The organism is Aetokthonos hydrillicola CCALA 1050, assembly GCF_017591665.1.
Lineage (GTDB): Bacteria > Cyanobacteriota > Cyanobacteriia > Cyanobacteriales > Nostocaceae > Aetokthonos > Aetokthonos hydrillicola.
This window is the reverse complement of the sequence record NZ_JAAKGC010000011.1, coordinates 1-57,671: the sequence shown is the minus strand read 5'-3', so window position 1 is coordinate 57,671 and position 57,671 is coordinate 1. Positions and strand designations below refer to the sequence as shown.

37 protein-coding genes and 2 pseudogenes (1 of these 39 running past the window's edge) are annotated in these 57,671 nt (G+C 40.3%); 27 read left to right on the top strand and 12 right to left on the bottom strand.

Annotation, left to right across the window (positions count from 1 at the left end):
- The 13 genes from G4P69_RS08000 to asnB all read left to right on the top strand — a co-directional run.
- A protein-coding gene (locus G4P69_RS08000) for a sensor histidine kinase (protein ID WP_208349186.1) crosses the window boundary here: on the top strand, positions 1–1,030 show its 3' portion. It extends 245 nt beyond the left edge of the window; only the last 1,030 of its 1,275 coding nucleotides appear in the window; its start codon lies off the left edge, out of view; its stop codon occupies positions 1,028–1,030.
- A gap of 109 nt (positions 1,031–1,139) precedes the next feature.
- A complete protein-coding gene (locus G4P69_RS07995) occupies positions 1,140–1,952 on the top strand; it encodes a response regulator transcription factor (protein WP_208349183.1) in 813 nt (270 codons plus the stop codon).
- A 38-nt stretch (positions 1,953–1,990) separates the two neighbouring features.
- Positions 1,991–2,266, top strand: coding sequence for a Nif11-like leader peptide family RiPP precursor (locus tag G4P69_RS07990; protein ID WP_208346262.1), 276 nt, complete (start codon positions 1,991–1,993; stop codon positions 2,264–2,266).
- 180 nt (positions 2,267–2,446) lie between these two features.
- On the top strand, positions 2,447–3,316 hold the full coding sequence (locus G4P69_RS07985; RefSeq protein ID WP_208346263.1) for a DUF928 domain-containing protein: 870 nt from the start codon (positions 2,447–2,449) through the stop codon (positions 3,314–3,316).
- A 374-nt stretch (positions 3,317–3,690) separates the two neighbouring features.
- On the top strand, positions 3,691–5,121 hold the full coding sequence (locus tag G4P69_RS07980) for a cache domain-containing protein (RefSeq protein ID WP_243902908.1): 1,431 nt from the start codon (positions 3,691–3,693) through the stop codon (positions 5,119–5,121).
- Between the two features lie 35 nt (positions 5,122–5,156).
- Positions 5,157–7,814, top strand: a complete 2,658-nt coding sequence (locus G4P69_RS07975; protein ID WP_208349170.1) for an amino acid permease — start codon at positions 5,157–5,159, stop codon at positions 7,812–7,814.
- Between the two features lie 54 nt (positions 7,815–7,868).
- Positions 7,869–8,654 (top strand): MinD/ParA family ATP-binding protein, encoded by a 786-nt coding sequence (locus G4P69_RS07970; protein WP_208344463.1) that lies wholly within the window; start codon positions 7,869–7,871, stop codon positions 8,652–8,654.
- A gap of 34 nt (positions 8,655–8,688) precedes the next feature.
- Positions 8,689–9,882 (top strand): DUF7005 family protein, encoded by a 1,194-nt coding sequence (locus G4P69_RS07965; protein WP_208349167.1) that lies wholly within the window; start codon positions 8,689–8,691, stop codon positions 9,880–9,882.
- 222 nt (positions 9,883–10,104) lie between these two features.
- Positions 10,105–11,196 (top strand): cyclic nucleotide-binding domain-containing protein, encoded by a 1,092-nt coding sequence (locus G4P69_RS07960; protein WP_208344462.1) that lies wholly within the window; start codon positions 10,105–10,107, stop codon positions 11,194–11,196.
- Positions 11,197–11,286: 90 nt separating this feature from the next.
- Positions 11,287–12,729, top strand: coding sequence for an NHLP bacteriocin system secretion protein (locus tag G4P69_RS07955; protein WP_208344461.1), 1,443 nt, complete (start codon positions 11,287–11,289; stop codon positions 12,727–12,729).
- Positions 12,730–12,756: 27 nt separating this feature from the next.
- Entirely contained in the window at positions 12,757–15,009 is a 2,253-nt protein-coding gene (locus tag G4P69_RS07950) for an NHLP family bacteriocin export ABC transporter peptidase/permease/ATPase subunit (protein WP_208344460.1), read from the top strand.
- 7 nt (positions 15,010–15,016) lie between these two features.
- On the top strand, positions 15,017–17,917 hold the full coding sequence (locus G4P69_RS07945; RefSeq protein WP_208344459.1) for an NHLP bacteriocin export ABC transporter permease/ATPase subunit: 2,901 nt from the start codon (positions 15,017–15,019) through the stop codon (positions 17,915–17,917).
- A 569-nt stretch (positions 17,918–18,486) separates the two neighbouring features.
- Complete coding sequence (gene asnB / locus G4P69_RS07940; protein WP_208344458.1) at positions 18,487–20,355, top strand: asparagine synthase (glutamine-hydrolyzing); 1,869 nt, start codon at positions 18,487–18,489, stop codon at positions 20,353–20,355.
- Between the two features lie 17 nt (positions 20,356–20,372).
- Here asnB and G4P69_RS07935 read toward each other — a convergent pair whose 3' ends face one another.
- The 3 genes from G4P69_RS07935 to G4P69_RS07925 all read right to left on the bottom strand — a co-directional run bounded on the left by G4P69_RS07935 (position 20,373) and on the right by G4P69_RS07925 (position 28,203).
- The gene (locus G4P69_RS07935; RefSeq protein ID WP_243902907.1) at positions 20,373–22,985 is read right to left on the bottom strand and encodes a CHAT domain-containing protein; all 2,613 of its coding nucleotides are present in this window, start codon (positions 22,983–22,985) and stop codon (positions 20,373–20,375) included.
- Positions 22,978–25,374 (bottom strand): two-partner secretion domain-containing protein, encoded by a 2,397-nt coding sequence (locus G4P69_RS07930; RefSeq protein ID WP_208349164.1) that lies wholly within the window; start codon positions 25,372–25,374, stop codon positions 22,978–22,980. The genes G4P69_RS07935 and G4P69_RS07930 overlap by 8 nt, the downstream gene beginning before the upstream one ends.
- A 162-nt stretch (positions 25,375–25,536) precedes the next feature.
- Positions 25,537–28,203 (bottom strand): two-partner secretion domain-containing protein, encoded by a 2,667-nt coding sequence (locus G4P69_RS07925; RefSeq protein ID WP_208349161.1) that lies wholly within the window; start codon positions 28,201–28,203, stop codon positions 25,537–25,539.
- 427 nt (positions 28,204–28,630) lie between these two features.
- Between G4P69_RS07925 and G4P69_RS07920 the strand changes: the two genes are divergently transcribed.
- Complete coding sequence (locus G4P69_RS07920) at positions 28,631–30,802, top strand: ShlB/FhaC/HecB family hemolysin secretion/activation protein (protein ID WP_243902906.1); 2,172 nt, start codon at positions 28,631–28,633, stop codon at positions 30,800–30,802.
- A gap of 118 nt (positions 30,803–30,920) precedes the next feature.
- On the opposite strand, the gene G4P69_RS07915 is transcribed toward G4P69_RS07920, so the two are convergent.
- Positions 30,921–36,734, bottom strand: a complete 5,814-nt coding sequence (locus tag G4P69_RS07915) for a trifunctional serine/threonine-protein kinase/ATP-binding protein/sensor histidine kinase (protein WP_208349158.1) — start codon at positions 36,732–36,734, stop codon at positions 30,921–30,923.
- Between the two features lie 636 nt (positions 36,735–37,370).
- On the opposite strand from G4P69_RS07915, the pseudogene nifH reads away from it, so the two are divergent.
- The 5 genes and pseudogenes from nifH to G4P69_RS40210 form a co-directional block, all read left to right on the top strand.
- Positions 37,371–38,129, top strand: a pseudogene (gene nifH, locus G4P69_RS07910) (nitrogenase reductase); the annotation flags it as partial.
- Between the two features lie 111 nt (positions 38,130–38,240).
- A complete protein-coding gene (gene nifD / locus G4P69_RS07905) occupies positions 38,241–39,758 on the top strand; it encodes a nitrogenase molybdenum-iron protein alpha chain (RefSeq protein ID WP_208343331.1) in 1,518 nt (505 codons plus the stop codon).
- Positions 39,759–39,868: 110 nt separating this feature from the next.
- Positions 39,869–41,188, top strand: coding sequence for a nitrogenase molybdenum-iron protein subunit beta (gene nifK / locus G4P69_RS07900; protein ID WP_208343330.1), 1,320 nt, complete (start codon positions 39,869–39,871; stop codon positions 41,186–41,188).
- Between the two features lie 85 nt (positions 41,189–41,273).
- Positions 41,274–42,275 (top strand): aldo/keto reductase, encoded by a 1,002-nt coding sequence (locus tag G4P69_RS07895; RefSeq protein ID WP_208343329.1) that lies wholly within the window; start codon positions 41,274–41,276, stop codon positions 42,273–42,275.
- 12 nt (positions 42,276–42,287) lie between these two features.
- Positions 42,288–42,875: a TetR family transcriptional regulator gene (locus G4P69_RS40210; RefSeq protein WP_208343328.1), complete on the top strand. Its 588-nt coding sequence runs from the start codon at positions 42,288–42,290 to the stop codon at positions 42,873–42,875.
- Positions 42,876–42,889: 14 nt separating this feature from the next.
- On the opposite strand, the gene G4P69_RS07885 is transcribed toward G4P69_RS40210, so the two are convergent.
- From G4P69_RS07885 to G4P69_RS40415, 6 genes are all read right to left on the bottom strand, one after another.
- The gene (locus G4P69_RS07885; protein WP_208343327.1) at positions 42,890–43,774 is read right to left on the bottom strand and encodes an NAD(P)-dependent oxidoreductase; all 885 of its coding nucleotides are present in this window, start codon (positions 43,772–43,774) and stop codon (positions 42,890–42,892) included.
- 123 nt (positions 43,775–43,897) lie between these two features.
- The gene (locus tag G4P69_RS07880) at positions 43,898–44,530 is read right to left on the bottom strand and encodes a nucleotidyltransferase family protein (RefSeq protein ID WP_208343326.1); all 633 of its coding nucleotides are present in this window, start codon (positions 44,528–44,530) and stop codon (positions 43,898–43,900) included.
- Positions 44,527–44,727 (bottom strand): hypothetical protein, encoded by a 201-nt coding sequence (locus tag G4P69_RS07875; RefSeq protein WP_208343334.1) that lies wholly within the window; start codon positions 44,725–44,727, stop codon positions 44,527–44,529. The genes G4P69_RS07880 and G4P69_RS07875 overlap by 4 nt, the downstream gene beginning before the upstream one ends.
- On the bottom strand, positions 44,724–45,494 hold the full coding sequence (locus G4P69_RS07870) for an FAD binding domain-containing protein (RefSeq protein ID WP_208343325.1): 771 nt from the start codon (positions 45,492–45,494) through the stop codon (positions 44,724–44,726). The genes G4P69_RS07875 and G4P69_RS07870 overlap by 4 nt, the downstream gene beginning before the upstream one ends.
- 52 nt (positions 45,495–45,546) lie before the next feature.
- On the bottom strand, positions 45,547–46,347 hold the full coding sequence (locus G4P69_RS07865; protein ID WP_208343323.1) for an SDR family NAD(P)-dependent oxidoreductase: 801 nt from the start codon (positions 46,345–46,347) through the stop codon (positions 45,547–45,549).
- A gap of 188 nt (positions 46,348–46,535) precedes the next feature.
- On the bottom strand, positions 46,536–46,676 hold the full coding sequence (locus G4P69_RS40415; RefSeq protein ID WP_208343321.1) for a plasmid mobilization protein: 141 nt from the start codon (positions 46,674–46,676) through the stop codon (positions 46,536–46,538).
- 939 nt (positions 46,677–47,615) lie between these two features.
- On the opposite strand from G4P69_RS40415, the gene G4P69_RS07855 reads away from it, so the two are divergent.
- Both G4P69_RS07855 and G4P69_RS07850 read left to right on the top strand, forming a co-directional pair.
- On the top strand, positions 47,616–48,596 hold the full coding sequence (locus G4P69_RS07855; RefSeq protein WP_208343314.1) for a DnaJ C-terminal domain-containing protein: 981 nt from the start codon (positions 47,616–47,618) through the stop codon (positions 48,594–48,596).
- Positions 48,593–48,889, top strand: coding sequence for a chaperone modulator CbpM (locus tag G4P69_RS07850; protein WP_208343312.1), 297 nt, complete (start codon positions 48,593–48,595; stop codon positions 48,887–48,889). The genes G4P69_RS07855 and G4P69_RS07850 overlap by 4 nt, the downstream gene beginning before the upstream one ends.
- Positions 48,890–48,985: 96 nt before the next feature.
- Here the strand turns inward: G4P69_RS07850 and G4P69_RS07845 are convergent, their stop codons facing one another.
- On the bottom strand, positions 48,986–49,780 hold the full coding sequence (locus G4P69_RS07845) for an SDR family NAD(P)-dependent oxidoreductase (RefSeq protein ID WP_208343310.1): 795 nt from the start codon (positions 49,778–49,780) through the stop codon (positions 48,986–48,988).
- 512 nt (positions 49,781–50,292) lie between these two features.
- Here G4P69_RS07845 and G4P69_RS07840 point away from each other — a divergent pair.
- Together G4P69_RS07840 and G4P69_RS07835 are read left to right on the top strand one after the other, a co-directional pair.
- Positions 50,293–51,564 carry an ATP-grasp domain-containing protein gene (locus G4P69_RS07840; RefSeq protein WP_208343308.1) on the top strand — a complete coding sequence of 424 codons (1,272 nt, stop codon included), beginning with the start codon at positions 50,293–50,295 and terminating at the stop codon, positions 51,562–51,564.
- 1,093 nt (positions 51,565–52,657) lie between these two features.
- Positions 52,658–52,798 (top strand): hypothetical protein, encoded by a 141-nt coding sequence (locus tag G4P69_RS07835; RefSeq protein ID WP_208343306.1) that lies wholly within the window; start codon positions 52,658–52,660, stop codon positions 52,796–52,798.
- A 5-nt stretch (positions 52,799–52,803) separates the two neighbouring features.
- Here G4P69_RS07835 and xisF (G4P69_RS07830) read toward each other — a convergent pair whose 3' ends face one another.
- Positions 52,804–54,354, bottom strand: coding sequence for a fdxN element excision recombinase XisF (gene xisF / locus G4P69_RS07830; RefSeq protein ID WP_208343304.1), 1,551 nt, complete (start codon positions 54,352–54,354; stop codon positions 52,804–52,806).
- A gap of 153 nt (positions 54,355–54,507) precedes the next feature.
- Here xisF (G4P69_RS07830) and G4P69_RS07825 point away from each other — a divergent pair, with 153 nt between their 5' ends.
- From G4P69_RS07825 to xisF (G4P69_RS07810), 4 genes and pseudogenes are all read left to right on the top strand, one after another.
- Positions 54,508–54,801 carry a nitrogenase component 1 gene (locus tag G4P69_RS07825; RefSeq protein WP_310834050.1) on the top strand — a complete coding sequence of 98 codons (294 nt, stop codon included), beginning with the start codon at positions 54,508–54,510 and terminating at the stop codon, positions 54,799–54,801.
- A gap of 105 nt (positions 54,802–54,906) precedes the next feature.
- The gene (locus tag G4P69_RS07820) at positions 54,907–55,233 is read left to right on the top strand and encodes a Mo-dependent nitrogenase C-terminal domain-containing protein (RefSeq protein ID WP_208343302.1); all 327 of its coding nucleotides are present in this window, start codon (positions 54,907–54,909) and stop codon (positions 55,231–55,233) included.
- A 67-nt stretch (positions 55,234–55,300) separates the two neighbouring features.
- A pseudogene (locus tag G4P69_RS07815) lies at positions 55,301–55,864 on the top strand (nitrogenase component 1); the annotation flags it as partial.
- Positions 55,865–55,923: 59 nt separating this feature from the next.
- Positions 55,924–57,330 (top strand): fdxN element excision recombinase XisF, encoded by a 1,407-nt coding sequence (gene xisF, locus G4P69_RS07810; protein WP_208343298.1) that lies wholly within the window; start codon positions 55,924–55,926, stop codon positions 57,328–57,330.
- Positions 57,331–57,671 lie beyond the last annotated feature (341 nt).

Below are 57,671 nucleotides of genomic sequence, written 5' to 3'. Positions count from 1 at the left end.
AATCTACAACATCAACCCAAGCTTCTTACCAATAGCTTGGTCGGATTACTGGACAAAAATAAAACAAAAAGGCTCATATATCTTTGAATCTCTACATCGGACTCAGCACGGTTGGAGTTTTCCTGTAGAGATTAGTATTAGATATCTAGAGCACTCTGGTAAAGAGTATGGCTGCATATGTGTCCGTGATATGACAAAATTTAAGCAGCAAGAAATGACCCTAGAAACTACAATTGAAGTGTTGAAACACACATTGTCAGTACGTAGATATCAACTATTGAAACTCCGAAAAGCGAGTAAGAAATTAAAATGTGAAATTTCAAAACTTCGTAATAAAGTCAAACAAGAACAAAAACTTAAAGAGCAGAAAGCCCAAACTGTTTCTATGGTTGCTCATGAGTTGGGCAGCCCTCTGAATATGATTTCATTCTCTCTTAGTTTACTGCAACGTAATAACCATCATTGGACTGAGGAGAAAAGACAACCCCACTTTGAACACATTAAAACTGGTGTAGAACAAATCAGATATTTAATAGATGAGTATTTGGTAATTGGTAAGTTAGAAGCAGGAAAATTAAAATGTGATCCAAAAAAACTTGATTTAGATCAGTTTTGTCATGAAATTCTAACAAATTTACAATTCAACAATACTAATCAACCCACCCTTGCCTTTGTGAGTCGAGGTAATCCTCGGACAGTTTGTTTAGATCAAAAGCTAATGCGAACAGTACTAACTAATCTTTTAAACAATGCGATTAAGTATTCTCCACTGGGTGGTACAGTTCAGCTGGAGCTTTGCTATGAGCAGGCAAAAGTTTTTTTGCGGGTTAAAGATGAAGGAATTGGGATTCCAGGAGCAGACTTACATAAGTTATTTGAGCCATTTTATCGAAGTAACAATGTGGGTGACATACCAGGTACTGGGTTGGGATTGACAGTTGTTAAAAAGTTAGTGGAAATGCAAGGGGGTCAAATCTTTGTGGAGAGTCAACAGGGCGTAGGAACAACATTTACAGTTGTTTTGCCTTAGAATTCAGTAGTTCAGCCTTAATATAAAAACTTTAACCGTCAAACGGCGAAAAAAGAATATTTCTTATTCCCTGTTTCCCATTCTCTCTTATAAACTTAGGAGTAAAGCAATGAGTAAAATTTTAGTGATAGAAGATGAGGTACAAAGTCGAAACCTGTTTCTAGAGTCTCTCTCTGAAGAAGGGTTTGATGTTATTGGCGCGGAAAATGGTCTGATGGGTGTTCAAATAGCTGAGAAACAAATTCCTGATTTAATAATTTGTGACATTTTAATGCCTCATCTTGATGGTTATGGTGTTCTTAGCCAACTGCGCCAAAACAATAAAACGTCAATGATACCTTTCATTTTTCTGACTAGTAAAGCTAGTACAGCAGAAATACGCAAAGGTATGAATTTAGGCGCAGATGATTACCTCACTAAACCTTCAACCATTGACGAAGTACTTACAGCGATCGCCACTCGTTTAGAAAAACAAGCAAATTTACGGCAGCTGTTAAACTCAGAGTACCAGACAGCTTCAGAATCACTGCCTGATCAAACTGCTCAACAAACAAATCCTGTGTCAATATTCCCTCAGTGTCCCAAACTTAGTCAAGTATTTAGTTTTGTTGAGGCTAATTATCATCAGCCAATCGGACTCAATGAAGTTGCTAATGCAGTTGGGTATTCTCCAGCTTATTTGACAGATTTAGTACGACGTGAGACAGGAAAATCTCTTTATCGTTGGATTATCGAGCGCCGTGTGACAGCAGCTCATTCTTTATTGTTAGAGACGAAGCAGAAAATAGAACATATTGCAGATGCGGTAGGCTATAATGACGCTAAGTACTTCAGCCGCATATTTCGTCAGATATACGGCATGTCTCCGCAAGCTTTAAGAAATAAGAACAAATTAAAAACAGCCAGTACTGAATCATACTGAATGAATACCGCGAACAAGATTCTCATAAAAAGATGTCTGTGAAAAGTGCAAAATCGTTATATCTCCGGTTAGTTACAGATATCGATTTTTTGATGCTAATTAGCCAAATATCCAGTAAGGAAGAATGCAAAAGAATTTTGCAGGAACTAGGTTATGATTTCACATGGGAAGAATGGGAAATTGCTACGACCAAACTTCAAATAGCAAACTCTGAAGATGATGAGCTAACAGAGGAACAGCTAAGATGGGTCAGTGGTGGTATAACTAGACGATCAGGAACAATCTTCAAATTCATAGAGGATCTTATGCGATAGCAATATACAGTTAATATCAAGCTATTTAAAAATTTCACGATGTGCTTCATTTTTATGTAATTTTTGTTTTGAAACAAGGTTTTAGTGTATGCTTGTTAGTGGAGGTGTAATAATACCTATACTATTTATTCATCATTTAATTTGAAAGCTATAAACTAGAAGTAACGTTTCTTCTGCTTTATGAGGTTTATTTACTCATCTGTATTGTTGCTTTTTGAACTGACAAATTGTTTGGCTCCAGTGCAAGCCCAAATTGCCACCCCATCCACTTGGCATAATGACTTCTTATTGCTAGCCCAAACACGAAATACACCGACTACCAAACAACAAACGGAGGTCAATAACCCACAACCGTTGCATAGAGAGAGTGCCAAAGAAGCTTCAAAAATTAACTTTATCCCACCGCAACCACCATACTATGAAGCACCTAGCGGTAGACGTAAAGGGGGAGCAAGTCGTTGCGCTAACTGCAATGTTGATGAGCTAGCTCTCACCGCCTTGGTACCTGGGAATCAGTCACAGTCTTTTTTAGCTTTAACTATTGCTAAGTATCCCACATTCTGGTTTTACATTCCACATACATTCGCCCACAAAGCCTCATTAGAGTTTGTACTGCAAGATGAACATCACAACTACATCTACAAGACGATCCTTACACCATCTACAATTTCAGGAGGGATTATTAGCATTCCCGCATCCCAGAAAGCAGCACCTTTAGTTATTGGCAAGAAATATCAATGGACTTTATCTATACGGGAGCAACAGAACTCTGTTTTTGTACAAGGTTATGTTCAAAGAGTTGCGTTGAATTCTGAAATGATGAATAAGCTAGAGTCAGCTAACTCAGGACAACGTCTGAAAGTCTATGCAGCCAATGGTATTTGGCAGGATACCTTAACTCTTCTGGCTAATCTCCATCGCAAATATCCACATGATACAATCGTAAAAAGTCAGTGGATTAGCTTATTGCAATCTGTGGGGTTGGAAGATATCGCTAGTGAGCGTATTATTGATTGTTGCAATCGTAGTAATTATCCCGCCCAGAACTGAAGTTCCGGGCTAATAGCGCGCATTCCATTGAAATGGACTGAAATCCTTGAGCAGTCCTCTTGAGAGGACTTTAGCTATCAGACAGCGATTTAAATCGCTGGCTGGCTGACAACCCAGGTGCAAGATATCAGGAAGGAAAATCCACACCCCAATTTGCCACCCATACCTTAAAATTCCTTAACATAGTTTGGAAATAATAACACCGACTTACTCTATTTCTAAAATTTATACACCCTATCTAAACTTACTCAGTTTCACATCTTAAATTTAGACAGTATTCTGATCACTATCAAGTAAGTTAAGGAGAGAAGAAAAATAGGCTAATATTACCACTAAAATTTATGATGCTCTAAAAATATCTATGCATTGCTCCTATGAAGCCTTTACTTCAGTGTTTTCGTCCAATTCGATGGTCTATTTCAGTCAAGATTACATCAGCGTTTCTCTTGCTGGGAATTTTACCAATGGGCGTAACTGCTTACTATAGTCTACAAAAAGGCTTAAACAGTTTAGCAATTACTCAGTATCGGCAACTAGAGCTTCTAGCAACCGGTACTGCAAGCCGACTCGATCAACTTATTATTGATGTTCAGCGCCTGATTGTTCAGGTAAGTAGTGATCCTATAGTTATCAATTTTCTCAGTACAACTCAATCTGTAAAACAACAACAAGTTCTAAAGCCCACACAACGGTTATTAAAGACTATTGTAAGTTCTCACCCTGGTTTTGACGCTGCTTACCTTTTAGATACGACAGGAAAATGTCTTGCTTCCAGTCAACCAAAATTTGTAGGTCAAGAGTACGCTTTTCGAGAGTATTTCCGCACAAGCATTCGAGGAGAACTTTATGTCTCCAGTCTTCTCTTAGGACAAACGACTGGACAAGCAGGAATCCATATTTCTTATCCGGTACGCTCAAATAGTGGTGACATTATAGGAGTGATAGTCATCAAGTCTAGCGCAAATAATTTGTGGAAGATGGTCAATCGCTCGAATATTAATACTTTCCTGATCGATGATAAAGGTATAATTATCAGTCACCCGAATCCCTCAGTTCTTTTCCATAGTGTTGTGTCTCTCTCTCCAGTAGAGAAGAAACAGATGATTGCTGATAGAAGCTACGGAAGCCAGAAAATTGAAAACTTAAATTTTCAAGAACTCGCGGTAATGGTAAGAGCAAAAGAACCAGGTCATGTTATCTATTCTCTTCCTAACAAGAAAATACGTCAAGTTGTGGGTTTTGCTCCCTTACAAGCGAAACCGTGGGTGTTGGGAGTAGAAGAAACTCATGATGATTTTGCAGTTCCCTTCAATAAACTAATTTGGCAATATACCAGTATTGTCCTAGTTGTGGGATTCGGCGCGATCGCCATTTCGCTACTTTTAGCACGGAATATTACAAGACCGATTCGTACTCTCATATCTGCTGCACATGCCTTAGAACGTGATGAATATGATCATTGTGTAGTGGAACTCCAAAAAACTTTAGTAGAGCAGTCTCATTCTCATGACGATATCGGTCAATTGATCAAAGTCTTCCTCAAAATGTCTGAAGAAATCAGGTTAAGATCTCAGCGATTAAAAATGCAGGTACTGCAACTACACGTTGAGATTGATGAAACTAGACGAGCAGCTCAAGTAGCCGAAATTACAGAAACTGAACATTTTCGCCAATTAGAGCATAAAATTCAAAAACTTAAACAGCGAGTATCTAATAAAGAAACGGAAACAGAATACTACCAAAGATTACAAGGCAAAGTGGAGGTACTTAAAGAGAGGATGCTGAATGGAAATCATAATAACTGATAAGTGTCAATTAATTCAGGTGAGTGGTAAAGAGTATGTCAGATGAGATTGATGAGTTAATTACACGAGAAGAAGTTTTATCAGGGTTTCCTGCCAGACGAGCAAGTACACTACTCTTTTTAATAGAGAGTCAGACAGCGCAACTTGCAGCGCGATCGCAAATGACATTTTCACTCACTCACAAAACTTCGCAAGAGCAAGATTTAGCTTTCTTCAAAGCATTTGCAGTAGAACAACAGTTGCTACATCCCACCATTCAACAACTAGAGCGGTATGCTCCACAGTGGGCGTCTCTAGTACCTGAAAATCCCAGAATCAAAGCTGCTCTTGCTCACGCCTTAAGTCAGAAATACTCCTTTCCCTACCATGTACTAAGGAATATTCGAGCAGCCTTGGGCTTAGATACACAGACAGTACGAGTTGCTTATTCTCGCTTATATAAAACAAGAATAGAGACAATTTTTGTATCCTCTCTACCTTTCATCGAGAAGTTACGTTGGACATTAGCCGCTATTGCTCAACGATTGGAGTCTCAGTCTCCGTTTTGGATTGCTTTACTTTTAACAATTGCATTAGGTCTACCACAAGCTATTTTAGCTTTACCAATCGCTGTTGCTTATATTGGGCCAATGGTAACAATTGCTCTTTTAATTGTTATAGGAGGTACGAATATCTTCACAATGGCATGTATGGCTGAAGCGGTGAGTCGTAGTGGTGACTTTCGTTATGGCAATGCTTCAATCAAAGAATTCGTCAGTAATTACCTAGGTAGAACTGGTTCGTTGATCTTCTCCATAGCAATTGGTATCCGAGTCTTTTTTATCGCTTTGGCGTGTTATATAGGTTTATCAGTAACTATGGCAAATTTCACACACCTACCCTCTACAGTATGGGGTGTGCTGCTATTTATTACTGGATTATATTTAGTCTTATACAAGTCGTTACGCTTTACCGTTGCCATGATGCTAGTGTTGGCAACGATTAACGTTGGATTAATTTTGACCTTGTCTATACTAGCATTTCAGCACATACAGTTAAATAACCTTCTATATATTAATTTGCCATTTTTCGGTGGTAACTCATTTACCCCGCAAATGATACAACAGGCTTTTGGAGTCAGTTGTATGCTTTATTTCGGACATACATATGTAGGTGAGTGTGCCAAATTCACTCTTCCTAGAGATCCCAGTGCAACTTCATTGATTTGGGGAACTATCACAGGTACTATTTTTTTAACAGTCCTTTTCTGTGTTTGGGTATTGGCAGTTAATGGTTCAGTCCCCCCATCTTTATTAGCAGAACAAATTGGTACTTCTTTGGATGTACTAGCAATAGAGATTGGTCCTATTGTGGGAATTTTAGGAACAGTTTTGGTTACTCTTCTTTTGGGAATGGCTTGGATTCGGAGTTCTAGCCTATTATTGAGTCTAGTACAAGAGTGGTTACCAATTCGCTCGCACCCTATCTTGTTGCTACCCCCTCATCAGGGAACTTTAATACTACGCCCTCGGCGTAATTTGATTCAAGTTCCCTGTTTAGGACTAACTTATTTGGGGATACAAGAAAACCAACCACAATTTCGCTTAGATATCCAATCACAAGGCAAAATTCATCGCGTACAGATTGCTACCGATGATTTTTGGGATATTCAAGCACTATTTCCACAGTTTCCTGAGTTGCAGAAACAACATGTTTGCCTGACCTTAAAGGTACAGTCCGTGGAACTCGAAGGTATATGGGTACAAGTTAAGTCATCGATGAATATGACTTATGAAGGTACACTGACGAGTAATAGTCACAAAGTTGTTCCAAAAACAACATCTCAAACGAGTTCAGTGCAGAAATGGGCGATCGCACCTAACGCTGTCCTCCGGACAATCTCTCAATGGCTCTGGAGCAACTTACAAAATAAGAGTTATTTTTTATTATCTATCAGCCCTCTAGTACTAGTTTTTCTACTAGCCGAATTGTTTTTCTTCGCTGGAGTGCAGTCATTTACCAGTGTACTTGCATTTGCAGGGGTATTGGGCAACTGTTTAGTAGGTGGGATATTTCCAATCTTGCTACTAATTACGAGTCGGCGTAAGGGAGATCTCATACCAGGAGTTGTTTTACGTATTCTCAATCAACCACTACTACAAGTCACTATTTACAGTCTTTTCATAGTTATTTTGGTAGTTCATAGTTTATTTATATGGCAGCATCCTATAGCTCGCGCTAGTGCCTTAAGTATTGCCTTTATATGCTTAGCCACAACCATAATGATGAAATTGCAAGGAATTTTTGCATCGCGGGTGACTGTAGAACTTAGAGAAGAACAGCAACCAGGTAAAACATCTATCTGCACAATTACAGGAGGTGGGAGACATAAGAGTGCGCAAGTGCTACTAGGCTATCCTGAAGGTGAGCAACAACACCAAGCTGCTACGGTTGAAATTCCTTCAATTTCTTCTTTACAGTACGCTATTTTTCAGTTACCAACCGAAAGAGAAGCAGAACTTAGAGTTTGGGTACACCGAACCAAATCCTTTGGTGATTCCAGAACTTTCCCAGCTATTTTAGAAATAGAAAACGGTATCGAGAAGATGCAATTTGATCTGAAATTATTAAGGGGACAAATTTTAATACCTCTACAAGAGGATAGATGTTGGTTGAAGGTAACTTTTCCGCCACCTTATCCTATTTCGGCTTAAGATGTCTAGAAATATAGGTATCGTTCAATCAAAGAAAATATTAGGAGGAAAATTATGACAACAATAGTATCAGTTCACTCATTTCGTGGAGGAACAGGCAAATCTAACTTAACTGCTAACCTTGGTGCTACCTTAGCACGTTCTGGAAAAAGGGTAGGGATTGTTGATACTGATATTCAATCACCTGGGATTCATACTCTGTTTAATCTCAATGAGCAAAGTATCAATCACACTCTTAATGACTATTTGTGGAAGCGCTGTTCTATTAAAGAGGCTGCTCACGATGTTAGCGACAAGTTGAGATTAGAAGAGAACAACGGAAAGAGTATTAAAGGCTGCCTTTACCTAATTCCATCAAGTATTAAAGCCTCTGATATTGCCAGAGTTCTCCGTGAAGGATATGACGTCATTCATCTCAATGATGGTTTTCATGAACTCAGTGATTGCTTAAATCTAGATTACTTGTTGATTGATACTCACCCTGGTTTAAACGAAGAAACCTTGCTTTCTATCGGAATTTCTCACATACTTGTAGTGCTTTTGCGCCCTGACAATCAAGATTTTCAAGGGACTGCTGTAACTATAGATGTAGCCCGTAAACTTAAAGTTCCACACATGATGTTGGTCATCAACAAAGTGCTACAAACTTTGAATTTTGAAGATCTTCAGCAACAAGTAGAAAGCACTTACAATGTTTCTGTTGCAGGTATGATGCCTTTATCAGAAGATATAGTGCAACTTGCTAGCCATGATCTTTTTTGTACCTGTTACCCGGAACATCCTATATGTCAAACATTTGAGGGAATTGCTGCACAAATTGCAAGTGTAGAGCAATCATAATTAAAAATGTCATAGTTTGTTGTTGGAAAAAATCATGGCAAATCTCCAAGAATTTCGTACTTCCATCCTAGCTAAACATGGTGCCAATAACGCAGAAGTAGAGGAATTGTTAACCTACAATAAAAACATCTTTGACCATAGCATCTTAGATCAGTCTATTGCTTTACCTCTAACTCCTGAAGCACATATTCCTGTTTGGGAAGAATATGTACAAAAAGCCACAGAGATTGGTGCCTATAACGCTCTAAAGCAATACCTTGTACAGTTACAATTTCCTATTCAAAAGGATATTAGTCAAACCGAGACATATCGTGCTGCAACTCGTAAGGGAATTTGCGTTGGAAGTGGAATAGAAAATAGTGGGCTTTCGTTACAGCAACCTGATAAGCTTGAGTTAATTTTGTATCCTAGCTTAGCTGGAACAATTCCTGTATTGTTAACTAGCAACCGAGATGATTTTATCAGTTTAGTACAGGCATTGACTTTCCATAATGAACCTCAAACAATCCCAGCTTCTATGGGAGCTTGTACTGTCTCTGGTTTCAACAATTGGGATAGAATTCATCGCTATCGACAACAGTGGGAGAAACTAGATCCAAAAAACTGTTCTAACGCTGCATGGTCGCAAGAGTTTCGCCAAATAATTCCCCGTAAAGAGCTTTATCAAGACCGATTCATGATCTTGAGTACAGGTTCCTATAGTAACGTCACCGCTAGTGAATTAGGACTATCAAGGGAGGAGTGGCAAAAACTATCCTTGAAAATTCGTCTAGAACATGAAAGTACCCATTACTTTACCTACCGATTGTTTCACTCTATGCGTAACAATTTGCTAGATGAGTTAATTGCAGACTACATAGGGATTGTTGCTGCTATAGGATATTATCGAGCAGATTGGTTTTTACGCTTTCTGGGATTAGAAGTTTTTCCTAATTACCGTGAAGGTGGTAGACTACAAAACTACCGAGGTAAGCCACCGCTGTCTAATCGTGCATTTCAAGTGCTTCAATCCTTAACAAAAGCAGCAGCAGAACAACTAGAAAACTTTGATACTAAATACGCCAATAAGCCAAGAGATCCATACATTCAAGCTTTGATACTCATGAGTTTATCTTACTTAACCTTAGAGGAATTGGCATCACCAGAAGCGAATGTTCGGATTCAATATCTTGTAGATAAATTACAGAAGATACATCCTCAGCAAGGACAATTAACGCTGAGTAGGTAAACAGTTTAATAAAAAGGAGTCAGAATTCAGGAGTCAGAATTCAGGAGTCAGGAGCCAGGAGTCAGGAGTCAGGAGTCAGAATTCAGGAGTCAGGAGCCAGGAGTCAGGAGTCAGGAGTCAGGAGTCAAAATTCAAGATACATCATTGTCCTAAAGCATCATAAAATCAAATCGGTTTTTGTCAAATTTTTTAAACTATAAATAATTTTTGGAAATTTGAGATATGAGACAAGTCTTACTTCAAGAACTGAACAACAATGATATCAAATGGTTAAATGAAGTTGGACGTAAGGTAGAAGTTCCTAGTGGCACAATCTTAGTGGATACAGAAAGAACAATTGATTTCTTTTATATCCTTTTGGATGGAACTTTAGTAATGACAATGCCACTACATACAGGTCATGCTTTGAACCGTGCTTTTTTAGCAATTGAAGGTGCAGAAACTTCAGAACAGGAGATTGTTCAACTATCTAGTGGTGAAGTTGCTGGGAAAATTCCTCTTCCTGGAACTCCCTCCCTTCCTACGAAAGTAACAGCAAGCAAACCATCATTAGTGCTGGCGGTACCGCAAAAGCAATTAACAGCGAAACTCCAACATGACACTTGGTTTGCTGCTCGTTTCTATCGAGCGATCGCCATCCTACTACTAGATCGTTGCCAGAGTTTAATAAATCGGTTTGGTCGAAGCAACCTAGTGCAGAGACAGCCTGTCAGAGATGCCTTATACGTTTTTGGGGAATTGTATGATAGTGACATTGACTGGTTTATAGCTCAAGGTCGTCTCGAACAAATAGCTCCTAACACCACGCTTATTTCTGAAGGTGGTTCTGTTGATTCACTCTATATTTTACTTGATGGAAGTGTATCACTGTCAGTTTCAGATTATGAACGTAATCCTCTTATACAAGCATTTGCAGCTATAGAAGAAACTGAAATTACAGGACGAGAAATTGGAAAATTGTCAAAAGGTGCAATTTTTGGTGAAACACCCTTCATAGATAACCGCCTACCCCAAACAACTGTAAAAGTAGTGACAAATTCATTAGTCTTAGCGATGAGCAAAGAAATACTCGCAGCAAAATTACAGCAGGATATTGGCTTTGCGTCTCGCTTTTATATGATTATTAGCTCACTGCTTTACCATCGTTTCCAAGGAATGCTCAATTGGTTAGGGTATGGTAGAAAGGTCTACAGTAATACTCAGCCTTTAACTACTGTATTTGAATATGAAGATGAATTGGATTTCACCAATTTAGATCGAATGACTTTGGCTGGTGCAAAGTTCGATTGGATGAGACGAAAACTTGTTCGATGAACAGTAAATATTTATCAAGGACTATGGTGTGAATTGATAAATTGTTAAAGCTTATCATTAATTTTCAGTTGTTTTTATGTGTTAAGTCAAATGTTAAGTCAACAGCAAAAAATTTTCCGCAAAGAGTCTGTAGAGCGTTTAGCTTCGCCGGAAAGACTTGATCAATTAATGCAAGTTGTTAATCCTAAAAGCTGGTTACCGCTTGCTGGTATGAGTTCAATTCTGACAACTGCTTTTGTTTGGAGTATTTACGGTCGGATTCCTGTCACCCTCGATGGTCAAGGAGTACTAATTTACCCTCACAAAGTTCTGCCAGTTCAGTCAAAAAGTTCAGGTCAATTAGTTGCTCTCAATGTCAAAGTTGGGGATGTTATAAAAAAGGGAGATACACTAGCAATACTTGACCAACCTGATCTACGCAAACAGCTAGAGCTAGCAAATGCTAAGTTGGTACAGCTAAAAAACCAAAACCGTAATGCTACTTTGCTACAACAGGAACGCCAAGATTTAGATAAGAGGACATTATCTTTACAGCGGCAGAATTTACAGCAAAATCTTGAGACTGTCCAGAGTATAACACCTCTGATTCGAGAGAAAGGACTAGTATCAATTCAACGGGATCGCATCAATTTGAAGGAACGCTTGTATACTATCAGACAGTTGCTTCCTACTCTAAAAAAAAGATGGAAGATTCGGGAAATGTTATTTGCTCAGGGAGCAGTTTCTGATGATGTTGTTCTGCAATCACGACAAGAATATTTAGATGGGCTAGCGAAAGTAGATGACGCTGAATCTCAATTGAAGCAATTAGATTTTAAAGAAGCAGATGCTCAACGACAGTATTTACAAAGTTTAAACTCCATTAAAGATTTTCAAGCTCAATTGAGAGATTTAGATAGTAAAAAAGCAACTGTAGAGCAACAAGATTTACAAACTATTACAACTAGAAACAACGAAATTAAAGATCTTGAACGAGAAATTGCAAAATTAAATCAGCAATTAAACGATAATAGCAAAATTATTAGTCAATCTTCCGGACGGATTTTAGAAATCGCTGCTGTTCCTGGACAAATTTTAAATCCAGGAAGCCGTATTGTAACAATAGAAACAGAAGATCCATCTCAGCGACTGGTTGCTGTTACATACTTCTCTATTGCAGACGGGAAGAAAATTCAACCAGGGATGGATATTCAAATTACACCCCAAATCATTAAACGCGAACGGTTTGGTGGCATACTAGGTACTGTAACGAATGTCTCAAGGTTTCCAATTACAAAAGAAGCTGCTGCTCAAGAAGTAGGTAATTCCGATATTGTAGAAAATTTGGCATCTCGCCAAGAGGGGTTGATCCAAATAACCTCTAACATGGAGGTAGATCACAAGACTTTTAGTGGTTACAAGTGGTCATCTTCTAAAGGTCCGCATGTAGAGCTTTCTCCTGGAACTACCACAACAGTTCGTGTCAAACTCGAAGAACGAGCACCTATTACTTTTGTTCTACCAATTTTAAGGGAAGTTACTGGTATTTATTGATCTTTATTATAGGTAAAAGGGAATGCTGTGGTTTCTACAAGTTTCGCAACCAATTTTTTATCCTCCCCTCTCAACCGCTTAAAAAAATTCCTACCAAATCGCGGAAACTACGTAAAAACGCCTACAGTATTGCAAATAGAATCAGTAGAGTGTGGTGCTGCGGCTCTAGGTATTATTCTAGCTTATTATGGCTGCTTCATCCCTTTGCTTGAACTGCGTCAAGCCTGTGGCGTTTCTCGTGATGGGAGTAAAGCATCTAATGTTTTAAAAGCAGCCAGAGCATATGGTTTAGAAGCAAAAGGCTTTAAGCGGGATCTAGAACGATTACAAGAATTAAGCCCTCCATATATAGTATTTTGGAATTTCAACCACTTTTTAGTTGTAAATGGCTTTCGCGGGGAGCAGGTTTATCTTAATGACCCTGCAAGTGGTTCTCGACAAGTATCGAGACAGGAATTTGATGAAGGGTACACAGGTGTGGTACTGGTTATGGAGCCTGGTGAGGGTTTTAAGCGACAAAACCGCAAAACCAGTATGGTCAGTTCATTATGGGAGCGGATGCAAAGTTCTGCTGGAGCTTTAGTTTACTGTATCCTAGCAGGATTTTTATTGGCAATTGTTGGACTGATCATACCTGTATTTAGCCAGATTTTTGTAGATGATATTCTCATTCAGGGTCGCCAAGTCTGGTTAAATCCATTACTAGTAGTGATGGTAATTACTGTACTCCTTCAAGGAATATTAACTTTGCTGCAATTGTACTACTTGCGTCGTCTTAAACTCAAATTATCGATCGCAATGTCTAGTCGTTTTTTGTGGCATATCCTACGGTTACCTGCTCAGTTTTACGCACAACGTTTTCCAGGAGAGATTAGCGATCGCAATCAGCTCAATGACCACGTTGCAGAAATACTTTCAGGACGATTAGCAACTACTGCCATCGATTCAGTTATGGTGGTGTTTTATGGTATAGTCATGTTTCAGTATGACTGGTTATTAACATGCATTTTAATAAGTTTTCTTGGTATAAATGTCTTATCTTTACAATTTTTTGGAAGTCAACGTGCAGACACCAGTCAGCGTCTGTCATTAGAATTTGGTAAATTGAGTGGTACAACAATTGCGACGATTCAAAGTATAGAAACAATAAAAGCTTCTGGATTAGAGTCTGACTCCTTTACTCGCTGGGCAGGATATTATGCTAGAACTATCAATTCCCATCAAGAATTGGAAGTTATAAATCGTCTTGTGTCTGTATTGCCATCACTGTTGTCATCTTTAGGAACGATGTTGCTTCTTGTTGTTGGTGGATTGCGAGTAATGGACGGACACCTTAGCATCGGTATGTTAATTGCTTTTCAAGGTTTAACACACAATTTTATCGAGCCAGTTGGTAATCTCATCAGTTTTGGTTCAATGCTGCAAGAATTGCAAGGTAACTTGGCTCGTCTCGATGATGTCTTGTGCAATCCAATTGATCCACAAATAGAAGAAAAAGAAAGCAAACAACACTCTTCAGATAACTTCAACAGACACAAATTACAAGGCTACATAGAGTTAAGAAATATTACTTTTGGATATAGTCAAGTAGAACCACCTTTGATTGAAAACTTTAATCTTTCGATCAAACCCGGACAACGTATAGCATTAGTTGGTGGTAGTGGTTCTGGTAAATCAACAATTGCTAAATTAATTAGTGGACTCTATGAACCTTGGTCTGGAGAAATTCTCTTTGACGGTCATCCTAGAAACGAGATTCCACAGCAGATATTGACAAATTCCATTGCTGTGGTTGAACAAGACATCTTGCTTTTTGGTGGTACGGTAAGAGAAAACCTCACTTTGTGGGACAGTACTGTACCAGAAAAGAATTTGGTGCAAGCATGTAAAGATGCGACCATTCATGATGTTGTGCAGTCATTAACTGGTGGTTATGATGGCGAACTTATAGAGGGTGCTGCTAACTTAAGCGGAGGTCAACGACAACGGTTGGAAATTGCCCGTGCTTTAGTGAATAACCCCTCGATTCTTGTGATGGATGAAGCAACTAGCGCTTTAGATGCAGAAGCGGAAAAGCTAGTTGACCAAAATTTGCGACAGCGAGGATGTACTTGCGTGATTGTAGCACATCGGCTAAGTACTATTCGAGATTGTGATGAAATCATTGTGCTTGAACGTGGCAAAGTTGTACAAAGAGGTATTCATCAGGAATTGTGGCAAGTTGATGGAGTCTACTCTCGGTTAATCCGTACAGAGGGTGAAGCAATTTCAGAAGGATAAACTATATATGTTAAATCAAGATAATAATAAAGATTTTCAAGGAAAAATATATCAATTACAAGGGAATGAGCCACTTCTGCTGGATAAACCACAAATGGTTTGGGTGATACAGTCTGGTGCTGTAGCATTATTTGCTGTAGAAGTTAAAGATGGAGCAATTATTGGCTCTCGGAGTTACTTGTTTAGTTGCGCTTCAGGAGAAGCTCTGTTTGGTGTTGCTCCACACAGTAATAGTCAAAATCGTAGTATTTTAGCTGTACCTATCGAACAGACAGAACTCTTGCTTTTGCATCCAGAATGTTGTATTGAATTGGTCAAAAGTGGTAATACTAAGGCGATCGCTTTAATAGATGATTGGGTACAAAAGCTTGGTAACACTCTTTCCCATACAAATAAACCTGCAATTCAGGTACAAGCTGAGGGAGAATCAAGACTTTCTCTAATTGAGAATCAAACGCTCCAACCAAAAGCTGGTCATAACTGTTGGATACACATTCAGCAAGGGTCAGTTTCTTTGATGGGATTAGCGGAATTGACCGTAACTTCTGAAACTGACTTTTTTCCTTTAAGCGATCGCATGTGGTTAAAAGCAAATGGTACAGTTCAGCTTATCACACAAACAACACTCTCACTTCACGATCCCAGTATTCTTTTAACAGGATTGTCCGAGCTTCATAGCAAACTTCTAGATTACACAAATCTTCTCAACCAACAACAAGCTCAAGAAGAACGCCAACGCTTGCAGATCCAGGAACGACTAAATCGACAGGTAACTGTAGAAGCACTCGGAGAACTAGCATCAACTTTAAATGCTAAAGATGCCAACTTGTTCATGGAGGGTGTACCTTTATTAGTTGTTGCTGGTGCAGTAGGCAGATCGCTTGGTATTACGATCAACCCTCCTGCTCGTTCAGAGAATCTTGAGCGAGTTAAGGAACCACTAGAAGCTATTGCTCGATCCTCAAAACTGAGAATTAGAAAAGTCTTATTAAGAGATAAATGGTGGCAGAAAAATTCTGGCCCTTTAGTAGCTTATACTTTACAAGATAAGCAACCAGTAGCACTTTTGCCGATTTCTCCTACTCGATACGAACTGTTTGACCCTATTAAACAAACTCGGACTCCAGTAGATGATCGGATCGCTGATACACTCGACCCCTTCGCCTATATATTCTGTCAATCTTTACCGGATAAAGCCCTTAAGGCTTTAGGACTAATAGGTTTTGCTTTTAAAGATACTGTTCGAGATTTATTGATAACATTATTATGTGGTATTGTCATTAGCGTATTAGGAATGTTAACTCCGCAAGCAACTACTATCTTGCTGGATCACGCTATTCCTGATAGTGATAGAGGATTAGTATTACAAGTCGGTGTGGGATTGTTCGTTGCTGCTGTGGGTGCAGCAGTATTCCAAATAGCTCAAAGCTTGTCACTGCTGCGGGTGGAAACAAAAACAGAAACTTTGATGCAACCAGCTGTTTGGAGTCGTTTATTGAATCTCCCAGTTTCTTTTTTTCGCAAGTACACTATGGGGGATTTACTATCAAGGGTTTTAGCAATTACCGCAATTTCACGTGAACTTAGTGGTACAACTGTTGTCAGTTTTATTAGTGGTTTATTTGCTGTACTCTACTTAGTACTCCTTATAAATTACAGTCTGCAATTATCTTTTGTTCCTATAGTTACAGCTTTGGTAACAGCTGCGGTCACGATTCTCTCGACTGTATTCCTATTTCAGGCAATTACTCCTTTACTAGAATTACAAGGAGATATCAATGGCTTAACCGTACAGATGATCAATGGAGTGTCTAAGTTGAGACTTGCAGGTGCTGAGGGGCGAGCTTTTGCAACTTGGAGCAAAAGGTATACTCAACAAATGAAACTGACCCTTAAATCTCAGAATATTGTAGATTGGGTGAGATTCTTCAATACTATAATACCAACAATTAGTTCTGGTGCCATGTTTTGGTTAGTACTTCAATTGATGCATGCGAATCAGACTGCAATGACTGTTGGTACTTTTTTGGCATTCCAAACGGCATCAGGTACATTTATACATGGTGTTTCAGGAGTAAGCAATACAGTTAGTGGAACCTTGCGTGTTATCCCTCAATTCCAACGAATGAAACCCATTTTAGCAGGAAAACCAGAAGTAGAGATGTCTACCACAGACCCAGGTAGGCTTATTGGTAGAATAACTGTAGACCACGTTATATTCCGCTATCGTAGTGATGGACCACTCATTCTAGATGACGTAAGTCTGCATGCAGAGCCAGGGGAATTCATCGCCCTTGTAGGGGGTTCTGGAAGCGGGAAATCAACTATATTTCGTTTGTTACTAGGATTTGAAACTCCACAAGCAGGTGCCATTTACTATGATGGTCAAGACTTATCAGGTGTGGATATTGATGCGGTACGCAGACAATTAGGCGTTGTTTTACAAAACGGACGGCTCATGTCAGCATCTATTTTTGATAATATTGCTGGTGGTGCGCAAGTTACATTGAATGAAGCATGGGAAGCAGCGTGGATGTCTGGATTGGCTGATGATATTGCCAATATGCCTATGGAGATGCATACAGTGATTAGTGAAGGTGGTAGTAATATTTCTGGAGGACAGCGTCAACGTCTTTTAATTGCACGCGCACTGGTCTTAAAACCCCGAATTTTGTTGTTTGATGAAGCAACCAGTGCTTTGGATAACAAAACTCAGGCAATTGTAAGCCAAAGCTTAGATCAATTGCAAGTTACCAGAGTGGTGATCGCCCACCGATTAAGTACTATTCGTAATGCTGACCGAATCTATGTTCTTAATAAAGGTCAAATTCTACAGCAAGGAAAGTTTGAGGAACTCGCTAATCAAGAGGGATTATTTGCTCAGTTAATGGCGCGCCAAATGGCGTAAGTTTAACAACAAAAATTTATCATCATCTCGCTCCAATGCATGCGGAACATCCCAATTTTCTACAGAAGCTTGATAGCCCTCACCCCTACCCCTCTCCCAAGTTTGGGAGAGGGGAAAAATGTTGCTAGTTCCCCTTCTCCCATTTATGGGAGAAGGGGTTAGGGGATGAGGGCTGTCAATGTTTTTGCATATTTGGGATGCTCATAACCACTTGGTGCAGAATACAAAAACTGCAAAATTTATATCACCAAAAATCACCAATAACCTAAAGAAGTTATTACACAACAAGAATATTTCTGATTTAGATTAGTATAAGTGGCTAGGTGATTTCCGAGAAAAAAATACCTGGAGAGTGCGAGTTTCGGCTTCGCTCAACTCACGATCCCTCAGTTGGTTGAGCGAAGTCGAAACCAACGGCGGTGATCACCTTAAATAAGTTAGGGCTTTCGCATTAGAGCGCTTTCCAGTTCCACTACCGTCTTTTTTACAAGACTAGGAAGCTCCCTATTTTTAATGCATAAGCTCATAAATTTGTACAGTATGTAAGTCTTATCAAACAAAAATTTATTATGTGTGGATTAGCTGGCTTTCTTAACTTAGAAGAAAATAAGCACCAGAAAAACGAGCGCCTAAATATTTTGAAGCGGATGAGTACACAATTGTCTCTTCGTGGTCCTGATGATGAGCAATTATTTGACTCAGAGCGGTTATCTTTAGTATTTAGACGCTTATCAATTATAGATGTTTTGGGTGGACAGCAGCCAATATGGAACAGCGAGCAAACAATGTTTGTAGCGGTGAATGGCGAAATTTATAATTACAAAGAACTACGCTCGAAGTTAGAATCTAAATACTATTTTAGCTCTCATTCCGATGCCGAGGTGGTTTTACACTTGTATACAGAAGGGGGTTTAGATGCTCTCAATCAGTTAAATGGAATGTATGCGATCGCTATTTGGGATGCTCGGAAGTCAGAATTATGTTTAGTACGCGATCGCTTAGGTATCAAGCCATTATACTATTGTCAAGTCGGTTCGCAATTAGTATTTGGTTCTACATTAGCATCCTTGCTAGTACATCCTGATGTTACTAACATTCCCCAATGGCAAGATTTAACAAATTTAAGTGCATTTAGCTCCTATGTAAAAGGAATCAAAAGATTACCCGGCGGATATTATCTGACTGTCAACACAGAAGAGAATGTAATAAGACAAGATTGCTATTGGAAACTGAGCAACTATTTTGTTAACTCATCTGTTGATGACTGTCGTTCACCTCAAGACTACGTTGATGAGTATCGCTCTCTGTTTGCTGACAGTGTGAAGAAACAACTGATGAGTGATGTACCTGTGGGAGCTTTCTTGAGTGGTGGTCTTGATTCCAGTGCTATTGTTGCTGCTGCAAGTAAACATACAAAGGATTTACATTGTTTTACGGTTGTATCAGATTATTCCATTTCCGTAGGAGATGCAAAAGCCGCTCAAAGTCTTTGCGAGCATTTGAATCTACCTTTTCATCCTGTCTGGTTTGACCCTGAAAGAATTTTAGAGGTCATGAATTTCTCTTTAGAAAAATTTGAATATTTTATTTGGTTAATAGATAGTCCAAACTTTGAGATAGAATGGGTATTAAAGCATGAACTCCACCGCTATGTTAAAACTTTGATACCTGAGTTGAAAGTAATTTTGTTAGGACAAGGTTCTGATGAATTTGCTGGGGGTTATTCAACTCCTGAAGATTTGCCACAGTCTAACTGGAATGCTTTTAGCAGTAACATGATGAAAATGGAGCAAGAAGTAAATAGCTCCAAACAACAGACCAACTTAAAAGATGGATCATATCTTTTTGATATATTAGGCAATGAGTCTATATCTTTTCCAGAAGAGTGTACTTTTTTCCAAAGAGAAATGCTACGACGGGTATTGACGCTACAAAGATATAATCTTTGGCACGAAGACAGAAGCTCTTCCGGTCAAGGAATCGAATCTCGTGTTCCCTTTTTGGATCATCGTCTAGTAGAATATTTAGCTGCTATTCCACCCAGTATGCAAGAAATTCTCTTTTGGGATAAGAAAATTATCCGAGAAATGTCAAGAGAATGGTTACCAGATGATTTAGCTTACCGAAAAAAATCTTATGCAGCCGATCCAGCTAGTTGGATGAAAACCAAACATAAAATTTTAGTGAACATTTTTGACGATTTTTACAACAAATATCAACATCTAAAATCTTTCCAGAACTTTCCTCTAAGTTCTAAGATAGCAAAGTGGTTTAAAGAAGCTAATACAGAAGATGCGCAGGGAATTCATACGATAAATAAATTATTAAATACTATTGCTATGATAGTATTTAATAACCTGTGTTTAAATCGAGAAATAGGGATTGATATAAGTAAGTTTAAAGGGCAATCACCTCTAGAAGAAATTCATAACTTTTAGCTTATGAGGCAAGAAAATTAAAGCCAATTACCCAAAAGAATGTAAGACGCCCAAAAGCGAGGATGCCTATAATTAGAAGAGTTTAAAATTTCAACTTGAGCGCGACGCAAAGCTTCTGCTTTATTTACACGATTTTTAGCTAACTCTCGATAAAACCGACTCATCAAGACGGCGTTAGATTCGTCGTCTATGTTCCACAACGAAGCAAGTGTACTGCGTGCATTGGCTCGCAATGCTACCCCAGCTAGTCCTAGAACTGCTCGTTTATCTCCTGCTGCTGTTTGACAAGCACTAAGCACAAGTAATTCAATCGCATTAGGATTATTTGGCTCTCTACTTTCAAGTAGATTACTTAGCTCATTAACTTTTATAGGTTTATCCCACGCTAGAATAAAATTCTGGTCTGGGTTGGAGCTAAACTGACCGTGAGTTGCCAGATGAACAACTGAAAATGGCAATGCTCTAATTTTACTTTGGAGAGCTGAACTAGTAAAATCTTGATTGAGTAAGAGAGTGCTTGGTGCTTCGGATTTGATTTGGTTTAATTCTTTTGATACATTCGTTAGTGCAGAGTATCCTGAGCGTGCTTCAGTCAATCCACCAGCCAAAATCCTTAAAGTCGAATCTTTTATGGGCTTGGGTTTTAGTAGAGCTAAAGCTGGAGTGATAGCAATACTATATTTTTCGACAAGATATTGTTTACCATCATGAAGGGCTGCTATGGGAATATTCCGTAACGAGCCATCTAAAAAGAAAACAATAGTTTGAATCTTATTCCGGGCTAGGTCTGTCTGAGCTGGTTGAACTAACCAATTATAGACTACTTGAGACAAAGCTTTACCCTCTGGTGCAGTGTAGGGTTTTTCCAGAGTTTGCCGCAACCTCTCTAGTATATCTTCAACTTGCTTCTGAGGTATATATGTTACGTAGTGTAACAAATCTTTTTGCTGAGGCAATTTAACCATCACCTCTATCCTATTTGGTAAAATGATAGGAGAAATAAAAGCTGCTGTTAGATTTGTTTTGTCAAGAACTTGGTCAAGAAGTATGGGTTGGGAAGATAAACAGGCAGTTTGAAAGAAGTTATCTAGTTCAGCCAGTTGTAAAGATTCTATAACTAGACGAGCTTGGACTAGGTTTTGTTGACTGGGTTGAGAATTATCTGCTGGGGATAATAGCAAATCTACAAGTTCGCGATATACTGGCTCTACTTGATCTCTAAAGTTAAATTGAATATCTGGATTGATGGCAACTAAATCATTACGCAAGGATTTTAAGGTATTGTATGCTTCAGTGTAAGAGGCGATCGCGGCTTTTCTATTTCTCTGAGCTTTATACAACCGTCCTAATTGCCATTGCCATTGATACGCAACATCTAGTGCATTAATTGCTTGGGCTTTGAGTAAGGCTTGCTGGGTTAACTGTTGCGCACTATTCCACTGCTGGGTTTGTTCATAAATCCCTCCCAAAGAACCAAGGGCGTACGCTTCTGCTCGGTGATCTCCTATACTTTTAGCTTGTTGCACAGATGTCGCTAACAGTTGAGCGATCTCATTCCAAGAGGGAGAATTTTGTGGTTCTAACTGTTTGAATTCTTTTAGACTTTGGGCAAAGTCAATCTTTGCATATATTGTTTCATGGCTGGGAGGCAAGTGAGCAATCTGAGACTGGATTTGTGGTAAGAAATCTCTTACAAATGATAATTGCTGGTTTTCCAGCAATAAATTTAGTTGACTTAGTTGTGATTTAAGCTTAGTGTTTGGGTTGGTAGATGTAGCAGCAGATCTTTGGTAGAGCTTTAATGCTGTTTGCGGATCTTGCTGAACTTGAGCTAAGTTACCTAAACTTTGTAAAGCATCACTTACGTCTGAAGGAGATCCCAATTGTTGCGCGATCGCTAAGCTTTGCTGCAAAACTTTTTTAGATTGGTCTAGATCTCCAACCACTCTCAGTACATTACCCAAATTCCTTAATCCAGCTGCTTTTAAGACTGAATCTGGTTGGTGTTGCAAATTTTGATTAATTTGGGTTAACTGTGCTAAAGCATTGCGGTTAAGTCCTAAAGCTTGCATCGCTTGCGCTTGGTTAATTTGATTGCGGATTCTTCCAGAAGAATCTCTAGCTTGAGTGTAAGCACTAGTAGCTTTTTCCCAAGTCTGTAGAGCTTGCTCTGGTTTACCCTGACGCATTTCTAGCAGTCCTTGGGTGTTTAGTATTTGAGCTTGAACTTGTGCGTAATCTTTTGAGTTCCTCGTTTTTCCTTGTGTTTCTAATAGCTTCACACCCTCAATTACCGCCTGACTTGCCTTATCCCACAAACCTAGTCTCTGATAGACCAATGAAATATGACTTAGAGTCATAGCTGTCTTGAGATCATCTCTTTGAGCTTTAAAAATTTTAACTGCTTGCTCTAAAACTTTAACTGCATCAAAGAGTTTTCCTTCTTCATAAAGAATTTTACCCTGTTGTACCAGATTGTTCGTGCTAGCTGAGTCAGGTGATAAAGTTGAAATTGTTGAGATTGCAGTAGGAGATTTTGCCAAGACAGAAGGTAAACCTACAGTGCATAAAAACCCGGTCACAAATGTAAGTATGAGTTGAATGAGCCGATTCCGAAACATTTTATTCATGACAAGCAGCAGAAGTAATACGGGGTTTTTGAGATGTAACTGTAGGTGCACTAGCAGTGAGTACCACATCACCATGCTCATCAATTACCCACCCTTGAGCTTCAATGAGCGAGTCTGATACGAAGGTAGTATTTTTTGCAGGCGTAGAATCAGTATAGTGTTTATTTGGATCATAATTTTTAGGCGATCGCTCAGCAGCAGTAAAGGTCAATTGACCCCAATCTTCAAGCAGACTCTCACTACTGAGAGCTTCTCTAGGAGTTGGTGGTAATCCTCCTTGTCCTATAACAGTAAACCTACTTTCTCCATTTACAAGATGACTTCCATTAACTGAACAGCCTTGAGCAATTAGCTTGCTCACATCAACTAACTGCGTTGGAAGTTTAACCAACCCATAAGTGGGGTCAGTATTTGCCTGTGCTTTGATTTGCACAATACCAGATAGACTTGGATTTCCACCTATTTCAGGGTCACCACCAATAGCAGTAATTTTACTATCATTTGAAACAAGTATTCCATCCGTGTTGATCATTACCTTACCACCAAAGCTGTTTCTTGCATTAGAAGTGATAAAGCTGTTACCTACTAATATCAAATTGTTACTTTCAATACTTACGCTACCACCGCGAAATTGACTAGCATCAATAGCACTGGTAACTATCTGACCATTGTTTCTTAGCAATAAAGTCCCTGCTTTAATAGCAATACTACCTCCTGATGTTCTAGGAGAGGCTGTTGTGATAGAACCATTGTTCAGCAACAGTTTTCCCGTGTTGATGATAACATTTCCTGGATTTCCATCCGCTTCTGACGAAGCAACCAAACGAGCACGATCGCTTATCGATAACACTTTGCTGTCGATTGTAATAGTTCCTGCATTACCCATGCCTTGATCAGCAGCGACTTGAGCAAATACATCACTGCCTTTTCCACTAAAGGTTACACTATCACTAGCTTTGATAGTTACATTGCCTGCATTCCCCCGTCCAAAAGTTGCAGTAACTAATTGACCGGTATTACCCGCTTGAACATCTTTTGGCACACCAGTTACAGTCACAGATTTTGCTGTAATATTGATGTCTCCAGCCCTACCTATAGCCCCTTGTTCTAACCTGCTGAGTACAAAACCTCCATCAAACGTAACCGCACCCTGAGCATTAATATTTACATTACCTGCATTTCCTTGCGATTGAGGAAATACATTGGTTACAAGAAACGCCTTGTTAGTTAACAATAATGAACCAGTGTTAATATTGATATCACCACCCTTCCCCATACTTCCAGGTATTAAGCTAGTTACTTCACTATTGTCAACAAAGACGCTATCACGAGCATTGATATTCACTTTACCTCCATTACCTCGCCCAGCTGCAGTAGCATCTAATGCTGAGTTATCACTTAAAGACAATGAGCCAGCTGTTACGTTAATATTCCCACTATTCCCATCGGAGTTAGCAACGTCTTCAATTCTGCTTCCTTTGATAGTAATATTCCCCGTTGCATTCAGTGTAATATCTCCGGCTTGGTTGCCAACGGCTCCCAAATTGCTTGATATTCCACCAGTCAGAAGGCTAGCTCCAGAAATATCTATGTTACGTGCATTGATTGAAATACTACCACCACTACTATCAAGCACGTTCACACCAGATTTGTTAATTAAGGAAACATCAGAAGGTATGACATTGTTGGGAAAAACGAAATTCCCATTCTCTTGAAAGGTCACTGTCCCTGGCTCACTTAAACCTCCCAATTGAACACGACCCCCTGGCGCTTGTAATAAACCACCATCTAATTGGACATTACCACCGAGCAGCGCCAAAGTTTTTCCTGGCTTGACTCCCAAACCAACAAAGTTATCAAAGCTACCACCTGCACCATCCAATCCTAAGGACTGACCTTGTCCTTTCACAACGATGTTTCCTGACTTATAGCCAAATTGTAAACCAATGGGAACATTTACTGTTAACAGTGGGTTGCTTTGAGGAGTCGTTGCACTAAACTGAGTTCCATCAGCAAATATAAGGCTCTGTGCTGTACTTGCAGTAAATGAACCCCCTATATTCAAAGAGGCATTAGGACCAAACACAATTCCACTAGGATTGAGTAAAAATAGGTTAGCTGTTCCATTTGCTTTAATCACACCATCAATGTTTGAGATAGCCCCACCTGTTACGCGAGTCAAGATATTGCCAATGGTAGAACTATTATTGAAGTATGCGGTGTTGCCACCAGGAACAGAAAATGTTGTAAAACTATGAAATAAATTATTTCCACGCTGAGTCCCTCCCTCAATTAGGCTTGTGGAACCTTGGAGAGTGACTGTGGAATTATTGCTTAAGGTATTATCAGGTTTTATTTGTGCTAGGGCATAGTTTTCAAAAGAAGTCATTGCGAGAGCTAAAAAGGTAAGGCAGGTGAGTTTCCTACCCCATATCTTTGAGCTTTGATATATTTGTTTCATTTGAGAACTAGCCTTCTTTATGATCTGTACAAGTTAGGTTCGCTTAGGGGAACGTACCTCCTGCATCTACGAGCCTCAAACCAACTTTTTTTAGCTATCATGACAAGCAGCAGGTGTAAGCAGGGGTTTATGGGATGTGACTGTAGGTGGAGTAGCAGTTAGTACCACATCACCATGCTCATCAATTACCCATCCTTGAGCTTCTATCAGTGAATCTGAAACGAAAGGAGCATTTCTTTCAATGCTAGAATTAGTATCATGTTTACTTGGCTGATTACTGTTAGGCGATCGCTCAGCAGTAATGTTGCTTAACTGACCCCAATCTTCAAGCAGACTCTCACTACTGACAGCTTCTCTGGGAGTCGGTGGCAATCCTCCTTGTCCTGTAATAGTAAATCTACTCTGTTCATTTGTCATATGACTTCCATTTACTGGACAAACTTGAGCAATTAGCCTACTCGCCTCAACGAGATTTGTAGGAAGTTTGACTAATCCTTGAGTCGGGTCAGTATTAGGCTGTGTTTTTATTTCCACAGTACCAGTTAAACTAGGATTTTCCCCTCGAGCACTGATTATACTATTACTTGAGCGGAGAATACCCTCCGTATCGATGATTACCCTACCTCCTGTAGCTCTTACCGCATCTGATGCGATAACGCTATTATCCAATAGAACCAAATTATTGCTTTGAATACCAATATCACCACCATTACTACTATAAGTACTAGTCACTATCCCACTACTGCCTCGTAGCAGTATAACTCCTGCCCTAATATCGATACTACCAGCTTCCGTTGAAGAAGCTTTTGAAGAGGTTGAGAGGAAGTTTGAAGAGATAGTAGCACCATTAGTGCTGTAAGTGCTGTTGAGCAAAAGTTTTTCAGTATTTATGATAATATTCCCTGCTTTTCCCTCCGTTTCGGATTGAGCAACTAGTCGAGCATCATTGGTTATCGACAAGACTCTACTGTTGATTGTAATATTACCTCCATTCCCTATTCCTCTATTAGTACCTACAAGACTATATACATCACTACCTTTTCCACTAAAAGTAACTGTATCACTAGCTTTAATAGTTACGTTACCCGCATCACCTTTTCCAAAAGTCGCCGTAACCAATTGACCAATACTACCTGCTTGAACTTGTGGAGGGACGCCGGTCACAGTCAGGGAGTTGGTTGTGATGTTGATATCTCCACCTCTACCTACCCCTCCTTTTTCTAACCTGCTAAATATAAAACCTCCATCAAAAGTAACTAGACCCTGAGCATTAATATTCACATTGCCTGCTTTTCCCTGTCCTCCATTAGTAACACTGAGATTAAATTGTGATAGGTTATTTGCTAATAACGAGCCAGTATTAATGTTGAGAGTGCCACTATTCCCTACTCCATTTGGTAAAATAAGGCTAGTTATGGCACTGAAGTTAAAGGAAGCTATATCACGGGTGCTAATATTAATATTGCCCCCATTTCCTCTTCCAGCAAGATCCGTGACTAGTTGTGAATTATTTTTTAGCGAAAGTGAGCCTGTTGTGATGTTGATGTCTCCACCATTGCCTACAGAGCCAGAACCAGTAGGACTGAGTAAATAGCTATTATCAAGAGAGACAGCATCGCGAGCATTGATATTGACTTTACCCCCATTTCCTTGTCCAGAGGTATTACCATCTAGTGCAGCGTTATCAGTTAAGGAAATTGAACTAGCCGTTACATTAATGTTCCCGCTATTCCCAATAGCATTAGGATTCGCGTTGTTTTCAATCCTGCTCCCTCTAAGGGTAACATTTCCCATTGCATTCAGTGTAATGTCTCCAGCTTGGTTGCCAACCGCTCCCAAACCGCTTGTTATTCCGCTACTTAGAAGGCTAGCGCCAGAAATATTTATGTTACGTGCATTGATTGAAATACTACCACCGCTACTATCAAGCACATTCACACCCGATTTGTTAATTAAGGAAACATCAGATGGTATGACACCCGTGGGAAAAACAAAACTACCATTTTCTTGAAAGGTCACTGTCCCCGGTTCACTTAAACCTCCTAATTGAACATGACCCCCTGGCGCTTGTAATAACCCACCATCTAACTGGACATTCCCCCCTATTAGCGCCAAAGTCTTCCCTGGCTTGACTTGAAGACCTACAAAGTTCTCAAAGCTCCCAGCTGCACCATTCAACCCTAAAGATTGACCTTGTCCTTTTACAACAATGTTTCCTGGTTTATAGCCAAATTGTAAACCAATCGGAACATTTACAGTTAGTAGTGGTATGGTTTGAGGATTTGTTGCACTAAACTGAGTCCCATCACCAAATAAAAAGCTATCAGCTGTACTTGCGGTAAAAGAACCCCCTATATTCAAAGAGGCATTAGAACCAAACACAATTCCATTCGGATTGAGTAAAAACAGGTTCGCTGTTCCATTTGCTCTGAGTACACCGTCAATCTCTGATGCAAATCCTCCTGTTACGCGAGTCAAGATGTTACGAATGGCAGGACTATTATTGAAGTATACTGTGTTGCCACCAGGAACAGAAAATGTTGTAAAACTATGAAATAGATTATTTCCACGCCGAGTACCTCCCTCAACTAGGCTTGTGGTACCTTGGATGGTGACTGTGGAATTATTGCTTAAGGTATTATCAGGTTTGATTTGTGCTAGGGCGTAGTTTTCAAAAGAATTAATTGCGATTGCTAAAAAAGCAAAGCAGGTCAATTTCTTAGCCCATATCTTTGAGCTTCGATATATTTGTTTCATCTGAGAACTAGCCTTCTTTTGATATTAAGAAGCATAACTTAATTTAATATCCAAATCATTTAGAAAAAAATACTAAAAAAGTAGTATTTTTTTACTTCAATTCAGATAAAATAGTTACTAAACTAATATATCTGAGAATTAGTAGCTAATTTTTTTATACTTTCACAACGATAACATAAACCAAATGAGTGTGTAAAGGTTAGTTAAAAAAATCCTAAAACGGTGTTATTAGCAACATAAAAATTCACAATAAACTCAAAAAAGTATTTTCTTGTTGAGATTTATAATTTGTAGTTCCTTACTATATAAAGTATAAAAATAATTGTTGATCAAAGAAGCTGTTATGAACTGCATTCCTGTTTTGGAGTAAGGAGTAAGAAAATGAGGGCTATCAAGGTTTTTACACCTCAAGAGACGCGCCCACCAAATGAGACTGCTATTACTCAGTTACCTAAACTTTATAGCTCTGTTTTCACCTGTTTACTTTGGTTTTACTATGTTGGGTAAATTGCATCAAAAATCAGGTATCGTTTATAAAAACTGGTATTGCTTAAGCTTAGTTGTACTTCCTATTGCAACTACAGATAAACCACTGCTAGCCGAAGTTACTCATATAATACAAAAAACACATCTACAAAATGATAGCTGTTCTGACAAGGCAGAGTGCAGTCCCAATGAAACAAGTTTCACCGGTAATCATGACAAAGGAAATATTCCCTGCTCCCTCTTTCAAGCTAGAAGCCAAGAGGCAGAACGTTGCGTTGATGAATTAGACCGAAAATGCCTAACTCCTATCCGCCTTGCACGTAAGGGGTACTCACCACCTATAGATTTATCTTCTGTAACACAGAACAAAATCTGTTACGAGATGCATAAACCGAGGAACGGCACGTCCTTGTTTGAATCTCACGTTTTTAACCCAAGTATCGCCCAGTCTTTATCTACCAAAAATTTCAATTCTCAGAATACTCAACCACCTTCCACAGAGCCATTACCAGAACCAGTATCACCCTCACACCTACCACCCCCAGAAGATCTGCTAAAATTTCCTCCCACCAGTCCTTTGACCCCTGAGCAAATTCCATCTGGTGTAGTTCCAGAAACTATCACTGTTCAAAAGTTTCAAGTAATAGGTAGTACTATCTTTAGTGCTAAAGATTTCGAGAGTGTTACACAAAGCTATACAAAACGCCCTATCACTCTAGCAGAGCTTTTTCAGGTATCCAGAGAAATTACGAACCTATATGTGAAGAAAGGATATATCACGTCTGGTGCATTTCTTCCACTACAGAAACTTCATGAAGGGGTGGTGACAATCCGAGTGGTCGAGGGGAAACTAGAAGATGTTAAAGTAACTGGTACTCGTAGGCTTAATTCAGGTTATGTACGTAGTCGTCTTGCTACGGCTATAGGTAAACCTGTGAACCGCGATCGCCTGTTACATGCTTTGCAACTGTTGCAGATCAATCCTCTAATTCAAAACCTATCAGCAGAATTATCTGTTGGTTCCCGTCCAGGAGTTAGTTTACTAGAGGTAAAGGTTAAAGAGGCAAAAACTTTTACGACTTCGATTATCTTAGATAATGCGCGATCGCCATCCGTTGGCAGTTTTCGCCGTCAAGTCGCTGTGAACGAAGCCAATTTACTAGGATTTGGTGATAGCATCAGCGCTGTTTACACTAATACCGATGGCAGCAATACTCTCGATCTTAATTATACCATACCTATAAATTCCAATAATGGCACTCTTGCCTTTAATTTTGGTACTTCAGATAATAATGTCATAGAAAGACCCTTTAGCGCTCTTGACATTCAATCCAACTCGCGATATTACGAACTTACATTACGACAACCAATAATCCAAACACCAGATAAAGTATTAGCATTAGGTTTCACTGCAACTCGTCGCGAAAGCGAAGCCAGCTTCTTCAACGGTGAAATTCCCTTTCCCGAAATTGGTGCAGATGCGCAAGGAAAAACTAGAATAACATCTGTGCGTTTTTTTCAAGATTGGACACTGCGTAACAGTCAGCAAGTGTTTGCTCTGCGTTCTCAGTTTAGTTTCGGGCTTGATGCTCTCGATTCTACAATTAATGCAAAACCTCCTGATAGCCGCTTTTTTGCTTGGAGAGGTCAAGCTCAATGGTTACGTTTGCTAGCTCCGGATACTGTTCTATTGCTTCGGGGTAATATCCAAGTAGCAGATCGACCACTTGTCCCGTTTGAACAATTCAGTTTGGGTGGTATAGATAGTGTTCGGGGCTACCGCCAAGATGCTTTATTGACAGATAATGGTTTTTTTGCATCTGCAGAAGTCCGAGTTCCTATTATTCGCTTCTCCCAAAGCAATAGTCTTCTACAGATAACCCCTTTTGTTGATTTTGGCACAACTTGGAATGTTTCTGATACGCCAAATTCCAGTCTCAACCGCAGATTTCCTAATACTTTAGCATCTGTAGGGTTTGGATTACGTTTGCAACTGCAAGATCGGTTAACAGCCCGCTTAGACTGGGGTATTCCCTTGATATTCTTTCCAGGAGAGAAAAATACATGGCAGGAGAATGGCTTATACTTCTCTATAATTGGCAATGCATTTTAAATGTGGATTGAGGGATGTAGTTGGGATTTGCTAGTAGAGAAGCTTTAAAGGATGAGAAAATATAAACACGTGAAATAGGGATTGTTCGTTAACTTCCTATTCTAGAAATTTCCGAAATTCAGAGTGGAATTTCTAGAATAAACTCTGTTCCTTCCCCCAGAACTGAGTTACATCTCAATTTTCCACCATGGGTTTCTTCAACGATTTGCTTCGCGATCGCTAAACCCAACCCCGTCCCCTTACCTACAGCTTTCGTCGTAAATAAATGGTCAAATATTTTTTGTTTGATTTCTTCACTCATCCCGTGACCATTATCAGCAATAGAAATTTTCACTAGATTATTTTCAACTGCTGTTGTAATTGTAATCCGGTTGGGATTAGCTTTAATTTCGTCAAAAATCCTTCCCTTATTACATTCATCCAATGCATCAATAGCATTTGCTAAAATATTCATAAACACCTGATTTAATTTTCCAGGGAAACATTTAATAGCGGGTAATTTACCGTATTTTGTGATGACTTCGATGGCGGGGCGTTCTTGATTAGCCTTAAGACGGTGCTTGAGAATGAGAATAGTACTGTCAATACCTGAGTGAATATCGAAAGGCACTTTATGGTCTTGATCAGCACGAGAGAAAGTACGTAAACTAGTACTGATATTGTTGAGCCTGTCAGATGCTATTCTCATGGAATCAAGCATTTTTGGTAAATCCTCTAAACTATATTCCAAATCTATTTCGACCGCATGCTTAAGAATTCCTTCAGTTTTATCTGGGAAACTTTCTTGATATAGTTTTAAGTGTTCAATAATATCAACAATAGAGGTTTTAGTCTGTTGCAGACTAGCAGAAATAAAACCCAAAGGATTATTCATTTCGTGAGCAACACCAGATACTAAGTTACCCAAAGCAGACATTTTTTCACTTTGGATCATTTGTAATTGAGCTTGCTGTAAGTGAAGCAATGCTTGTTCTAAATCGAGCGATTTTTGCTTTAGGGCAATTTCAGCTTTTTTCCGAGCGCTAATATCCAACAACAACCCATCCCAAACTAGAGTGCGATCGGCAAGTTGTTCAATTACAGATTCGCCGTGAATCCATTTAACGATTCCAGATGGTGTGACTATTCGCCCTTCCCAATTCCAGGGAGATAGAGTTTGAATTGAGTTGGTAAGTGATTTTTGGTAGCTAGCTGCATCATCTGGATGTATCGTATCTATAACCAGCTGCACATTAGCCATCGCTTGCTCTGGCGTAATTTCAAATAAGTCATAACAATCAGCACTAATGTACGGTAGAGACATTTTGCCATCAGGGAATATGCGGAATTGATAAACAACACCAGGAACGTTATCTACTAAGTTATGGAAGCGAGAGTTACTAGCGTTCAACGCATCAAGCGATCGCTCCATCTGTTGAGCATAGTGCTGTTTTTTCTCATACAATAGAGCATTTTCCAGAGAGATAGCTGCTTGAGAACACAGTAGATTCAGTAGTTCGATACGATCACTTGTAAAAGCTTCTGTCACCAGATTGTTTTCTAAGTACAATACGCCACGCAACTTCCCTTGATACAAAACCGGACTACACAAGATACTCTTAGGTTGCTGACGCATGATATAAGGATCAGTAGCTAAGCTTAGATCAGCACTAGCATCACTCACCACAATAGTCTTTCTACTATGCTTAACTTTGTAAATTAGTGTCAAAGGAATATCTTGGCTTTCTTCAATGAGAAGACTTTGCAACAAGACTGGTTGAGATCCCTCAGTAATTAACCCTTTAATTAATAGGCGATCATCTTGTGAGAGTATTAACACACATTTCTCAGCTCCTGCATTTTCTATAAGGATCGAGAGAAACAATGACAGTAGTTTTTCCAGTTCGATTTCACCGGAGATAGCATGAGAAGCTTTCAGAATAGTCGCTAAGTCGAGAGAATACGAGATACTGGTAGAGAGAAAAGTTCCCGTTGTGGAGAGAGTTTCGTTGACTAAAACAGTACAGCGGTTCTGGTGAAGAATAGGAGCCAACAGTTGTGGGTAGCAGGTTTCTAGGTGGGTGGCTTTGGCTTTGGCTCCCCAGCGAGCATAGCCGTAGTAGGCTTTAATCATATAGTCTTGGGCTAGATGCTGTCTGCCCCAGCCGAGGTAAAATTTAGCGGCGAGTTCATTGGCAAGTGCTTCTTCTTGGGTATATTCGTTGGCTTTGGCAAGAGAAATTGCCTTGTCGTATAATTCTATGGCTTCCGCTTTTTTTCCTAATACTCGACATTTTTCTGCTTCGATTAAATCAATTTTATGTTGATAATTCATAGGAGCATATTGCGCCCAGTGTTGTAGTTGAGTTTGGTTCTGCTCTACCCGTTGAAATATCTGTGATACTTGTTCTAATTGCAAATTCAAAGCTGCTATAGCAATCAAGGAATCATAGAAATAAAACGCAGGCTCGTATACTAATCCCTTAGCAGCAATTAAGTAGCGACTGCACTCAACAGTATGGTTTTGCGCTTGCTCAATTTCTCCAAATAAGTAATAGAGCATAAGCTTATATGAATGGAAAACACATAACTCACTTACATCATTCTCAGACATTAGCTGCGGCAGAATTTGTGTCTCTTGCACCGCTTCCCCAGACAAAATGCAAGGATCCGCCCCAAAACCCAGCAAATTTAATGCACACTGCCAAGAAAGACGACAAAAATTGGCTAGTCCGGCTTGGTTCAGTTGTATCAACCCATTGTAGTAAGCACGAGCATTCTGCTCTAAGGTAGCAAGAGGCTGATTACACCAAAAAGAAGCGTTACAAAAAGTACGGGCGTGATACCCAGCAAATTTCATGCTGCCAACTTCTAGACCAGTCACGTAGCCTTCTTGAAAGAGAGGGAGGATATCTTTGATATGAGATTTGCGGTGGAGAACAAAACCTCCCAACACCAGAAGTACTTCTGGTTTAATAGCTTTAGCGTCGAATTTGGAGATGATTTGAAGTGACAATTGACCAAACTTTGTTCCTGTATCTACATCTTGGAAAAGATTGCAGAGAATGAACCCATAGTTAACGTAACTAAATGCAGAAGTTCCTGTATTTCCATACTGAATGGATAATTTGACCGACAACGCCATCAGTAATGGACATAATATAGAACCAGAGTTGTAGGCTGCTGGGATGAGACTACTAGCAATCTGGATAATTGCCAAGATTTCCCGATTTGTCATTACAGGTAAATCAACTAAATCTGCAATTTCTTTATCTCCTATCAATTCCTTAATCTCTTGAATCGACTGTTGAATATCTACTGGTGTAGGTGATTCAGGAAAAGTTACGCCAAGCTGTTGCAGAAGTTTCTGTCCGATATCAAGGGCTTCTACTATTTTATTCTGAAAGATGTAAGACTGAATTCTAGTACAGTAAAGATTAACCTTTTCTAGTAGAGAGTCTGCTTGTTCAATAACGCTATTAACCAACCGTTCCATCACTTCAAATTCGCCGCATAAAGAAGCGATCTCTGCTGCCAATTCATGGAAAGTAAGGCTTATTTCATATTGTTGTTGCCAAGCGTGCTTTCCTAACAAAGATAATCCAACTGTAGCATATTCACCCGCAGCTTCATAAGCAGTGGAATTTTTGGCTTTGCGACAAGCAATTAAATTAAGTTGTGCTAATTCATATCGTTGTGTTTGTTCGGTAATTAAAGTAATTCCCTGATTTAATTGATTAACTATTTCAAAAATTCTCTCTCCTCGTGCTGCTAATGAAATTTGTTGCAGCAGTAGTTGTCCAATTTGGTAGTGAGTTGTCTGTTTTTGATCGTCCGGAATCAAAGAATAGGCAGCTTGTTGAATGCGATCATGTAAAAATTTATATTTAGCTAGTTGCTTATTAATATTTTTTAGCGGAAGTTGCTGATTATTCTCTCCGTGATAAAATTTATAAACATCACTGATTGGTAATACCAATCCTTCTTGTAAAGCTTTCCATAGACAGACTGATGTTTCTACCTCTGATTGTTCTGAAACAATAGCCAAAGTGGCGATATCAAACTGATTGCCGATACAAGCAGCTAATTGTAATATCTTTTGAGTAGATTCTGGCAATTTTTTTAGTTGCAATGCCATAAAGGCAAGAACATCATCTGTAACTGCTTGTTGATTAATTTGTGAAATGTCGCATTTCCAACATCCTAATTCAAAGTCGAATTCAATCAGTTTATCTTGGTGTAATGCTTTAAGGAACTGAGTTGTATAAAATGGATTTCCTTGAGTTTTTTGGTAAACCAACTGAGAAAGATTGGTCGCCAAATTTTCTGAACATTTTACAGTATCGGCAACTAACTTATTTATTTGTAATTGATTTAGTGGTGTTAGAGTAATTGTATTAATCGTGAAGAGTGTTTTTTCAATTTCACTCAAAGTTAACATTAATGGATGTCCTGGATTAACCTCGTTATCACGGTAGGCACCAATGATGAAAAGATGCCCGGTATCAGCCATTAATAGCTCCATTAATTTCAGGGATGCTGAATCTGCCCACTGCAAATCATCTAAAAAAATTACTAAGGGATGATCAGCATTGGGAAAAACTTGGGTAAATTTTTGGAATAAAAAATTAAATCTATTTTGTGCTGCTGTTCCTGATAATTCTATCGCTGGTGGTTGTTTACCAATAATGTTTTCCAATTCTGGAATAACTTCAATAATTACTTGACCGTTTTCGCCAAATGCTGATAATATCTTATTTTTCCATTGAGCTAACTGAGTATCATTTTCTGTTAACAACTGCCCCATTAAATCTCGAAATGCTTGCACAAAGGCACTGAAGGGAATACTGCGTTGAAACTGGTCAAACTTACCTTTGATAAAATAGCCGCGTTGTTTAACAATTGGTTTATGTACTTCGTTGACAACTGCTGTTTTTCCAACGCCAGAAAACCCCGCAACTAACATCATTTCAGTTGACCCCTGGCTGACTCGCTCAAATGCTTGTAGGAGGGTTGATACTTCGGCTTCTCTGCCATAAAGTTTATCGGGAATGAGGAAGCGATCGCACACATCCCTAGTTGCAATTTCAAAAGATTTTATTTCCCCAGTTACTTCTAGCTGCTGTAAACAATTTTCTAAATCGAACTTTAATCCTAATGCATTTTGATATCTATCTTCAGCATTTTTTGCCATCAATTTCATGACAATCTCACAAAGAACTGCTGGAATCTCTCCTTTCCGGCTGCTTAACTTCTTTGGGAGTTTTGCCAGATGAGAATGTACCAACTCCATTGGATCATTAGCTTGAAAGGGTAACTCTCCTGTGAGTAACTCGTAGAAAGTTACACCGAGTGAATAAAAATCTGTACGATAATCAATTCCGCGATTCATTCTCCCTGTTTGTTCGGGAGATATATAAGCTAATGTTCCTTCTAAAACCTTAGGATTGACTAGTATTTGGGTTTCTCGTGGTAGTAAAGATGCAATGCTAAAGTCAATTAATTTAACTTGTTTGGTTTCGGGATTAATTAATATATTGCTCGGTTTAATATCTTTATGAATAATATAGTTGCGGTAGAGTATATCTAAGGTTTCGCACAAAGCGATCGCTACTTGTAAAAATTCCTCTAGAGACGCGACATTCTGATTTTTGGCGAAATAATCTTTGAGAGAAACTCCCCCAAAGTCTTCCATGACTAATATATAGACATTTTGGTAGGTTTCAAGACTATAGGTTTGGATAACTAGAGGTGAGTTGAGATTTTTTGCAATGGTGTACTGATTGCGAAACAACAAGAGTTCATGGAAGGTGGGATAAGGATTTTTCAGTAGTTTTATCACTACTGATACTGAGTCGCTTTCTCGAACTGCTCGATAAACCAGCGTTCTAAAACCATTGTACAGTTCTTCAATAATGCCATATCCGGGAATACTGACAAGAGTACTAACCATATTGCGCTCATCATAATAGTTTCTGCATCTAGTATTCCCGGACATATCAAATCATCTTTAAGCCAGAGCCAAAATTTACACAGTCTTAAAAAAGACACCCTACCACAGTCATAAACTAGGGAGTAAGGTCTTCCTGCTACCGCTACATTAATCCTCTCCAAAATTGGAGAGGATTACGGACAACCTTAGAAAAAACCCACTATTCCACTCCCAAAAAATACCTGGACATTTCCAGACAGGTGCGTTTTTTCGCATCCTCTCCTAGAAGTCTACATCCCAAACTGGGACAAAGGTTGTCCGATATGTACCGGGTTCATCCCAACCCTCTGTTTTGCAAAATCGGTATGCTTCCACAGAATTGTTCCTCACCACTTAAAATTTTTAATTCGTAAGAGTTTCGGGTATTATAGTCAATTTATCTATTATAATAAGTCAAGTTTGAACAATTATTGTTTCTGAATTCTTAATATTTTTCTACTAAACGGGGAAGAACAAGTTAAAAGCTCATGCATTTTTCTGACATTATTGTGGCGCAAGTAGCTTGTCGAAGATAAAACTTGCAAGAAAACGTGGAGCCTGTCTCCCTTTAAAGCGTTGAGAATTTCTATTCCCAGAGATATACTGTGCCAATATTGTAAAGCTGACTCTACTCGTTTGATGCTGCACAGCAAAGCTCAAACAACTGTACTACACCTAGCTGCTGAGCGGGGTGCTGTAGAAGACCTCGAACTGGAAGAAGTGATGCTAACTGGTTTCCGGGGTGTGAAGTGCGTTGAATCTGGTGGTCCAGAACCTGGTGTAGGTTGCGCAGGTCGTGGTATTATCACCGCTATTAACTTCTTGGAAGAAAACGGTGCTTATCAAGATGTAGACTTTGTTAGCTACGACGTATTAGGTGACGTTGTTTGCGGTGGTTTCGCTATGCCTATCCGTGAAGGTAAAGCACAAGAAATTTATATTGTGACCTCCGGTGAAATGATGGCGATGTATGCTGCTAACAACATCGCTCGTGGTATTCTTAAATATGCTCATACTGGTGGTGTACGCTTAGGTGGTTTGATTTGTAACAGCCGGAAAGTTGACCGAGAAATCGAACTCATCGAAACCCTAGCTGAACGCTTGAATACCCAGATGATTCACTTCGTACCTCGTGACAACATCGTTCAACACGCCGAGTTACGTCGTATGACTGTTAACGAGTATGCACCTGATAGCAACCAGGGTAATGAATATCGCACATTAGCTAAGAAGATCATCAACAATACAAATCTTACCATTCCTACACCTATTGAAATGGACGAGCTAGAAGCATTGTTGATCGAATTCGGTATTTTGGAAGACGATTCTAAAGTTGCTGCCAAGATTGCTGCTGCTGAAGCTGCTACTGCCAAATAAGTAATGTGTTGGGTGGGTAGAAGCCCACCTTGATTAAAGTCGCAGGGGGGACGGCTTATTACTCACCCTTATCCCCTCCCTCTTACCAGGAATTCACCAGCAAGGAACACTATGACCTATACAGAAGACGATAAATCTCTCGATGAGAAAAAATCCATTGTAGAACAAAGGAAAGAACTCGTTAAAGAAGTTCTAGAGGCTTACCCCGATAAAGCTAAGAAAAAGCGGGAAAAGCACATAAACGTATATGAAGAAGGCAAGTCCGACTGCGGCGTTAAGTCTAACATCAAATCGCTTCCTGGTGTGATGACTGCTCGTGGTTGTGCGTACGCTGGTTCTAAAGGTGTGGTTTGGGGTCCTATCAAAGATATGATCCATATCAGCCACGGTCCTGTAGGTTGCGGTTACTGGTCTTGGTCTGGCCGTCGTAACTACTACATCGGCACCACAGGTGTTGACACCTTTGGTACAATGCACTTCACCTCTGACTTCCAAGAACGAGATATCGTCTTCGGCGGTGACAAAAAACTTTTAAAGTTGATCCAAGAACTCGAAGTACTCTTCCCTCTCAGCCGTGGTGTCTCAATTCAATCTGAATGTCCTATCGGTTTGATCGGGGATGATATTGAAGCTGTAGCTAAGAAAGCAGCAAAAGAGATTGACAAGCCTGTTGTTCCCGTACGTTGCGAAGGCTTCCGTGGTGTTTCTCAGTCTCTTGGTCACCACATTGCTAACGACATGATTCGCGACTGGGTGTTTCCCAGAGCAGACAAGGCTAAGAAAGACGGAACACTTAAGTTCGAGTCTACTCCTTATGATGTAGCAATTATCGGTGACTATAACATCGGTGGTGATGCATGGGCTAGCCGCATTCTTTTAGAAGAGATTGGATTGCGCGTTGTTGCTCAATGGTCAGGTGATGGCACCATCAACGAGATGTTGCAAACACCTAATGTGAAAATGAACCTGATCCACTGCTATCGGTCGATGAACTACATCAGCCGTCACATGGAAGAAGCTTACGGTATACCCTGGTTAGAATACAACTTCTTTGGTCCTACCAAGATTGCTGCTTCCTTAAGAGAAATTGCCTCTAAATTTGACGAGAAGATCCAAGAAAACGCTGAGAAAGTTATTGCTAAGTATCAGCCAACAATGGATGCAATTATTAAAAAGTATCGTCCACTTTTGGAAGGCAAAACTGTCGCTATGATGGTTGGTGGTCTGCGTCCCCGCCACGTTGTTCCAGCCTTCCAAGATTTGGGTATGAAGATGGTTGGTACTGGCTATGAGTTCGCTCATAACGACGACTATAAGCGCACCACGCACTACATTGAAAATGGCACTATCGTTTATGACGACGTTACCGCTTTCGAGTTTGAAGAGTTCGTTAAGGCACTCAAGCCTGACCTGATCGCTTCTGGTGTGAAAGAGAAATACGTCTTCCAAAAGATGGGCTTACCTTTCCGTCAAATGCACTCTTGGGATTACTCTGGTCCATACCATGGTTACGACGGTTTCGCAATCTTCGCCCGCGACATGGATCTAGCACTCAACAGCCCAACCTGGGGATTAATTGGTGCTCCCTGGAGTAAAAAAGCTGAAGCTAAAACCAGCGTTGCTGTTTAATCTTAATCGATTAAAAATTAAAAGTTAAAAATTTAGTATTTTTAATTTTTAATTTTTAATTCTTTTCCTTCCACAAAACTAACCACCAGCTTGCTTAAAGAGATACGGAAATGCCACAAAATCCAGAAAAGATTCAAGATCACGTAGAACTGTTTCATCAGCCAGAATATCAGCAGTTATTTGAAAACAAAAGACAATTTGAAAACGTACACGACCCAGAAGAAGTAAAGCGTGTTGCAGAATGGACAAAAACCTGGGAATATCGTGAGAAGAACTTTGCTCGTGAAGCCTTGACGGTTAACCCTGCTAAAGGTTGCCAACCATTAGGAGCAATGTTCGCTGCTGTTGGTTTTGAAGGTACTCTACCATTCGTTCAAGGTTCACAGGGTTGCGTTGCTTACTTCCGTACTCACTTAACCCGCCACTATAAAGAGCCATTTTCTGGCGTATCTTCTTCAATGACTGAAGACGCAGCGGTGTTTGGTGGTTTGCAAAACATGATTGACGGTTTGGCAAATGCCTACGCTCTTTATAAGCCAAAGATGATCGCTGTCTGCACGACTTGTATGGCAGAGGTTATTGGTGATGACTTAGGTGCGTTCATCGGTAATGCTAAGGGTGCAGGTTCCATTCCTCAAGACTTCCCCGTACCTTTTGCTCACACCCCTAGCTTTGTTGGTTCCCACATCACAGGTTACGACAACATGATGAAGGGTATCCTTTCTAACCTCACAGCAGGTAAGAAGAAGGAAACTAGCAATGGTAAAATCAACTTTATACCTGGTTTTGATACCTATGTTGGTAATAACCGGGAATTAAAGCGGATTTGTAACTTGATGGGTATTGATTACACAGTACTCGCAGATAACAGCGACTATCTAGATTCACCCAACACTGGTGAATTTGATATGTACCCAGGTGGTACTCCCTTGGAAGAAGCAGCTGACTCAATTAATGCTAAAGCTACTGTTGCTTTACAAGCACACTCCACTCCCAAAACCCGCGATTACATTGCCAAAGAGTGGAAACAAGAGGTTGTAGTTTCTCGCCCTTGGGGTATTAAAGGCACTGATGAGTTCCTGATGAAACTCAGTGAACTAACAGGAAAACCCATCCCTGAGCAACTGGAAATCGAACGTGGTCGTGCAGTCGATGCGATGACTGATTCTCATGCATGGATTCACGGTAAGCGCTTCGCTATCTACGGTGATCCAGATTTAGTCTACTGCGTGGTTAGCTTCATGCTGGAAATGGGTGCTGAACCCGTGCATATTCTCGTCCACAACTCCAACGACGACTTTGAAAAAGAACTTAAAGCGCTTCTAGAATCTAGCCCCTATGGTAAGAGTGCTACCATTTGGCCTGGAAAAGATTTGTGGCACATGAGAAGTCTAATGTGTTTGCTATCAGGTAAAAATTTCAATTCTTAGGACTGACATATATAAAATGACAGATATTGATTTTTGTTATTTGTTTGTTATAGTAGATTCATTATTATAAAGATAAAAGAACACTATGTTGTTACGTCAACTTGGAGCAAACGGACCAACGGTATCAGCCATCGGACTTGGCTGCATGGGGATGTCTGATGTTTATGGTTCAGCCGATCGCGCCGAAAGTATCGCGACGATTCATACAGCTTTGGATGCAGGTATTACCTTGCTCGATACAGGTGACTTCTACGGGATGGGACATAATGAATTGCTGTTGCACGAAGCTCTTAGCGGACGGCGGCGGGAAGATGTCTTCATTGCAGTTAAGTTTGGTGCGTTGAGATCGCCTGACGGAAACTTTATTGGTTTTGATGGTCGCCCAGAAGCAGTTAAAACCTACCTTGCCTATACCTTGAAACGTCTAGGCACCGATTACATTGACCTTTACCAGCCTGCCCGTATTGATCCAAAAGTACCGATAGAAGAAACCGTCGGAGCGATTAGTGAAATGGTCAAAGCTGGGTATGTTCGTCGTGTTGGTTTATCTGAAGCAGGTTCAGATACAATTCGGCGCGCCCATGCGATTCATCCTATTAGTTGGCTTCAAATCGAATACTCGCTTTTTGATCGGGGTATTGAAGTTGATATTCTGCCAACAGTTCGCGAACTGGGGATTGCAGTCACAGCTTACGGTGTGCTGTCACGCGGGTTACTGAGCGGTCACTGGTCAAAGGAACGCTCACAGCAAGCGCAGCAGGATTATCGAGGACATTTACCGCGCTTTTCTGGGGAGAATTTAGAGCGCAACTTGTCACTGGTTGAAGCTCTGCGCCAAATCGCTCAAGAGCAAAATGCGACAGTTGCCCAAGTAGCGATCGCCTGGGTATTATCTAGAGGTAACGATATCATTCCATTAATTGGTGCACGGCGTCGCGATCGTTTGAATGAGGCATTGGGTGCGTTGGATCTGCACTTAAGCAAGGAAGAACTTGCTCAGATCGAGGCAGCTATTCCAGCAGATGCAGTTGCTGGCGATCGCTATAATCCAGAGCAAATGGCGATGCTAGATAGTGAGAAAAGGTAATACAATACTATTGTGAATGATTCAGCGTTAACACCAGAGCGAATTCTTGATGCCGCAGAAGAAGTTTTACGCCGTTACGGTCCAGTAAAGGCGACTGTTGTCGATGTCGCTCGCTTTCTTGAGGTTAGTCACGGCACTATTTATCGACATTTTCCCAGCAAGGCTGCTCTACGTGATGCGGTAGCACAACGATGGCTGCATAGAGTTTCTGCACCACTAGCAATAATTGCACAAGAACAAGGTTCTGCTGCTGAACGCTTGCACCGATGGTTTCAACAACTGATGACCCTCAAGCGTCAAAAAATTCTCGATGATCCAGAGTTATTTGCTACCTATAGTGCGATCGCGCAGCAAGCGCAGGGTGTGGTTCAAGCTCATGTTAACGAACTAGTGAGTCAAATTGCCATCATCATTGAAAGTGGCATTTCCCGCCAAGAGTTTAAGGTGACTGATGCGCATGAAGCAGCCAAGGCTATCTTCGACGCAACAGTGCGGTTTCATCACCCTGCTCACGCTGCTGAATGGAGTAACCCTGATATTAAAACTAACTTTGCCTCGGTCTGGCGCTTTATACTTGCTGGTCTTATGATCCGTGAGTAACTGTTTACTTTCGGCTATTCAACAGTGACTCCTGCTTCTAATTCCAGAGCTTTAATCAAAGCCGATGCATTTTCGTCTCCCCAACCTTGATTAACTGCAGCTTTAATTGTTTCTCGTACAGATGCAGCGGCAGGGGTGGGAGAGTTGAAATCTTGAGCCAATCGAGCAATTAAATTGGCATCTTTAAGCATATGTTTTAAGGCAAAGCTGGGTGTAAAATCGCGATTGATCAGCATCTTACCGATGCCGTCAAAAATAGGCGAGCGAAAATCTACCACATGCAACACGTCTAGTACATCCTTTGGATTCAGCCCAGCTTTCTTTGCTAGAGTCATTGCCTCCCCTAAAGCCTCAATCTGTGTAGCGACAATAGAATTTCCAATAAGCTTCATCGTCGCGCCTTTGCCAGCCTCACCCATGTAATGAATTGTTTCGCTTATTGGCTCTAGAATTGATTTAACCCGCTCAAATACCTCTTGCTTACCGCCTACAACAATCCACAATCCTCCAGCAGCAGATTCATTTTTACTACCGAAGACGGGTGCATCAAGAAATTCGACTTGCTTTTGCGCATATGCTGTTGCCTCCCGACGAGAAGTATCAGGATGAACAGTACTCATGTTGATAGCTATTTGATTAGCTCGGACATTCGATATAATGCCATCCTGTCCAAAAACGACTTCCTCAACTGCTTGATCATTCGCCAAACAATACATGATGACATCGACATCTTTAACTGCTTGTGCAGGAGTTTGTGCTTGGGTTGCGCCTTGTTCAACCAGAGTTTTACCTGCTTCTGGGCTACGATTCCAGACAGTAACCGAGTATCCCGCCTTGAGCAGATTAGTAGCCATACCACTGCCCATAATCCCAAGCCCTAAGTAGGCGATCCGTTCCATAAATAATATCCTAAATAATTTTTGGGTGATAATGAAATTTAGTACACTTCTACATTCCGTTTCTAAAGACTTGAAAACATCACCCTATAGAAATAAGTGCTTTAAAGCATCATTTCTAATCTACTAATTGAGGAATCGGGTTGAGAGAAACTGTTCATAGTCGGTTGGTGTGTCAAGATCGATCGCACCCTCCGGAAAAGCGATCGCTTCCATCTCAGAACGATGTTGTAGAATCAACTGCTTTGCACCTGTATTAAGCTTCAAACTCATGAGTTCAGGATAAAAAGCTCGACTAAATAAAGCAGGAACACCAAGCGTATCACCATAAGTAGAAACAATCATTTGCTTCCCAGATACTTTGTATTTCGTGATCAAGCGATCAAGCAGTTGATCTGAAACGAGGGGTTGATCGCATAGCATCACAATCACTGCTTCTGGTACTTCTGATAGTGCACATACTGCTTCAACTCCAATTTTAATCGATGCCCCCATTCCTTCAGCCCAATTGGAATTGTGAACAATTTGGATTGGGAAATGATTAATTTCTGGTTCAATTTGGTCAGCATACGCTCCTAGAACTACGAGAACGTGTCTGCACTGCGATGCTAAAGCAACTTGAATCATGTGGGTGATCAAGCTACAGTCGCCATAGCGCAGTAATTGTTTAGGATAACCCATACGAGTGGAACTTCCTGCTGCAACCAAGATTAAACCAACTGAAGAAGATCGCTCAATCAATTTTGGCACTTCCTTCATAGAAGCTTGTCAAGCGTGATTGGTAGTTCACGAATACGTTTACCTGTTGCATGATAAACTGCATTAGCGATCGCGCTGTTAATTAAGACCGCGTGGACTAAGTCAGGAATTGGTATTTCGGCACAGTAGTGTGCACCCCCGGTCACTTTTAACCGTCCGTCTACGCGATCTATCGCTTTACCTATGACCGGATTCATTGATTTCCTCCACTAACAGTTGTCAATGCCGCAACCGAAACTAATGCGAAATCGTAAGAGGCGCGATCGCGCACTTTGAAATAGCGTGAACTAGTAGCAAAGGGGAGCGGTAGTAACTCAACAGCAGTAATCAGTTCGCCGGGTTGCAATACAGTTTCGCGATCAGGTGTATCTCTTGGCAGTAAGTAAAAGTCCGAGATTGGAATTTGACGGGTTCCATTAGAATTCTGGGTATGAATCACTGCTTCTAAGGCAGTTAATGCAACCGCCATATCAGAAGGATGGGTAGCAATACAGCTGTCGCTTGTACCAAAAATCGCGTGAATGCGGTTATACCCAGAAATTGCAGCACAACCGGAGCTTAGAATCCTTTTGTTACAAGACGAAAAACCGTTATCTGTGAAGTAGTAACAGCGAGTTCGTTGCACTAAATTTCCACCAACCGTCGCCATGTTTCGCAATTGAGGTGATGCTCCAGATAAAAGAGCTTGAGATAGTACTGGGTACTGTCGCTGAATATTCTCGTCGTATGCAAGATCGCTATTTCGTACCAATGCTCCGATGCGAATTCCCCTGTTCGGCAAGCGCTCAATCCTGGATAATGGCAAATCATTGATGTCGATCAACTGTTGCGGGGTTTCAACGCCTTCTTTCATCAGATCCAGCAAATTCGTTCCACCTGCAATAAATTTTGCTTGATTGTCTTGTATCGCAGTTCTAACTGCAATACCTTCGTCTGATGCGCGTAAATAGCTAAAGCGATTCATCGGTCGGTAACTTCTGCATTTGACTGACCATAGCAGTATTCCCCATTTAGAATTAGTTATTAGCTGATCCTGGCTCAGCAAGTTTACGGTGCTGTTCAGCCTTAACGGTATCAGGTAAAACTTTGCTGATATTGCCTATAACTTTTGTTTTCAGTGAGCCTGCAACCACATCGTCTTTATCTGCCATCAAAGCTTCAAAACCTTGCTTAGCAACAATTGCCGGATCATCTTTCTTTTCTGCACCCACCTTGGTATCATCCATCCCTGCCCGGTGGAAAAAGTTAGTGTCAGTTGGTCCTGGCATTAGCGCTGTGACGGTGACACCTGTATCTTTTAATTCGTTACGGATTGCTTCTGCAAACGAGTGAATAAAAGCCTTAGACGCTGCATATACTGCTTCAAATGGTCCGGGTAGGATTGCTGCGATAGAGGATGAGAAGAGAATCTTTCCCTTATTACGAGCAACCATATCTTTGAGTACTCGTTTAGCGAGATGAACTGACGACACCACGTTCAGGTTGATTAAATTGAGTTCATCTTGTAGATCAGTCTCACTGAACTTACCACCAACCCCAACTCCCGCATTAATTGCGATCGCGTCCACTGGGCGGTTAGTTGCTTGAATTTGATTGTAGAGTGTTTCAACTCCGTCATACGTGGTAAGATCTGCTTGTACAGTTTCAACCTTTGCACCTAATTTCTCGAAAGTTGGAACTGCTTCATTAATACTAGATCCGGTAGATGTGACGACTAGATCAAAGCCATTTTCAGCAAATTGTTTAGCCAGTTCGTAGCCAATACCGCTGGATGCGCCAGTTACAACAGCCAGGGGACGGGTTAATGACTGATTCATAGTTGTCAAAACTCCTATGTAACTACCAATAACATGCTGAGAGCCTCCGGCTTTTAGCCGGGGGATGAAAGCTGACGGCTAGTTTAAACTAGCCAGTATCCACCAATAACATGCTGAGAGCCTCCGGCTTTTAGCCGGGGGATGAAAGCTGACGGCTAGTTTAAACTAGCCAGTATCCACTAAAACACTTATAAGCGCGTATCCTCTAAAGATTTTATATAGTCCCTTAAAATCTCCGCCATTGACAATCCCGCCTTCTGTGCATAATTCTTGAGTTTTTCGTACTCTTTCTCTGAAACATTAAATTGAATCTTTTTTTCCCTTCCCATAACTCTAAAAATGGAGTATTATTTAGAGTATACTGCACCTTGAAAACCTAGTCTAGAGGGTTCCAAGAAGAATGCTTTCTTGGGTAAAAGCCTAGAGCAATATGGAATAGCTCTAGTTTTATGCGTACAGGATGAACGATATCAGCCCATAATTGTCTGGGTGAAAGTGCAACACCCTAAAGGGTTCGCCAGTAGCCTACAGAGGGAAACCAAGAGTGCAGCGCTGGCTCACAAAAGTACCCGGTATTTATTAATTCCAAGGCGGTAAAACTAATCTCACAGCGACGAAAAACTCGCACAGATTAAAAGGGAGCTATGAGATGCAAGTAAGACCACAGCAGCAATGCCGAGGGTATAAGGCGTTTTTGACTGCGCCAAAACAGTATTGCTTTCGAGTAGTATTGTGAACAAAGACGAAGCGGCACGTCTTTAGACTGCCGGGTAGTAACAATTCAGAATCCTCCGTTTTCAAACGGGGGAGAAGTCAATTAAAGCTCACTCGCTATAGCTTACTTTTCTTTTATTAGTAGTCTATACAGTTGTCAGCTTTTAACCCTTATCATCCTAGGGAGGCAATTGTGTGATTCCATCCTCCCAGTGAAGGAGGACGACTGTGCATTTCAGGGCAATGGTTAATACATTTATGAAGAAGAATTCAGGAGTCAGGAGCCAGAATTCAGCATGAATTCTTTAGAGTGGCGGATGAATATTGGTTTAAAACCTCGTCTAAGAGTGGACGAAACAGGGGTTGGAAATTTCGTTAAAACACCATCCCCTTATGGGTGGTGTATTCTGACTCCTGTATTCTGACTCCTGACTCCTGTTTATTTATACTTAGCTTAAACAATACTTTACTTTATCCCCAGTTGCAACTTTTGATAGAGGAAGTAGAGCTTGTAATAGTTAATGTTAAAGAGTTAGGCTTGATATTAAGTCATCATGGCCCCTGCAAACGATTTTAAAAATTACTACGCCATTTTAGGAGTCAGCAAAACCGCAACTGCCGACGACATTAAGCGAGCCTACCGTAAACTTGCTCGCAAGCACCACCCTGACGTGAATCCGGGGAATCAGGAAGCTGAGGAAAAATTCAAAGCCATCAATGAAGCCAACGAGGTTTTATCAAATCCTGAAACGCGCGAAAAGTATGACCAATTTGGTCAGTACTGGAAGCAAGCAGGAGAAGGCACTACCCCTCCAAGAACTGGTACGACTTCACAAAGATCTGACCAGTACAGCAATTTTGATCAATACAGCAGTTTCGATGACTTTATTAATGATTTACTGGGCGGTTCAGGAGGTAGGACAAGAACCGGACGGACTTATTACCGTACCTCGCCTCAACAGCCTGATGACTCTACTGGATTTGGCACTCAAGCACCAGCACCCGATACTGAAGCAGCGATCGCGCTCTCTTTGTCGGAAGCATTTCACGGTGTTCAAAAGCGGTTGCAGTTAGATGATGAGACTATAAACATTCGTATTCCCCCAGGAGCTAAGCCAGGTAGTCGAATTCGTATTAAAGGAAAAGGTCGCCCCAGCTCATTTTCTCAACAGCGAGGCGATTTATATCTTACGATCAACCTTCTTCCACATCCATTTTTTCAGTTTTCCGACAATAACCTATCCTGCGAGGTTCCTATCCGTCCAGATGAAGCAGTATTAGGCGCTCAAATTCAAGTACCAACACCAGATGGTCGTGTTACACTAGCTGTTCCTAAAGGTGTGAATTCTGGTCAATTACTGCGCCTGCGAGGAAAAGGCTGGACGCAACCCAAAGATGGACGTACTGACCTAATTGTGAAACTTCAGATCGTGTCTCCGAAGGAGTTGAGCACAATAGAGCAGGATTGCTACGAAAAAATTCAGGCAAATACCAGCTTTAACCCGCGCACTGCATTAGAAGAGGTGACATTATGACCGAGTTTAGCCTTTCGAGTACTGTCGTTTCCGAAGCAGGTGATCGACTTTATACATTTGAGTATGCAGCTTCCGTGACGGAAACCTCAACAGTCTTGATCGAGCGCTTTGTGGAACTAGGGTTGATTGAACCGACTGGCTCAATGCTCCATTCACGAGAAATTGCGCGAATTGCTCAGATCCAGCGGTTACGTCACGACTTGGGGCTAAACCTTGTAGGGGCGGCGATGGTGTTAGATATGGCTCAGGAAATTGCACAGCTGCGAGCACAGCTAAAAGCTCTGCGATCTTGACCTGAGTTAAGTTATTGACGCTTTCATTGCAGCCCTAGTAGAAGCAATAAACACTCGCTGACTTGTAGTAATAATATTGTAGAAAGTCGTAGATATTCACAACATCTGAATACCACCACTAACAGGTAAATAAGCACCTGTAATAAATTTAGCTTGCTCAGACGCTAGTAGCAAAATTGCACCTGCGATATCCTCTGGCAATCCGTTTCTTTTCAAAGGAGTGCTTTGAGCAGCGGCGTCTTTGTTTTCTTGTGGTAAAAAAGACGTAGCATCTGTGAGGGTTAATCCTGGTGAGACAGCGTTAACACGAATTCCATATGCTCCTAACTCTAATGCAAGGCTTTTCACAAAAGCATCTAATCCAGACTTAGCCGTGCTGTGAGCACAGAACCCCTTATCAGGGTAGCGGGATAACCCACTACTCACCGCAATGATGCAACCCCGCTCATGTTCAATCATTGATGGAACAACTGCTTTGCAGGGGAAAAAGGCACCTTTGAGTTCTCCAAGTAATTTGGCCTCAAAGTCTTCCCAACGATAATCTATAAATGGAGCCACCGGAAATGATGCATTGGCGTTAATGACGAGGGTGTCGATCGCGCCGAATGCTTCTGAAAACTGTTCCACAATTGCGTTTACTTGCTCTGGGCTTCTCACATCTGCTTTGAGTGCCAAAGCTTTACCCCCATGTGATGAAATTTCGTCAACCAAAGCTTGAGCCTCCGCCTCACTGCTATAGTAATTAATACCTACGGTTGCACCATGATGCGCTAACAGTTTGGCTGTTGCTGCACCAATTCCGCGACTTGCACCAGTAATGAGGACGACGCGATCGCTCATTAACTGATGAACATTTGAGTTCTGATTTAGCTGAGTTTGTGTAGTCACCATATTACTTTCTGGATATCGTCGCAATACACTTGAACTTTGAGTAGTACCTAAGACATTGTAACGGCTAGATACAGGGCTGAGCAGATTATACTTGTGATATCTTATTTAATCGCTGGTTTTAGGAGAAGAACCATTCGCTTGCTCTTTCGCCTCCACTCAGTATAAGAAACTAAAAAATTTTGCTCGTCTAACCAAGGATCAAATTACAGGAGATTTTTATTCAAAAAGATGAGACAAATTTCCATAAATAACTAGATGGGATCTGTAGTCAAGAGATTTCAATTTTGTTTAGATTTCCAGCAACAGTATCTGTATCCTTCTTCTAGAAGATTGGTATAGCTAAAAAAACTTTGGAAATAAAAATGCCTAGTACGAGAAGCTAATGCGCCTACCTCTTTTGGCAGATTAAATCAAAATCAATAAAGGGAAAATATAAGACAGACCTTTAAAGGCGATAAGCACACTAAATAAATAACTACATCCACAAGGAGGTAGGGTTTATGGGAATATCAATGAACTCAACTTATAACTTTCAGTACTTTCAAGGGAATTCTCTTTCTGATCTGTTTGCTCAAGATCTCGCAGATGCATCTTATGGGTTTATCTTAAATTACCCTGCAACTGCTAGTTGGGCTGCTTATCCGAATACGAAAAAATATTTTCTGCAAGATGGTAGTAGTGAAGCTACTAAAACTTCCTTTGATAAGATTTGCCAAAAAGAACCTTGGAAAAATTTGGCTGTTTTAGGCGATCGCATTCAGGCAATTGTGATTGTTCCACCGTCAAAATCGTTAATCAACTACTGGCGAGAGCATTTAGACTTCAGCGACTCTAGTAGGTTGATGATGCATTGCTCAACTTATCTCGATGATCTCAGCCAGAGCGAGCATTTTGACAAACTGATCACTCTATTTCCCTTTGATAATTTAAAACCCGAAAAACACGCTATTAATTCAGATACCCATTACCGCTTACTCAGCAAAGTGACGCTGGCTGAACTGGGGGTATCATGTCCAAAATACAAAAGCTACAATTTACACGATTGTAGGCTGGAAGATATTCATCTACCAGAATTTCCATACCTAATCAAAACTTCTCACGGGCTTTCAGGAGAAGGCACTTATATTATTAATAATACGAGTGATTTAAATTACTGCCTTGAAGAAATCAGGAAATATCTTGATATCAAGTTGCTTGATACGATTATTGTGTCGGAGTTTATTAAAAATGAAGTACAGAACTACTGTGTACAATTCTACGTCAATAAAGTGGGGGATATAACCCTTATTGGCACCACCAGTCAACTTGTCACTCCAGAGGGTAACTATTTAGGAGGAGTGATTGACTACCGCCACACCAACATGGGCAAGTTTTTTGAGATGATTGCTGCTATAGGTCAGTATGGGAGCAAACAAGGTTATTTCGGCGTAATTGGCTTTGACGTGCTGGAAACCCAAGACGGACAACTGTACGCGATCGATGCTAATTTCCGAGTTAATGGTTCGACTCCACTATGTTTGCAGCGTCATACTCTACTGAATATAGGAAAGGAGGTGGCTAAATATTCTAGTAGCTACCGAATGGACGGAACATTAGAATCAATTCTAGTGTCTCTAAAACCAGAACTTGATCGCAAAGACTTTATCATTCTCTCAGCTTTGGAAAGGGTCAAGTATGGAAAAATATACACCGAAATTTATGCGATCGTTACTGGAGAAACTATCGAAGAAATGCGGCACGTCGAGCGGAAATTACAGAGTAAGGGATTGCAGTGGCTAGCGTAGGGATTTTCATAAGTTACCAAAATAGTACAGGGTTTTCAGACTCTCATAGCTAATCTGAGCAAGCCAAATGGCACTCTTGGGGGTGTCGGATCGCTCCATTGCCATGTACAGTTTTCTGTTTATATCATAGTTCATGAATTATATCAATCATTCTTTTTTATCAAATTAATAAAAAAAAGAGATTGCTTTCATGCATAACAGTTTCTTAAATTAAAAATAATTATTTTAAACATCCTTAAGAAGAAAAATACCATTAACATGATAGTCACTCAAGAAAGTACACAAGAGCAAAATACAGCTTCCGAAAAACTAAAAATAGATAAATCTCGCTCATCTTGCTTAAAACTTGTCAGCCAACGTTTACGCTCCAAACCATACACTTGTGCTTTATTAGTTAAGGAAATAAATACATATAGCTCATCTCACATTAGCTATTGCCTGAGAAAACTCAAAAAAGCGGGACTCATTGATGCTAAATGGGATAAGAGAAACCTTTGCTTTGTTTATTACAACATCCAACTTTAGATTAAATATTTTTACTAAGGCTTATGCATTACGATCGCGAATGAGGAGTAAGTTCGCGATCGCGTAGACTTAAGGCGGCAAGATTCTGTCGATTACCAGTATAGTAAACTGTCAGGAGAGTAGCAAGCTCAAAGTCTTCTCAAATCTCGTATACCCGGTATTTAGGCTAAGATATCAGTTTGTAGTAGAGCCTTACGTAATGCAGTTACTGCTTCTTCTGTCTGAACCAGCCTATCGAGAGAAAGCGCAATATCATCTTCAACCTTCAACAGCCTCGCTGCTTTCTTAACGGCTTTTTGCTCTTCATCTGAGTAATTTCCCCCAGAGTCGTCGTTAATTTCCTAAGCGGAACGGTAATATTGACTTCTTAATTTCTAAAATAAGCAGACAGCGAGTAATAAAATCACAGTTCACTCTTTGTTTATCTAATGTTAGAAATGATGCAAATGAACTGGCACACGATAAAGATATTTATAGAAGGATAGTTAAGTAGCTAAGAGAAAAAGCTTGCCGCTAACAAAAAAAAAATAACTATCAGCTATCTTCAAAGAAGTGATAGAAATTAACTATGAAAGGTGAAACTCTAGCAGAATTAGTTGCTCGAACTATAATAGAGTTTGAGAGACGTGAGGCACAGCTACAACAAGGCTCACAAATGCAGCCAAAAAAGGAGAAAAAACCCAAACGCTACAAGCATAGCGCTGCTTAATACGCTTAATGTAGATGTAGCAATTCAACTCCCGTAACTATGCTGCCATCTACCATTATTTTCTTTACACACCCTTTAAGTAAAGCTTGTTTATCCTGCGGTTCTAAGCCTTGCCAATACCTCTCATTTGAAAAAGCAACAACAATACGTTCTTTCGCAATTAGATATCGTTTAGATGTATTGTTTGTTGTAGCGATCGCGTCGGCAATCTGCCCCAAAATATCATGTTTAGCTTTCTCAATTGCTGGATTAGATGGTAGTGCTTCGAGAGTATTTAAAGATGCTCGAAGCGTTTTTACCTCTGGTGATTCTTCTGTTATTTCAACTTCTTTTTCTACTAAGCCAGCTAGACGTTCAGCTTCACGAACTAGATGATTAATAACTTGTGCTTCTAGTTCGTCAGAAGAAATCATTCTCCCATTACTACAAGCGCCAGTACGGTAGAAGCTACATTGGTAGTGGTGTCTTACAAAATTCTTTTTCTTAACTAATTTTTTACACTGGCGGCTATAAGCAGCACCACAGTGGACACACTTCACTAAGTGGGCAAAGGGGTTAGTATATTTCTGTTCAGTAGCCCATCGATTTTTACGGTTGTCACGAATCATTGACTTGATACGTTCGTGTTCTTCACGGCTAATAATTGCTTCGTCATCATGAGTACCCCAGCTCACCTCCCATTCATCAAATGGTTTCCTGTGTCCTTTTGAGTGAACTATGGTGTTGTATAACGTCCCCCCCGCATAAACTGGATTGACAAGAATGGAGCGCAAGCCAGAGACTGACCATTTTAACCCAGTGTGAGGATAACGCAGATTTAATCCACCGCTACGAGATTTGTTAATATTCTCTAATACAATTTCATCATCTTTGAGAAGCAAGTTCACTTCATTATTCTTAGACTTCGCTATTGCGTTTGCTTGAATGCCTAAAATCTCGTGTAATCGTTTAGTCGTTTGTGACACTGTACCTACTGCTAAGAAAGTGTCAAACACAAATCGCATTAACTGCGATCGCGTTAACTCCTTCTTCCCTTCAATCAAGCAAACACAAGGACGCTCATCACGTTTGTACTTGTCATTTTCTACTACATATCCCAAAGGTGCGTTCCAATGAGGTTTTTTATTAGCTTTGCGTGTATCTCGCTCTTTCTTTACTCGCATACCCAGCATTTTAACCTCATACTTACTTGCTGCTAATCGAACATCAATTGTCAACTCACCCCCAATACTCGACATATCAAATGGCTCATCCAACGCGCAGGCTTGTATACCCTTCTTTTTCAACGCATCCATCAACAGATAAAAAGTCATTGAAGAAGATGTCAAACGATCAATCCGAATAAATAGCAGCTTGGAAACTTTGCCTGCTGGAGATGCGTTAATATCGTCAATTAATTTTAGAAGCCCTTTGCGCTTATCACTAGTACGACTTTCTACGTCGTAATATATTTGTGTTGCTCCAGCACTACGCAACCGACGCATTTGTTTTATTAAAGCACCTTCGTCCTCGTTTTGCTCATCCGTCGAAACCCTTGCGTAAGCCCAAACGTCCATATAGAGTACCTAAGAAAGGAGTCAGAAGTCAGAATTCAGGAGTCAGAATAAATCTCGCCCTTGGCGAGCCCAACAGCGTGTAGATGTTGGGGAGATTTAGATCCTACGCTCGTACTGTAGGAGCCATTCTGTCTCCTGGCTCCTGACTCCTGAATTCTCTCTATATTACCTGATAGCAAGCGCATTAGTAGTCTACTGTTCACCGAGCCTGTAGACTTACTCATTGGTAACACCTACGGTAAATATCTGTGGCGTGATTGCAAAGTTCCCCTCGTAAGAATTGGTTATCCAATCATGGATCGCCACCACTTGCACCGCTACGCCACTATTGGATATGAAGGTACGATCAACTTACTGAACTGGGTTGTTAATACAATCTTTGAAGAAATTGATCGCAACACCAACATTCCTTCTAAGACTGATATTTCCTACGACTTGATTCGTTAGGAATTGTATTAACCTGCACCGTGCTAAGAAAGTAAAAAGTTAAAAAGAAAACTCATCAAAAATCTTTTTACTTTTTACTTTTTTCTTTCTCAGAAGGTATCGACCATGGAAACTGTAACACACAGCCACGAACACCATAGTTATCATCTACCTAAATATGAAAAATCTCGTTGCTCCAAAGTTCTAGCTCCCTTAGGTTATTTGGTAGATGCTATTCCGGTAAAAAATTCTCGCTTTGCCCATTTAATTTGCCAAGTCATTCCTTGTTGTTGTCCCTTTGAAAGAGATATTAAATTATTTGGGCGTAGGTTCCACATTCCCTCACTGTGCAAACTCAATCCCTTGTATGACAATTTTGTGGGATTGCGTTTCCGTGCTTTAGCTTACCTCTCCGACGATTGTGGAGAGGATATCACGAAATATATTTGTTAGTTGTTATTAGTGCGCAACAAGAAACAACTAACAATAAATAATCAATAATTAATACAAAGAGAGAGAGATGAAAATCACCCAAGGCAAAATCAATGAGCTATTAACCGAGCCTGGATGCGAACACAATCATAAAAAGCATGGGGACAAGAAAAACAAGTCATGCGCACAACAACCTAAACCTGGAGCAGCTCAAGGAGGTTGTGCGTTTGACGGTGCAATGATAGCCCTTGTACCAATTACCGATGCAGCTCATTTAGTCCACGGACCAATCACTTGCTCTGGTAACTCTTGGGGAAGTCGGGGTAGTCTCTCCTCTGGTCCATTATTGTACAAAACCGGTTTTACCACCGACATGGATGAGAATGATGTCATCTTCGGTGGCGAAAAAAAGCTGTACAAAGCCATTCTAGAAGTGGAAGGACGCTACAAACCCCCCGCAGTATTTGTCTACTCTACATGCGTTACCGCTCTGATTGGTGATGATATAGATGCAGTATGCAAAGCCGCTGCTAAGAAAACAGGAACACCTATTATCCCCGTAAATGCTCCTGGATTCATTGGCAGTAAAAACTTTGGTAATCGCCTTGGTGGAGAAGCTTTACTAGATTATGTTGTTGGTACAAGTGAACCAAGACGCTCAATACAACACATTTTATGATATTATCTTGGAACTGATGAGAACAGTTCCCTATGAGAGTTTACGGTTACGCTCGCGTTAGCACACAAGAACAAGCTGAGGAGTTCGACGCATTAAACCAACAAGTTGCTAGATTAAAAGCAGCGGGCGCGACGGAAGTATTGATAGATATTGAATCGGGACGAAGTGATTCAAGAAAACAATTTAACGATTTACTGAAGCTGGTACAACAAAATCAAGTTGACGAAATCATCATAACTCGTATTGATCGCCTGGGTAGGAGTGTCATCACCATTCATAAGGCGATCGATATTTTCGTTAAGCATAATGTTAACCTACGCGTACTAGATGCACCGGTTGATCCAAATAGTCCTTTTGGATGGTTCAGCATCAACCAAATGTCAGGACTTGCTGAGTTTGAATCCAGGCTTTTATCTCAGCGGGTTAAACAAGGAAATGAATACTTTCGACAACAACTAAAATTTTGCACTCCTCCGTTTGGATATACTAAAGACGAAAACCATCACTTGACTCCAAATAAGAATATTCACGAAAAATCTGGTAAAACTTACTTCGAGTTAGCAAGAATTATTATTGACTTAACACTGGAGATGCGATCGCTCAAGGATGTGTGTGAGTATATTTATACCAAATATGAAATAGTTTTTACTGTTGCAGGCTTGCGAGATTGGGTTAAAAACCTAGCACTGCAAGGACATACAGCTTATTTCATGAAGAAGAAGAAAGGTATTAACCGGGAACCGATAATAAATTTCAACACGCACGAAGCTTTAATTACCCCAGCAACAGCAGACGCAATCCAAGATAAGTTGTCAGCCAATAGGAGATATCGAAGCTCTGCAAAATCAACTCGTGGTGATTACCCCCTAGCAGGGTTAATTAAATGCGCCCATTGTGGATCTGGGTTGTATCGCAACTTTTCCCAGCACAAAACAAAAATAGAATATATGCGATGTGTGAATTACAGTAAACCTGGTAAGTACAATTGCGAAAATTCAAAATGTGCTAAACTGCGGGAAATAATAGCTAAAACAATCACAGCTTTGTGTGAAAATGCACCGAAGTTAATCGAGCATTTAGAAAGTCAGTCAGCGACGACACAAGTTGTTAATACTAACAAAATTGAAGCCTTAACCAACGAGTTGACTGTTTTACGGGGGCTTCGTAGTTCCAATCCTGATATTATTCAAGCGATCGCCAAAATAGAGATGACGATTAACTCCCTATCAACCCCGGTGAGAATTGTTGATAGGGATGCTTTTGAGAATGCTAAGAGGAAAATAGCGATCGCGTCTCAAGCTGCGTTTTGGGAATCATTGGATGATTCAGAGCTGCGATCGGCGTTAGCTGAGTTTGTAGAGAAGATAGAAGTTGATTCGTCAGGGGCTATAACTCCTGCTTTTAAATTACCATTAGCCCTGTCTTCAATGCGTCCGTAGGTTTTAATGAATTCTTCGGGAGACATATCCCCAATCTTCAAGTCCCCGTAGTATTTCTCATAAGCTTCGAGTAACTTGTCGTTAAGCATTTTTATCACTTTTTGAGAATGTGTTGAAGTCATAAACCTTGTTCTAGCCATACTTTTAGGTTATTTGTTGGCTGGAATTTTTCTGTTAACGGCGAACGAGTTTAATGGAAAGTGACTGCATTTAACTGGAGTTTGGACTAATCCGGTTTCGACCAGCAGTTAACAAGCAAGGGCAGGACAGAGGGACTCAACTTCAAATTTGAAGCTGAGTCAAGCGGCAGGATCAAGAAATTAGCCGAAACTAAGCAGCAG

What these genes read in the sequence shown, in the direction of transcription:
- G4P69_RS07850 (WP_208343312.1), top strand. Translation starts at nt 48,593, where the DNA reads ATGACCGAGTTTAGCCTTTCGAGTACTGTCGTTTCCGAAGCAGGTGAT.
- G4P69_RS07925 (WP_208349161.1), bottom strand. Translation starts at nt 28,203, where the DNA reads ATGAAACAAATATATCGAAGCTCAAAGATATGGGCTAAGAAATTGACC.
- G4P69_RS07955 (WP_208344461.1), top strand. Translation starts at nt 11,287, where the DNA reads ATGTTAAGTCAACAGCAAAAAATTTTCCGCAAAGAGTCTGTAGAGCGT.
- G4P69_RS07885 (WP_208343327.1), bottom strand. Translation starts at nt 43,774, where the DNA reads ATGGAACGGATCGCCTACTTAGGGCTTGGGATTATGGGCAGTGGTATG.
- xisF (WP_208343304.1), bottom strand. Translation starts at nt 54,354, where the DNA reads ATGGACGTTTGGGCTTACGCAAGGGTTTCGACGGATGAGCAAAACGAG.
- nifK (WP_208343330.1), top strand. Translation starts at nt 39,869, where the DNA reads ATGCCACAAAATCCAGAAAAGATTCAAGATCACGTAGAACTGTTTCAT.
- G4P69_RS40415 (WP_208343321.1), bottom strand. Translation starts at nt 46,676, where the DNA reads ATGGGAAGGGAAAAAAAGATTCAATTTAATGTTTCAGAGAAAGAGTAC.
- G4P69_RS07855 (WP_208343314.1), top strand. Translation starts at nt 47,616, where the DNA reads ATGGCCCCTGCAAACGATTTTAAAAATTACTACGCCATTTTAGGAGTC.
- G4P69_RS07920 (WP_243902906.1), top strand. Translation starts at nt 28,631, where the DNA reads ATGAGACTGCTATTACTCAGTTACCTAAACTTTATAGCTCTGTTTTCA.
- G4P69_RS07935 (WP_243902907.1), bottom strand. Translation starts at nt 22,985, where the DNA reads ATGAATAAAATGTTTCGGAATCGGCTCATTCAACTCATACTTACATTT.
- G4P69_RS07840 (WP_208343308.1), top strand. Translation starts at nt 50,293, where the DNA reads ATGAACTCAACTTATAACTTTCAGTACTTTCAAGGGAATTCTCTTTCT.
- G4P69_RS07845 (WP_208343310.1), bottom strand. Translation starts at nt 49,780, where the DNA reads ATGGTGACTACACAAACTCAGCTAAATCAGAACTCAAATGTTCATCAG.
- G4P69_RS07980 (WP_243902908.1), top strand. Translation starts at nt 3,691, where the DNA reads ATGAAGCCTTTACTTCAGTGTTTTCGTCCAATTCGATGGTCTATTTCA.
- G4P69_RS07930 (WP_208349164.1), bottom strand. Translation starts at nt 25,374, where the DNA reads ATGACTTCTTTTGAAAACTATGCCCTAGCACAAATAAAACCTGATAAT.
- G4P69_RS07965 (WP_208349167.1), top strand. Translation starts at nt 8,689, where the DNA reads ATGGCAAATCTCCAAGAATTTCGTACTTCCATCCTAGCTAAACATGGT.
- G4P69_RS07865 (WP_208343323.1), bottom strand. Translation starts at nt 46,347, where the DNA reads ATGAATCAGTCATTAACCCGTCCCCTGGCTGTTGTAACTGGCGCATCC.
- xisF (WP_208343298.1), top strand. Translation starts at nt 55,924, where the DNA reads ATGAGAGTTTACGGTTACGCTCGCGTTAGCACACAAGAACAAGCTGAG.
- G4P69_RS07895 (WP_208343329.1), top strand. Translation starts at nt 41,274, where the DNA reads ATGTTGTTACGTCAACTTGGAGCAAACGGACCAACGGTATCAGCCATC.
- G4P69_RS07870 (WP_208343325.1), bottom strand. Translation starts at nt 45,494, where the DNA reads ATGAATCGCTTTAGCTATTTACGCGCATCAGACGAAGGTATTGCAGTT.
- nifD (WP_208343331.1), top strand. Translation starts at nt 38,241, where the DNA reads ATGACCTATACAGAAGACGATAAATCTCTCGATGAGAAAAAATCCATT.
- G4P69_RS07960 (WP_208344462.1), top strand. Translation starts at nt 10,105, where the DNA reads ATGAGACAAGTCTTACTTCAAGAACTGAACAACAATGATATCAAATGG.
- G4P69_RS07985 (WP_208346263.1), top strand. Translation starts at nt 2,447, where the DNA reads ATGAGGTTTATTTACTCATCTGTATTGTTGCTTTTTGAACTGACAAAT.
- G4P69_RS07880 (WP_208343326.1), bottom strand. Translation starts at nt 44,530, where the DNA reads ATGAAGGAAGTGCCAAAATTGATTGAGCGATCTTCTTCAGTTGGTTTA.
- G4P69_RS07820 (WP_208343302.1), top strand. Translation starts at nt 54,907, where the DNA reads ATGGAAACTGTAACACACAGCCACGAACACCATAGTTATCATCTACCT.
- G4P69_RS07995 (WP_208349183.1), top strand. Translation starts at nt 1,140, where the DNA reads ATGAGTAAAATTTTAGTGATAGAAGATGAGGTACAAAGTCGAAACCTG.
- G4P69_RS07835 (WP_208343306.1), top strand. Translation starts at nt 52,658, where the DNA reads ATGAAAGGTGAAACTCTAGCAGAATTAGTTGCTCGAACTATAATAGAG.
- G4P69_RS07875 (WP_208343334.1), bottom strand. Translation starts at nt 44,727, where the DNA reads ATGAATCCGGTCATAGGTAAAGCGATAGATCGCGTAGACGGACGGTTA.
- G4P69_RS07970 (WP_208344463.1), top strand. Translation starts at nt 7,869, where the DNA reads ATGACAACAATAGTATCAGTTCACTCATTTCGTGGAGGAACAGGCAAA.
- G4P69_RS07915 (WP_208349158.1), bottom strand. Translation starts at nt 36,734, where the DNA reads ATGGTTAGTACTCTTGTCAGTATTCCCGGATATGGCATTATTGAAGAA.
- G4P69_RS07945 (WP_208344459.1), top strand. Translation starts at nt 15,017, where the DNA reads ATGTTAAATCAAGATAATAATAAAGATTTTCAAGGAAAAATATATCAA.
- asnB (WP_208344458.1), top strand. Translation starts at nt 18,487, where the DNA reads ATGTGTGGATTAGCTGGCTTTCTTAACTTAGAAGAAAATAAGCACCAG.
- G4P69_RS07975 (WP_208349170.1), top strand. Translation starts at nt 5,157, where the DNA reads ATGTCAGATGAGATTGATGAGTTAATTACACGAGAAGAAGTTTTATCA.